Source organism: Solilutibacter pythonis, assembly GCF_003697345.1.
GTDB classification, from domain to species: Bacteria; Pseudomonadota; Gammaproteobacteria; order Xanthomonadales; family Xanthomonadaceae; genus Solilutibacter; species Solilutibacter pythonis.
On the sequence record NZ_RFLY01000015.1, the window covers coordinates 1 to 55,823 of the forward strand.

Below are 55,823 nucleotides of genomic sequence, written 5' to 3' on the forward strand. Positions count from 1 at the left end.
ACATTCACTACTACAACCACGACCGCATCATGCTGAAACTGAAAGGGCTGAGCCCGGTGCAATACCGAACCCAGCCCTTGGCAGCGTAAGCTATCAACCGACCGTCCAATATTTGGGGGGCAGTTCAGAAAGGCGCCGTTTCCGTGTCCGCGAGGTGTTTATTGCTCGCTGTCGGCCAGCGCGTTCGCGGCATGGCCGACGATGTTCGGATCGGGCCGGCCGATCACTCTCTCGTCCTTGTCCGGGTACGGCAGGGTGCTGAGGAAATAGCGCATGCAGTTGAGCCTCGCGCGTTTCTTGTCGTCCGACTTGATGACGATCCACGGCGCATCGGCGGTGTCGGTGTGGAAGAACATCGCTTCCTTGGCCTCGGTGTAGTCCGGCCATTTGTCCAGCGATTTCAGGTCGATCGGCGAAAGTTTCCAGTGCTTGAGTGGATCGTTGCGACGTGAGTTGAAGCGGCGTAATTGCTCTTCGCGGCTGACCGAGAACCAGAACTTGTACAGGCGAATGCCGCTCCGCGCCAGCATGCGTTCGAATTCCGGCGCTTCGCGCAGGAACTCCAGGTATTCCGACGGCGAGCAGAAGCCCATGACCTTCTCGACGCCGGCGCGGTTGTACCAGCTGCGGTCGAAGAACAGGATCTCGCCATAGGTGGGCAGGTGGCTGATGTAACGCTGGAAATACCACTGGCCACGTTCTTGTTCGTTGGGTTTTTCCAGCGCCACCACGCGCGCGCCGCGTGGGTTGAGGTGTTCCATGAAGCGCTTGATGGTGCCGCCCTTGCCGGCGGCGTCGCGGCCTTCGAACAGCAGCACGATGCGCTGCCCGGTTTCTTTGACCCAGCTCTGCACCTTCAGCAGCTCGATCTGCAAGCGCTTCTTTTCCGCCTCGTAATCCTTGCGGCGCATGCGGGTGCGGTAGGGGTAGCCGACGGGCAGCGGTGCCGAGAGGCTTTCCTCGGCGGTGATTGGCATGGCCTCCATGAGTCCGGCCGATTCGTGCGAGATGCCCAGCTCTTCCGGTGACGCGCCCAGGGGCGGCGGTAGCGGCTCCGGGTTCGCGGACATGCGCGCGCGGGCCTCGGCCTGGGCGATGGCGGAAGCGGCTTCGTCGGGCGCGACCATTTCCGGCGTCTTGCGGGGACGGCGGCGTGGCGGACTCTTGGCCGTGGCGGGGGTCTGTCGGGTACGGCGGGGGGGCGGGGTGCGTTTTTCGCTCATGCGATGGCTCCTTGGTCAATGGCGCAAGCCTGCCACGATACAGCGGCGGGCTTATTGACGAAGCTCAATCCGCACCTTGCCGGAAGGGGCGGATAGCGCGGCAGCGCAGCGATGCGACGAGGCGGGGGCGGCCGGGCTGGGTGGCGCGTGCCGCCGCCGGGTGTCCGGCGGCGAACGCCCGCGATGGTGGTGCTGAAATGGGGGCGCTCAGTCGAGCGGTGTGCCGTCCGGGGCGTGGTCGATCATCCATAGCCCGGCCCAGAGCTTGAGGTCCAGCTCGTAGCCTTCACGATGTTTTTGCATGAGCCAGGCCGGGGCCGTGGCGCGGGGCACCGCGTGGACGGTGATGCCCTCGTCGCCCACGCCGCCGCCTTCGCCGACCTTGCGCAGGCCGGTGGCGCGAACGAAGGCGATACGTTCGTTGGTCAGGCCCGAGGAAGTGGGGCCGGAGAGCAGCGCTTCCACCTGGTCGGGCGCCCAGCCGGTTTCCTCGATCAACTCGCGGCGGGCGGCGGCTTCCAGGGTGTCGTCGGCGTGGTCGTCGCCGACCAGCCCGGCCGGCATTTCGATGGTGCGCGCGCCGAGTGGTACTCGGTACTGCTCGACGAAGAGCACTTCGTCCTCCGGGGTAACGGCGATGACGATCACCGCCATGCCGCCGCCGCCGTGGCAGCGCTCGCAGTATTCCCATTTGCCGTGGCGGACCAGCCGCAGCCATTGGCCTTCGTGGAGGGTTTCGTGGGTGTCGTCCATGCGGTGGATGCTAATGGCTGGAGGATGACGGCGCGACCACGCCGGTCACGCCGCTTGCAGGCGGCGCCGCGTCAGCGGGCCGAAGCGGACGCGTTCGGCGAAATCGTCCAGACGCGCGGTGTCGTTGCCGGCGCGGGCGAACGGTGGGGCGTGCGGATCGAGCGGAGCATCGCAGGCGATGCGGGTCAGTTGCCGCCACAGCAGCGCGTGTTCGCGTTGCTCGCGCAGCCGGCGGGCGATCGCCGCCGCGCCGCGTAGGCGCAGGAAGGCGACTTCGTCGATCCGCGCCAGCAGTTCGTCCAGCCCGCCGAAGTGCGAGATCAGTGCGGCCGCGCTCTTCTGCCCGATACCGCTGACGCCTGGGATGTTGTCGATGGCGTCGCCGGCCAGCGCCAGGTAGTCGGCCATCTGGTGCGCGTGTACGCCGTGCCGCGCCTTCACGCCCGCCGCGCTCCAGCGCTGGCCGCGGGCGAAATCGAACTGCTCGTCGCCGTCTTCCAGCAATTGCGAGAGATCCTTGTCGGCGGAGACGATCACCCCGCGCAATCCCTGCGCGCGCGCGGCGGTCAGCGCGCTGCCGATGAGATCGTCGGCCTCGTATTCGCCATGCGCCAGGGTGGCGATGCCGAGCGCCTCGCACAGCGCCTTGCAATAGGCGAACTGGCGCTTGAGTTCCTCCGGCGCCGGTGGCCGGTTGGCCTTGTAGCCGGCGTACAGGCGGTTGCGGAAGCAGCCTTCTAGTGCTTCGTCGAAGGCGATGGCGATGTGCCTGGGGCGTTCGCGTTCCAGCAGTTCCAGCAGGAATCGGGCGAAGCCCTGCACCGCGTTGAGCGGCCAGCCATCGGCGTCGTGCCAATCGTCGGGCATCGAATGCCAGGCGCGGAACACGTACAGGGAGGCATCGACCAGATGCAGCGCCGGCCGTGCGCGGGCTTCGCTCATGGCTGCCAGTCGCGCAGCAGGGTTGCGGCGTCCGGCCGTTCGCGCTCGGGGGCGGGGGCCTTCGCCGTGCCGATGTGGATGAAGCCGGCGATGGCTTCGTCCCCGCTCAGGCCCAGGCGTCGCCGCGCGGCTTCGTCGTAGGCCGCCCAGCCGGTCAGCCATTGCGCGCCGAAGCCCATCGCCTGCGCCGCCTGCAACAGGGCGAAGCAGGCGCAGGAGGCGGTGGAAAAACGTTCACTGGCTGGAATTTTCTCATCGTGCCCTTGCTGGGCGATCACCACGACGATCAGCGGCGCGAAGCTGAAACGTTCGCGCTCCTTCTGGATCACGGCTTCGCTGGCGTCCGGCTCGCACGCGTGTTTCCGGGCGGCCAGCCATTCGCCCATCGCCGCGCGCGCCGCGCCGCTGATGCGCAGGAAACGGAACGGCACCCGTTTGCCGTGGTCGGGCACGCGGCAGGCGGCTTGCAGCATCCGGTGCAGTTGATCGGCGTCGGGGCCGGGTTCGGTGAGCAGGCGCGAAGGCACCGAGCGGCGGTCGTCCAGGCAGGCAAGGTTCATGGCGGATGTCGAGGCGGCCACGGGCAAGTGGCGATGCGAACGGGGGGATTTAGGATAGCCGCAAGCTTAGGCCGGATTCGCGTTGCGCGTGGATCGCCCTGGTGAATGGGGTTGGCCCGCGCCACCGGAGGAGCCGTAGGTATCGGCCCGGGAAGTGGGCGTTTTGGATGGTGCGTCGACACGCGGCGGGCCGCCGGCCGCGAATCCCAGCGTTTCTACGCATGTATCGAGATTGCCGGTCGTGGCCATGCGGGCGCAGATAGGTCTTCTCAGCCGCGTTCCTACACATGCGCGAGGTTGCCGGGCCGGAGGGCGAAAAGGCGCGGGTTGCCATGGCCGCCGGTACCGAATGCGGGAAGTCGTGGCCGCTGGATGCCGCCGCGATGGCGTCGCTGGCGGGTGGTTCGGCGCAGTGGGGATGGGGTTGCCTGGGGGAGGGGCCGGGAAGGGATATCGGCAGTACTTTTTGTTAGTGATAATTGATATCATTTCGATTCAATTCGATGGGGTATGGATTCCCCTATTCATCTCATCAAATCCATTCATCACAGAAAGTAGACGATGTTCAGCCAAATTCGTTCTAGCCGGGCCTCGGCCCGTTCGGCCCTATGTATGGCGATTTCCCTGGCCCTGGCGGCCCCATCCGTGGCATTCGCCGGTGGCGGGGCGCAACCGGACCACGACAATGATGGCGAAGCGAGGATGCTCGACCGGGTCATCGTCAATGCCTATCGGACCACCACGCATACCCAGGGCGCGACCAAGACCGACACGCCCGTGGCCGAGACGGCGCAATCGATATCGGTCATCGCCCGCGAGGAGCTGGACGCGCGTGGCGTGCAGACGCTGAACGAGGCGATGCGCTACGTGGCCGGCGTGACCCTGGAAAGCACCGGGATCGACAACCGCGTCGATGATTTCAGCATCCGTGGTTTCGATGCGGGCAGCTGGGGCAACAACGTCACCCTCGATGGCATGCGCGCGCCGCAGGGCGCCCAGTTCAACCGTACCATGTTCGACAACTGGAACCTGGAGCGGGTCGAAGTGCTGAAAGGCCCGTCGGCGGTCATGTATGGCCAGGTGGCGCCTGGCGGCATGGTCAACCAGGTCAGCAAGACGCCCGAGCCTGACCAGCGCCAGGTGCTGCGCCTAGGCCTGGATGGACATGGCCAGTACCAGGCGGCGTTCGATGTCGGTGGCGGCAACGCCGACAACCGTCACCTGTTCCGCTTGGTGGGGCTGTATCGTGATGGCCGCACCCAGATCGACGAGACCCGCCAGCGGCGTTGGTTCATCGCGCCGAGCTATACCTTGCAGATCGCCAGGAAGACCCGCCTGACGCTGCTTGGCATGCACCAGCGCGACGAAGGTGGCGCCACCTACCAGTTCCTGCCGATGCACGGCACGCTGATCCCCACCCGGTACGGGCGGATGAAGAACACCACGTTCATCGGCGAGCCGAACTGGAACGTGTATGACCGCACGGTCTGGACGGCCGGCTGGCTGTTCGAACACGCCTTCAACGAGAACTGGACGCTCAGCCAGAGCGTGCGCCATACCCGCACCGACAGTCTCTACCGCACCGTGGTGACCAAGGGGCCGCTCAATACCGATGGCCGCACCCAGGAGCGCCGTGCCATTTGGGCGACGGGCGATTCCACGGGCCAGACCGTGGACACGCGCATCCAGGGCCGGTTCCGCACCGGCGCGCTGACCCATGTGCTGCTGCTCGGGGCGGACTGGCAGAAAGCGGACTGGAACGGCATCCGCGCGGCCATGGAAGATCCCGCGTCGATCGACATCTTCGCCCCGGTGCATGGCGGTTATGTCCCGGTGACCCGGAGCGAGCGCCTGAGCCGGGGCCTGAACCGCCAGACCGGGCTTTATCTGCAAGACCAGATATCGCTGGGCAACTGGCGCTTCACCCTGGGCGGCCGCCACGACCGCACCGATGACCTGAGCGCATCCGCCAGACGCGGCGCGGCCGGCGGCCAGGTTTCGTCATGGAGCGAAACCCGGCCGAGTCACAGCGCTTTCAGCAAGAACGCGGGCCTGCTCTATGCCGGAGAGAGCGGCTGGTCGCCGTACCTCAGCTACTCCGAATCGTTCCAGCCCTCCACGGTGGGCATCGAGATGAGCTACGACCGCACCCCGTTCTCGCCGATCACCGGCCGGCAGGTCGAGGGCGGCGTGAAGTTCCAACCAGCCCGGTTCGATGGACTCATCACCCTGTCGGCCTACGATCTGCGCCAGCAGAACATCCTCACCAACGATCCCGATCCGACCCACGGCAACATCTGCGGCAGCAATGGCAACGTGACTTGCCGGATACAGAGCGGCGAGGGGCGGGTGCGTGGCATCGAGCTGGAGGCGCGCGTCACGCCGCTCGATGGCCTGAGCATCATCGGCGCCGCCGCCCGCATGAAATCGGAAGTCACCCGGGACAGTGCCGGCTACCAGGGCAAACAATTGGCCGGCGTGCCCGACTGGACCGCGGCGCTGTGGGCCGACTACACCTTCCACGAGGGCGCGCTGAACGGTCTTAGCATCGCCGCCGGCGCCCGCTACAACGGGCAAATATACGGCGATAGCGCCAATCTCCATGCGATTCCCGCGTATCTGTTGTGGGATGGCGCGTTGCGTTACGACCTGGGACACAACGGTTCGTTCGCCAGCCAGTTGGCGTTGAACGTGAGCAATCTCACCGACAAGGTATATGTATCGACCTGCGGCGGCTTCACTTCCTGCCATTACGGTACCGGCCGCACGGTGTCGGCTTCGCTGCGTTTGGTGTGGTGATCCGGTGCGCTTGCTGACCGGCTGGCTGCTGGCCTGTCTCTGCCTGTTCCCGATGGCGCGGGCGGAGGCGCAGCCGGACGTTTCCCGGCGCACCGGCATCACCGTGGCCGATACCGGCGCGAAGGGTTATCGCTTCGAATCGCTGAAACTGGCGTCGGCCGATGGCGCGCGCCGCTACCGCTTGCGCATCGCCGTGCCCGAGCGCGCGATACCGGGTGGTCATCCGCTGGTTTGGCTGCTGGATGGCAACGCGGCATTGATGGAAACCGATGCCGCCCTGCTCGAGCGCCTGGCCCATGCGCCCCGTCCGCCGGTGATCGTCTACGTGGCTTACGACAATGATTTGCGCATCGATGCCGACGCTCGCGCCTTCGATTACACCCCGCGCCGTGCCGGCGCGGCGGGCGTCCAGCGCGATGTCGTGGCGCACCGCCTGAACGGCGGGGCCGACGATTTCCTGGCATTGCTGCGTGGCCGGGCGCTGCCGGAAATCGCCCGGCTCGCGCCACTCGACCTTCATCGGCAGGCGCTATGGGGACATTCCTACGGCGGGGTTTTCGTATTGCACGTTCTTTTCACCAGGCCGGAGGCGTTCGCCCGTTATGCGGCGGTCGATCCCTCGCTCTGGTGGGGCGAGGGCCATCTGTTGAAGCCCGACCATACCCAGCGCCAGTGGCCGCGGCCCCCGCCACGGGTGGATCTGTGGGTGGGCCAGGGCGGAACGCGCCGGGCGAACGCGTCACCGTCCGTCCGTGATACGGCGGTGGTCCAGGCCCTGCGCCAGGCACGCCGTCAGGCGCCCCCGGATGCCGCCCGGCAACTGGCCCAGCGCCTGCGCGAAGCCGGTCTGCCGGTGGCCTGGCGCGTGCTGCCCGGTCTCGACCACGGCGCCACGCTGGGCGCCAGCCTGCCGGTGTTCCTGAGCGAGGTGGCGGAATCGTCCGCATCGGACGACCAGGCGCGGCGGCAATGACGGTTTCGATGGAGTCGATGCTGGCCGTGTTGGCGGGTGGGCTGGGGCTCGTTGGCGCCTGGTGGGGGTATCTGGCCTCGCCGCGACAACAGTGGCGGAGCGGCGGCCCGTGGCCGGCGCGGTATCGCGGGTGGCCGGCGGCGGTCTGTCTCCTAGCGTCGCTGTTCATCCTGCTCGATCTGATGGGTGCCGCCGCCGCGTTCTTCACCTGGCTCACCGGGGTGATGCTGGTGTGGTCGCTGGCGCCTTTCGCGGGCGCGTGGCGGGCCGCTGGCGGGCGGAGCGAGGAGGCGCGATGAGTGCCGTGAAATCCGCCAAGGCCGCCAGGCCGCGCTTGCAGAGCGCCCATTGGTTTGGCAAGACCTGCGCCGGCGTAGTGCTGGGGCTGGTGATCGCGGTGGCCGCCAGCGGCTTGTTCGCCTGGTTCGGCCCCGGCGGCATCGCGCCCGATGGCGGCAAGAACCAGTTCAACATGTGGCTGGTCGCGCCGGTCTGGGCGGGGGTGATCTCGGGGGTGTTCCTGTTCCGCGATAGCCTGCGCGCCTGGGCGTGGCTGGGGGCGGTTGCCGCGGCGCTGTCGGCGGCGTTGCTGCTGCGCGTCGTCACGGGGGGGCAATGAAAGTCCGCGGCGATATCGTCAAGGTCTACAAGGATGTCCATATCTGGGTGGGCATCCTGTCGGGGCTGATGTTGTTCGTGGCCTTCTATGCCGGCGCGATCACCATGTTCGAAAAGCCGCTGGAGCGCTGGGCCACGCCGCCTTCCGCTCTGCCGCCGCCACCGCCGCTGGGCGATACGCAGGCGTTGATCGACGCGGTAATGGCGAAGCACCCGGAAGCCGCCGACGAGTTCCGGGTCATCGTGGAAACGACGGCGGACGAACCCGCGCGGCTGGTCTGGCGCGTGCGCGGGGAGAACCGTGGCGATTATCAGGACTACCGGGCCGGCTTCGCCCCGGATGGCCGGTTGCGGGTCGAAGCCGCGCGCCGGGCGGCGGCGGCGCAGACGGTGGATACGCTGCACCAGGAGGTTGGCTTGCCGTTCCCGGCCATCGTCAATACGCAGATCATGGGCATCGTGGCGCTGATGTACGCGGTGGCGCTGGTCTCGGGCGTCATCGTCCTGCTGCCCACGCTGGCCAAGGATTTCTTCGCGCTGCGGGTGGGCGGGAACATCAAGCGCATGTGGCTGGATGCGCACAACGCGCTCGGCATCGTCAGCCTGCCCTTCCACCTCATCATCGCCCTGACCAGCGTGATATTCGCCTTCCACACGCCGATCTACGCGGTACAGGACAAATTGGTCTATCCCGGGGGGCTGCAATGGCCGCACGAAGCGCCGGCGTCGCCGGCCGGGGCGAAGATCCTGCCGCCGCAGGCGCTGCTGGAAAAGGCCAACGCCCAGCTCCCCGGCTTCAGCGTGGAGAGTTTCGTCTTTCGCCGCAACCGCGAAGGGGTGGTCGAAGGCACCGTGACCGGGCGGGACATCCGCTATGGCACCCGCGCGCGCACCTATTCCGCGACCCACTTCGACCCTTACACCGGGGTGGTCGATCCGCACGACCTGCCGGGCCGCATGGCGCCTTACGACAGCGCCGTCAATACGTTCTTCATGCTGCATTTCGGCAGCTTTGGCGGCAATGCCGTGCGTTGGATGTATTTCCTGCTGGGGCTGGCCGGGGCGATGGTGTTCTATACCGGCAACCTGCTGTGGATCGAATCGCGGCGCAAGAAGCAACGCGGCACCGAACGCCCGGTGCAAAAGCGCAATACCCGCGTTCTGGGAGCGCTGACGGTGGGCGTGAGCCTGGGCTGCGTGTCGGGCGTCTCCGCCACGCTTGCCGCCGCCAAGTGGTTGCCCGCGCGCGTGGAAAACCTGGCGGCTTGGCACGAAGGCGTTTATTTCACGGTGTTCGCGTGCGCGCTGGCTTGGGCGTTTCTACGCGGGGCCGCGCGCGCCGCGCCGGAATTGCTGCGCTTCTCCGCGGTGCTGACGCTCGGTATTCCGTTGTCGAGTCTGGCTGGCGTATGGGGCATCGGCGGGACGTGGAACCATCCGGGCTGGCTGGCGGCCGTCGATCTCACCGCATTGGCGGCCGTGCCGGCGCTGCTGTGGATCGCCCGGAAATCCGCCAGGCGGGCCGGCCAGGGCGCGCCCGATAGCATTTGGTCGGCGCGCGCGCCGCAGCTTTCCGGTTAGGATGCGGGCAACTCACGTAATCCTGGGGCGGCGATGGCGGTTCGGATCGGAGTGGCGAAGGAAACCGCGGCGGGCGAACGCCGGGTCGCGTTGACGCCGGAAACCTGCGGCAAGCTGGTCAAGGCCGGGGCGGAGGTGACGATCGAGCGCGGCCTGGGCGCCGGCGCGCACTTTCCCGATGCCGCCTACGAGGCGAGCGGGGCGAAGCTCGCCGACGATGCCGGCGCCGCATTGGCCGACGCCGACCTGGTGTTTTGCGTGCAGCCGCCCGATGCCGCGCGCATCGCCTGGATGAAGCACGGCGCGACGCTGGTTGGCGGCGCGCGGCCGGAGGCCGATCCGGCGCGCGCCGAGGCGTTCGTCCAGCGCGGCGTCGTGGTGTTCCCGCTGGAGCGGCTGCCGCGCACCACCCGCGCCCAGGCGATGGACGTGCTGAGTTCGCAGGCCGGCATGGCTGGTTACAAGGCCACCCTGATCGCCGCCGAGCTGGCGCCGCGCTTCTTCCCGATGCTGACCACCGCGGCCGGCACCATCCGGCCTTCGAAAGTGCTGATCGTCGGCGCGGGCGTCGCCGGCTTGCAGGCCATCGCCACGGCCAAACGGCTGGGCGCGCAGGTGGAGGGCTTCGACGTGCGCCCGGAAACCCGCGAGCAGATCGAATCGCTGGGCGGCCGTTTCCTCGACCTCGGGGTTAGCGCGGCGGGCGAGGGCGGCTATGCGCGCGCGCTTACCGAGAACGAGCGCGCCGAGCAGCGCCGCCGCCTTGGCGAGCATTTGAGGAATGTCGATGTCGTGGTTTGTACCGCCGCCGTGCCGGGCCGCCCGGCGCCCAGGATTCTCACCGCGGAGATGGTGGAAACGATGCGGCCGGGCAGCGTGATTGTCGACCTGGCGGCGGAAACCGGCGGCAACTGCGAACTCACCGTGCCCGGGCAGACCATTGAGACCGCCGGTGGCGTGACCGTTGCCGGGCCGCTCGACCTGGCATCGATGGGTGCTCTGCATGCCAGCGAGATGTACGCGCGCAACGTGTTCAACTTCGCCAGCCTGCTGCTGGGCGAGGGCGCGCTGAAGTTCGACTGGAACGACGAACTGCTGGCGAAGACCGTGTGGCCGCCGCGCGGGGAAGCCGTCGCCGGTTGACCGGGCGGGTGCTTCGGGCTGCCCGCCGCGCGGCTGGCGTTCGGCGTGCTTCCCGGATGTCGTGCGCGCCTGCCGCTGGGCGAGGGCGCGCTGAAGTTCGACTGGAACGACGAACTGCTGGCGAAGACCGTGTGGCCGCCGTCGCGCGGCGGCGATGCCGTGACGGACTCAGGGTTGGTGCGGCGGGGCGTCGGGCCGCTCGGCGTGGTCGCGATGCGGCGCGTGTTCGCGCACCCAACTCTGGCGTTGTTCGGGACTCATCGCCGCCCATTCGCGGCGCAGGGCTTCGCGCTGCTCGGCGTTCATGGTGCGCATGGCGTGGAACAGTACCAGGGTCTGACGGCGCGCGGCGCGCGGCATGTCGCGGGTCTTTTCGTACAGCACCCGCATCTGTTTCTGCTGCTCGGGCGTCAGGCGGTCGAAATGGTCGTGGCCGCGTCGGGCGCGGGCGCGCTCCTCTGGCGGCATGTCGCGCCAACGTTGGGCGTGGGCAAGCATGCGTTGGCGTTGTCTGGCGTCGGCATGGTTCCAGCGTTCGCGCAGCGGTTGCAGCAGCAGTTCGCGCTGGGCGGGGCTGAGTCGTTCCCAGTCGCCGGCCGGCGGCGGTGCGTCGGGGGGGGGCTGGGCGGGTGCGGTGAATGCCAGGGCGAGGAGCAGTGGGGACAGCAGGGAGGGCGGCAGGCGGGTCTTGGTGATCATGGTTCATTCCATCGCCAGGCCGCGGACTTCGTCCGAGCCTAGCCAGGCGTAGAAATCAGGGTTGCGGCCGAGCAGGTCGTCCTCGGCGGTGGGCGTGGCCGGGGCCGCAGTGAGATCGCTCGCCAGCGCGGCGGGATTGGACGCCGGGTCGCCGTGGCGCAGGTTGGGCGCGATCACCAGCCCCGCGGCCAGCGCCAGTCCGGCGAGGGCGACGCCGGCCGGCCATCGGTGGCGCGCGGTCGGCGCCAGTGGCTGTGCGGCCCGGATCGCCGTGGCGGGTTGCAGGTGATGCCGGGTGCGGCCATCGAGATGGTTCGCGGCTTCGCGCCAGCGCTGGCGCATCGTTTGGTCGAAATCGTGTTCTTGCGGGGTCATCGCCAGTCTTCCAGTTGCGATTGCAGCGCGGCGCGCGCGCGCGATAGATGTGTTTTCACCGAGCCTTCGCTGCAACCCATGATCGAGGCGGTCTGGGCCACGTCGAACTCCTCCAGCACGCGCAGGGTGAAGGCTTCGCGCTGGCGCGCCGGCAGCGTGCGCATCGCCTGGCGCATCCGCGCCCAGGCTTCGCGGCCGTCGTGGCTGCGCGAGGGGTCGGGGCCGGCGTCCTCGGTCCAGTCCACCACGTCGCCGTGGTCGGTGGTGGACGAACTCAGCCAGCCGAAGCGGAAACGCCGCCGCCGTTGGGCGTCGATGATGCGCGTGCGCAGGATGCGCCAGAACAGCGGCGGCCATTCCGCGGCCGGGCGGTCGCGGTAGCCGAGCATCTTCAGCATCGCCTCCTGCACGGTGTCCAGCGCGTCCTCGCGGTGGCGCAAGCCGGCTTCCGCGAAACGGAACGCGCGCGGCCCCACCTCGGCCAGAAACGCATCCAGCGTCTGCCCGGCCATCGGCGGCGGCATCGGTATCGGTATCGTGGCGTTCAAGCACGGCTCCGGGCCGGCATCGGGGCACATCGGTCGGGTTTCATGTACGGGGGCTCGCAGGAACAACGCGCTACCGGCCGGTCGGTTGACCTTGCCCGGTGGTGTTCAGTCGTGGTTATGATGCGAAAAACCGCGAGGGCAGGCGATGAACGACGGATTCGTGGCACTGTACATCTTCATGCTGGCGGCGATCGCCGGCCACGTGATCATCTCGCGGGTGCCGGTGATCCTGCACACGCCGCTGATGTCCGGCTCCAACTTCATCCACGGCATCGTGCTGATCGGCGCGATGGTGGTGCTGGGCCATGCCGATACCACGGCTGAAAAGGTCATCGGCTTCGTCGCCGTGCTGCTCGGCGCGGGCAATGCCGCCGGCGGCTATGTGGTGACCGAGCGGATGCTGGAGATGTTCAAGGCCAGCAACAAACCGGGAGGCAAGGCGTGAGCGGCGGGGTTCCGCAAGCGCAAGCGCATCGCTCGGTGCGCGATTTCTTTCAATGGCTGAGTTGCGTGCGATACCCGGCGCTGTCGGTGGCGCTGGGGTATGCCTCCGAGTCGGTGCCGGTGTTGAGGGCGGGCAAGGCAGGTGGCGTGGACACGATCTACGACGACTGGAACTACGCCTTGCCGTATGCCGGCGTGCCCTCGTTGCAGGACCCGGCGAAAACGCAGAACACCCTGTCCCACCGGGTTTGGGGGGACCCGCGCAAGGGGCGCTGGATGCTGGCATCGATGGCTTTCCATGCCTTGGGCGCGATGGCGCTGGGGTTGTTGGGTGCGTACCGCTCCGAGACCACGGTGATGAACCAGCGCTCGCTGGGCCTGGTTGCGTTCGGTCCCGGCATGGTTGGCCTGCTCGAGACTGCCGTCGAGATGTGCGAACACCACCGGATCGACCGTCGACATTCGGCAACGGGAGTCATGGAATGAACATGCTGCTGCTGGTCAAACTGAGCTATTTCATTGCCGCCACGTTGTTTCTGCTCGGCCTGCAACGGATGAGCACGCCGAAGACCGCGCGCAGCGGCATCCAGTGGGCGGGCGCGGGCATGTTGCTGGCGACCCTGGCCACCTTCTTTCTGCCGGGCTTGCAGAACATCGCGCTGATGATCGTGGCCATCGTGATCGGCGTGGCGTTGAACTGGGTCTGGGGCAGGAAAGTCGCCATCACCGACATGCCGCAGATGGTGGCGCTGTTCAACGGCATGGGCGGCGGCTCGGCGGCGGCGATCGGCGCGGTGGAGCTGGTCAGGGCCTCGGGCGGCGGGGCTGGGCATGGGCGTTTCGCGCTGGGGTTGGCGGTGCTGGGCGCGCTGATCGGCGCGGTTTCACTGACCGGCAGCGTCGTGGCCTGGGCCAAGCTCGATGGCCGCATGGACAAGCGCTACACCTTCGCCGGCCAGCAGTATTTCAACGCCTGCGTGGCGATTCTGACGGTGCTGGCCGGGGCGGTGGCGTCGTACACGATGCAGATGCCGTGGGTCGTGGCTTTCTTCGTCTCCGCGCTGGCGCTGGGCGTGTTGATGACGCTGCCCATCGGCGGCGCCGACATGCCGGTGGTGATTTCACTCTACAACGCCTTCACCGGCCTGGCGGTGGCGTTCGAGGGCTACGTGCTGGGCAACGAGGCGTTGATCATCGCCGGCACCATGGTCGGCGCGGCCGGCCTGCTGCTGACCCGGTTGATGGCGAAAGCGATGAACCGTTCGATCAAGAACGTGCTGTTCTCCAATTTCGGCGGCGCCGGCGGGGACGCGCAGGCGATCGGCGGTTCGATGAAACCCATCGAGGCCAGCGACGTCGCCGCGCTGATGGCCTATGCCGAGCGGGTGGTGATCGTGCCGGGCTACGGCATGGCGGTGGCGCAGGCGCAGCACAAGATATGGGAGCTGACCCAGCGCTTGCAGGCGCGCGGGGTGAAGGTGAAATTCGCCATCCACCCGGTGGCCGGGCGCATGCCGGGGCACATGAACGTTTTGCTGGCCGAGGCCGGGGTGCCTTACGACCTGATTGCCGACATGGACGACATCAACCCCGAATTCGCCAACACCGACGTCTCGCTGGTGATCGGCGCCAACGACGTGGTGAATCCGGTGGCGAAGACCGACCCGGGCTCGCCGATCTACGGCATGCCGATCCTCGATGTGGTGAATTCGAAGAACACCATTGTCATCAAGCGCGGCAAGGGCACCGGATTCGCCGGCATCGAGAATGCGCTGTTCTACGCCGACAACACCCGCATGCTGTACGGCGATGGCGCCGAGATGGCGAATGTGCTGGTCGGCGAGCTGAAGATGCTGGACGGCGGCGGGCATTGAGCCGCCGGTGGCGCATCCGCCACGAAAAACGCGGGCCGCTCTTTCGGCCCGCGCGTGGTGGCGGGTGATGTGGCGCCCGGCCCTCAGAACTTGACGCTGGCGCTGATGCCGTACAGGCGCGGGTTGCCCGGCACGAAGGTCGGCGTGCCGAACAGGCGGCCGGTGTTGCCGGCGTCGATCAGGTATTTCTCGCCGTTGAGGTTGTTGCCCCACAGGCCGATGTCCCAGCGGCCATCGTCGAAGCGCAGGCCGAGGCGTAGGTTGAGCAGGCCGTAGGCGTCCTGCGAGAGCGCCTCGCTGTTGTCGTCCTCGAAATAGACCTTCGATTGCCAGGTGTAGGACGGGCGCAGGTAGAAGCTGCCGCGGCCGAACGGCACTTCCCAGTCCAGCCCCACCGAGCCGGAACGGTCCGGGGTCAGGCGGAAGCGGTTGCCGGCGTAGGCTTGCGGGTTGCCGTTGTCGTCGCGCTCGTCGAAGCGGGCATCGAGCCAGGCGAAGTTGGCGAAGGCGGTCAGGCCCTCCAGCAGACGGCCATGCAGGGCCAGTTCGACGCCTCTGGCGGTGGCGTTGCCGGCATTGGTCGGCACGAACGGCGGGATCGCCCCGGCCGGGTTGGGGCGCAGCGTCTGGAAGTTGGAATAGGCGTAGCGGAACGCGGTGACGTCGTACACGAAGCGTTCCTGGTTCAGCGCGCCTTTCAGGCCGATTTCGACGCTGTTGACGATTTCCGCCGGCAGGGTTTCGTTGCCCTGCGGCGTGACGTTGAGCACTTCCGGGCGGCGGCCGCGCGCCCAACTGCCGTACACCGCCAGCGCCGGGCCGAAGGTGTAGTGGGCGGCGAGGCGGCCAACCAGGGCGTCGAACTTGCCGTTGTCGCCAAGGCGGCCGTTGGTGGCCAGGTTGAGGATGTTGCGGCTGCCCGGCCTCGGCGTGCCGGTGCCGAGGCCGCCCAGCAACGAGGGCGCGTTGCCCGGGAAGCCCTGGTAGCCGGCACCGATGTTCTCGCGGGTCCAGCGCACGCCGGCGGTGAGGTCGAAGCGGTCGGTGATCGACCAGGTGCCATCGGCGAACACGTCCCAGGCGGTGGTGCTGCCGTCGTTGGCGAAGGACTCGGTGTGGCGCGGGTTCAGTGCCAGGCCCGGCGGCAACATCGCGCCCAGGCCCAGGAAGGGCGTGCCGTCCGGGTTCAGCACCGGCGGCTTGGGAAAGAGCACGCCCGGCGGCAGCGCGCCCATTAGCCACATCAGTTGCGAGACCTGGGTGCGGATGCCGGTGTCCTGCATCAGGAGCGTCAGCAGGCTGCGCTCGTCGGTGGTGAAGTCGACGCGCTGCGAGCCTTCCTCGCGGAACCAGCCGGCGCCGAAAAAGCCGGCGAAGCGGCCGCCGTTATCGAAGTTGACGCGCAGCTCGTGGCTCCACTGGCGGCCCTCGGCGATTTCGGCGAACTCCAGCGCCGGCAACTGCGAGCCATCGGCATCGAACTGCTCGGTGGAGCGGAAGCCATGCCAGCCGCTGGTGGTGTTGATGCTCCAGTGGTCGTTCAGGTGGAACTGACCGAGCACGGTGGCGCCATAGACCTTGCGCTCCAGGCCCAGTTGCTCGCTGCGGTTCAAGTCGGCGCGGCCCCACGGATCGGTGCCGCCCTCGCGGGTGGGAATGGTGCCGCTGCGAAAGGCGGTGCCCGGCGGGCGGTCCTGCTGGTAGTTGAGGATCAGGTCCATGCGTCCGGCATCGCCGAATTGCATGCCCAGACTGCCGCGCAGCGCGGAGGTGTCCTTGCCGCCCAGCTTGCCGCCGCTCAGGTTCTCGTAGGCGCCATCGCGCGATTCGCGGGAAAAGGCGACGCGGCCAAACAGCCCTTCCGGTTGCAGGCTGGCATTGAAATAGCCTTCAATCAGACGCTGGTTGTGATTGCCCACGCCGATCCGCACCCGGCCGCTGTTCTCGTCGCGGGCCTTGTTCTGGATCAGGTGCACGGCGCCTATCTCGGCGGCGCGGCCGAACAGCGTGCCCTGCGGCCCGCGCAGCACTTCCACCCGCTCCATGTCGAACAGCTCGACCGAAGCGCCGCGTGAGCGGCTGAGCGAAACGCCATCCTGGAAGATCGAGACGCGCGCCGGTTCGTTGGCCGCGCCGCTGTCGGAGGTGATGCCGCGAATCACGAAGCCCGGGTTGTTGGGGCTTTGCTCCTGCACTTGCAGGCCGGGCACGTAGCCGGCCAGGTCGCCCAAGCCGCTGACGCCGAGCTTCTGGATGAACTCGCCGGAATAAGCGGTCATCGCGATCGGTACTTCCTGAACCTGCTGTTCGCGCTTCTGCGCGGTGACGGTGATGCGGTCGAGGGTGTCCGCGGCAGCGTCGTGGCCGTCCGCGGGCCGGGCATGGGCGGGCAGGATGGTGGCGGCAAGGGCGAGCGTGAGCGCATGGCTGAGGCGATGGCGTTGCATGGCGGTTCCAGTGGAGGGGTGGGGGGCCGTATCCGGCGTGATCCGGCGTGATCCGGCGTGGACGATTCAGTCGCGTATGGTGTGGAGTGAAGATTTCGTCGATATGACGCCGCGCCATGCGTCACGGTACGGTCATCGTCGTCGCCCAAGATGCGCGCTTTCCGCCTGAGGCCTGCCTTGGATACGCCACAGCCCGCACGCCGCCGATTCCTCAAGACGCTCGCCGTGGCCGCCGCCGCGACACCGTTCGCCGCCGCCTGGCCGCTTCCCGGCCATGCGCGCGCGGACGCCACGGCCGCGCGTCGCGCGGGGCTGCGGCATTTCCCGCAATCCCTGGCCTCGGGCGATCCACGACCGGATCGGGTATTGCTGTGGACGCGCGCGCCGGCCGTCGACGGAGGCGATGTCGCCGTGCGCTTGCAGGTCGCCGACGATCCCGGCTTCGCCCGCCTGCGCGTCGAGCGCGAACTGCTGGCCGAGGCCGCCGCCGACCATTGCCTGCGCGTGCGCGTCACCGGCCTGGCGCCTGGCCGCGCCTACCACTATCGCTTCCTGCGCCAGGTCGATGGCGAATGGATCGGCTCGCCGCCCGGCCTGACCCGCACCGCCCCGGCCGGGGATGTCGCCGCGCCGGCGCGTTTCGCCGTGCTGTCCTGCCAGGACTACGGCGGGCGCTGGTACAACAGCCTGTTGCCGCTGCTCGAAGACACCCCGGATTTCCTGCTCCATCTCGGCGATTTCATCTACGAGACCGTCGGCGACCCGCGCTTCCAGTCCGGCGACGGCGCGCGCGCGATCCGTTTCGACGACGTTGCCGGCGCGCTGGTGATGGGCGAAGGCGCTTCGCGCTTTCTCGCCGCCCGCAGCCTGGACAATTATCGCCAGTTGCATCGCACCTTCCGCGGCGATGACGTGCTGCAACGGCTGCTGGAGCGCGCGCCGCTCGTCGCCATCTGGGACGACCACGAGTTTTCCGACGATTGCTGGGGCGAGCGCGCCACCTATCTCGACGGCCGTCGCGACGAAGCCGACCGCCAGCGTCGTCGCCACGCCGAGCAGGCGTATTTCGAATACATGCCGGTGGATGTCGAGATCGGCGCGATCGACGCCAACGGCCAGTCGCGCATCGACACGGCCCGGCTGTATCCGCGCACCGAACTCTGGCGCGAGTTGCGCTGGGGCCGCGACGTGCAGCTCCTGCTCACCGATTACCGCAGCCACCGCCCCGACCACGCTATCCCGGAGGACGCCTTCCCCGGCGCGCTGGTCCATGACGCCGATGCCATCGCCCGCCTGCTGCCGGCCAGCGGCTTCGACCCGCGACTCGCCGGCGCGCAGCTATTGCCCTACCTCGATCTGGACGAAGAGCGTTGGCGTCCGCTGAAAACGCCATTGAAGCGCGCGCTGAACCGGGGCTACCGCGATGCCGGGCTAGACCGACGTGAAGCCGCCCGCCGCGCCGCCGCCGCCGCGCGGGGCAAGATCGCACTGCATGTCCTGCGCGAAGTGCTGGCCCGCTACAACGCCGCCGTGCCGCGCCTGTTGCGGGTCGAGCCGCCACCGGTCGAGGGCGAATATCCGCGCGGCCTGCCGTGGTTGGCGCTGGGCAAGACCACGCTGTTTGGCGAGGTGGGCAGCCGCTACCTGGTGGTGAAGGACGCCTTCGACCTGTTGCAGGCACTGCGTGCGGCCGAGTCGCCGGTGCCCTCGGCCTATGGCAAAGCGCAGGCGGCGTGGCTCGGCGCGGCGATCGCCCGGCCCGCGCCGCGCTGGCGGCTCCTGGCGAATTCGGTGACGATGGCGCCGATGGTGCTGGATCTCGCCGATCCCGCGCTCGGCGCGCCGGCGCTGATGCGGCGCAAGTTCTACCTCAACATCGATCAGTGGGACGGCTTCGGCCGCGAGCGCGACGGCTGGATCGAGGCATTGGACGCCGGCGGCGGCGCGGTGGTGTTCTCCGGCGACATCCATGCCGGCTTCGTCACGCGGCTGGGCCGGCGCACGCTGGAATTCACCACCCCGGCGGTGTCGTCCACGCCGCTGTACGACATGTTGCTGACCAGCGCGCGCCGCGACCCCGCCAATGCCGAGGCGGGCACCCGGCTGGCGGAGCACCTGGAGCGCTTGCTGCGCCAGGGCGAGGCGCGCATCGAGCACGTCCAGACCCGCCGCCACGGCCATTTGCGCGTCGAGATCGCCGGCGATCTGCTGCGCGCGCGCTTCGTCGAACTGCCTTCCGCCGTTTGCCGCGAGCGTCGCTACGACGACCCGGCCGGCGTGCGCGGACAGACGCGGGAAACCGCCTTCGTCATCGATGCCCGCGACTACCGGCTGCGCCGGGCCTGAGCCTCAGCGCGACCACCAGCCGGCCAGCGTCACCGCCGCCGCCTGGATGGCCAGATCGAATGGCTCCAACCGCAGCTTGGCCAGCGTCCAGACGAATCCGCCGCCCATTTTCGGGATCGATTCCCACGGCAGCAGGCCGAGCTGGGCGCCGACATCGCTGGCCAGCAGCCACCACTGGGCGAGGGCGATGGCGAGCGCCGTGGCCAGCATCGCCTGCGCGGCGCGCCAGGGGCCGGGCCTGAGCCGCGCCATTCGCGCCAGCCACACGATGTCGAGCGTGGCGATGAAGGCGAACAGGCTGGACCAGATGTTGAGCGCGAACGAAGCCAGCACCCAGATCGCCGCCGAGCCGGCCGCGCCCATCGCCAGCAGGGCCAGGCCGGGAAGGGAGGCGATGGGGAGGGGACGTGGCGGCATGTGCGGACTTCGGGGAGACAAGCCGTACAGCATAACCGCCGCCGGCGATACACTATGCGGCCCCCGCGTTCCGAACCCCCATGTATTCCCGCAGCAGCGAACCCGTGCGCTTCGAGCGCGATTGTCCCGTCGTCCTCGTCCCCTCCGGCGAGGCGGTCACGATGCCGGCCGGCAGCATCGGCTACATCACCCAGGCGCTGGGCGGCAGCTTCACCGTGTTTGTCGAAGGCAATCTGATGCGGGTGGCCGGCAAGGACGCCGACGCCATCGGCAAGGAGCCGCCGCTGCCCATCGAACTGCCCGAGGGCGCCGGCGACGAGGACGTGGAGCAACTGGTCTGGCGCCAGTTGCGCACCATCTTCGACCCCGAGATACCGATCAACGTGGTCGAACTGGGCCTGGTCTACGAGGCCAACCTGCGTCGCCGCGATGACGGCCAGCGCGAGGTCGAAGTGAAGATGACCCTGACCGCGCCCGGCTGCGGCATGGGCGACATCCTGGTCAGCGACGTGCGCGACAAGCTGGAGATGATCCCGACGATCGCCATGGCCGATGTCGAACTGGTGTTCGATCCGCCGTGGAACCGCAGCATGATGAGCGAGGCCGCGCGGCTCGAAACCGGGATGCTGTGAGCCCCGGGCGCTGACTTCCGTCATCCGCGCTTGCCGATCGGCCGGGCCGCGGTGAAGATGGCCCCATCTCCCCCGGTGTCCCTTCCATGAATCTGTCGCGTTCCTGCGCGGTCGCGGCCTGTGCCGTGCTCGTCTCCGCCTGTGCCCATACGGCCGCGCCACCGTCATCGCCCATGCCGCTGCCGGGTATCAGCGGCATGGCGCCGATGAGCGACGGCCGCTACCTGGTGGTGATCGACACCAAGGCCTATTCCGACGACCTCCGCTTCGGCGCGCTGGACGCGGTGGCTAAAGGCGGCAGCCGCTTCCAGCCGCTGCCGGCGCAAGGCTGGGCCAAGGTCGGCGGCAAGTCCAACGACCTGGAGGCGGTTTGCGCTCTGCAAGGTCGCGACGACGAATTCCTGGCCGCCGAGAGCAGCTATCGCGATGCCGAGTACGGCCGCGTCTTCCACCTGCGCGTGCGTGCCGGCCGGGTGGAATTGCTGAAGGCGCTGGCCCTGCCGAGCGAGCGCAGCAACGGCAAGGACAAAATGGGGTACGAGGGCTTGGCCTGCGCGCGCATCGAGGGCGAGCGCCACCTGCTGGTGCTGGGCGAGCGCGGCGGCTCGCCGCTCCGCCCGCATGGCAGCCTGCGCCTGGGCGAGTTCGATGCCGGCCGCGGCGCATTGACGTGGCGCGGCGGGGAAACGCGATTGCACACGCCCGGCCACTGGCGCCAGGCGTCGTCGCATCGCGACATCGCCGATTTGTACGTGGATGGCGAAGGTGCGCTGTGGGCGGTGGCCGCCAGCGACCCCGACGAGTACGGCCCGTTCCGTTCGCTGGTCTGGCGGGTGGGCGTGCTAGACGTGCGCAATGCGGCCGATCCGCTGCGGCTCGTCCCCGGGCATGAGCCGAGTTGGATCATCGACGGCTTCAAGGTCGAAGCGCTTTCCGCCCCCGACCCGCACATTCCCGGCAGCGTGCTGTCGATCGGCAGCGAGGACGAGAAACTGGGCGGCGCTTGGCGCTCGCTCGGCCCGGCCAACTGAGGGCTCAGCGCGCCTCGAAGCGATTGGCCTCGACGTTCTTGCGCACCTTCTCCGGGTCCCAGATGCGCCCGTTCATGGCGATGTAGACGCCGGCCGGCAGCGATTGCGCCGCGCCCACCGCGCAGCCGATGTTGAACTCGGCATCGCTGCCCTCGAAGCGCGCCGGGTTGAGCGCGCCGGTCAGCACGATGGTCTTGTCCTCGATCTTCGCCAGCACCTTGGCGGTCTCCACCATCGAATCGGTGCCATGCGTCACCAGCACGCAGCGCTCGGACTGGGCGGCGATGGTGGCGCGTAGCAATTCGCGGTCGCCCTCGTCGATGAACAGCGAATCCTTGCGCAGGAGCGGGATGACGTGGAAGCGGAAGGCGACCCCGAGATCGCCGAGGATCTTGCCGATCTGCGGCTCGCCCACCTGGTAGTCGGACTTGGCATCGAAATACACCTTGTCGATGGTGCCGCCGGTGGTGACGATGAGCAGGTCTTCCATTGCGAGGATCCTTGGCGAGTGAGGCGGGAATTGTAGTGCGATGGCGTTCACGCGCCCGGCTTGGGGCCGAACTTCGCCATGAGGCCGGCCCAACTGCCGGCCAGGATGATCGCCACCGCCACCACGGCGATGCCGAGCGCATAGGCGCGCGCGTGGCCGGCCATCGTCCATGACTCCATCACCCCGTAGGAAAACCAGCCGAGGGCGAACACGCTGGCCCAGAACGGCGCGCTGCGCATCCCGAGCAGGATGGCGGCCGCCAGCAATGCCGGTGGCAGCGAGGCGAAGGCCAGCGTGACCGGCTGGCCGCGGAAACCGAGCGCGAACAGCGCCGCCAGCGCGATCAGGGCGACGACCAGCAGCCGGTGCGCGCCGCTCATGCCGCCAGCTTCCGCGCGAGCGAAGCGAGGCGGCGCCCGAAGGCGCGCGCCAGTTGGGCTTCGTCGTCGCTCAGTGTGGGGTCGTCGTCGTCGCCGGCGACGTGGCTGGGTCCGTAGGGTGTGCCGCCGCCGATGGTGGTGGACAGGCGCGATTCGCTGAAGGGAATCCCGGCGATCACGCAGCCGTGATGCAGCAGTGGCACCATCATCGACAGCAGGGTGGATTCCTGGCCGCCGTGCTGGGTGGCGGTGGAGGTGAAGGCCCCGGCGGGCTTGCCGATCAGGGTGCCGCTGGCCCATTCGCCGCCCAGGGTGTCTAGGAAATGCTTGACTGGCGCGGCCATGTTGCCGAAGCGGGTGGGGCTGCCGAGCGCGAGGCCGGCGCATTCGCGTAGGTCGTCGTGCGAGACGTAGGGCGCGCCCGCCTCCGGTACCGGGGGCAAGGCGACTTCGGTTCGCGGCGCCACCGGCGGCACCGTGCGCAGCCGCGCCGACATGCCCTCGATCTCGCCGACGCCTCGGGCGATCTGCCTTGCCAGCGCGGCCACCGAGCCGCCACGGCTGTAGTAGAGCACCAGGATTTCGCTCATCGTCGTGCGTTCCGCGCCAGGGCCGCACAGTGTATGCGGTAGGCTTGCGCGATGAGTCGTCCCCGCTTCGTCCAGCGTTTCGGGCAGGAAACCCGGGCCATCGTCCGCCGCGTCACCGACCGCGCGCGGATGATGAGCTTCTCCCGCTTCGTCGGCGGGCGCTTCATCGACGACCGGCTGTTCGAGGCGGCCGGTTCGCTGGCCTACATCACGCTGTTCGCGCTGGTGCCGCTGGCCACGGTGATCTTCGGCACGCTGTCGGCCTTCAAGGTGTTCACCGAGGGCAAGTGGGCGAAGAAGCTGAGCGATTACATCTTCATGAACTTCGTGCCTTCCTCGGCGCGCGCGGTGGAGGAGTACCTGCTGCAATTCTCCGAGAACGCCAACGCGCTGACCGTGGTCGGGACGGTGGCGCTGGTGGTGTCGTTGCTGATCACCCTGACCAGCGTGGAGGCGATCTTCAATCGCATCTGGCGAGTGCCGACCAGCCGCCCGCAGTTGAGCCGCTTCCTGGTCTATTGGACGGTGCTGACGCTGGGGGCGGTATTCGCGGTGGCGAGTCTGGCGCTTTCGGCGCAGTTCTTCGCGCTGGCGATCTTCGATTCGATGCCCGGGCAATGGCTGGAGCGCCTGCTGTTGCGCGCCACGCCGATCCTCATCGAGCTGGGGGCGTTCGCCACCATCTACCGGGTGGTGCCGCATCGCACGGTGAAGTGGCGCCACGCGCTGGCCGGCGCGGTCCTCGGCGTGGTCGGGTTCGAGCTGGTGAAATGGGGGCTGGGCGTCTTCCTGGGCAACTTCAACACTTACGAGCGCATCTACGGCTCGGTGGCGTTGCTGCCGGTGCTGCTGATGTGGATCTATCTCAGTTGGGTGGCGGTGCTGCTGGGCGCGTCGTTCGCTTCGAGCCTCTCCGCATTCCGCTACCAGCCGGCGAACCAGCGCCTGCCCGAGGGCTACGAAATCTACGGAATGCTGCGGATGCTGGGGCGCTTCCATCTGGCCCGGGGGCAGGGGCGGGGCCTGCATATCGACGAAATCCGCCGCCTCGACCCGATCCTGACCGACAGCCTGGTGCAGGAAATGCTGAGCCAGTTGTCCGAGGCCGGCATCCTGGCGCGCGCCGAAGGGGGCGACTGGCTGCTCGCGCGCGATCTGGGTGATGTGACGCTGGCCGAGCTTTACAGCGTGGGCAGGCTGCGCATACCGATCCACGAGGCGCACCTGCCATGCAAGGATGACGTGCTGGGGCGGGCGGTGCTGGAAGTGCTCGACGATGTGCGCCTGCCGCTGCGCGATTTACTGAAACGCCGCGTGTCCAGCGTCTACGAGACGCTGCCGCGCGCTACCGAGGAGACCGTATCACCGTGAACCGGACCCACTCGTTTCTCCTGCCCCTGGCCGCCGCCGCCGCGCTGCTGCTGGCGGCCTGTCGCCCCGAGGCCGGGACGCCCGCTTCCGGCGGCGGGGCCGGGTCGCCGCCCGCCTCGTCCCCGGCCGCCGCGCCGCGCCCGGCGAAGGTTGGCGACCCGGTCGCGCTTTCGCTGCCGACGCTCGATGGCAAGACCTTCGACATCGACGCCCACCGTGGTCAGTGGGTGCTGGTCAATTACTGGGCGACCTGGTGCGGGCCATGCCTGGAGGAAATGCCGGAACTCTCCGCGCTCGATGCCATGCGCGAACACATCCAGGTGATCGGGTTGGCCTACGAGGATATAGATGCCGACGAACTGCGCGGCTTCATGCGAAAACACCCGGTGGCGTACCCGGTCGCGCTCGTCGACCCCATCGCGCAACCGAGCGCCTTCGAGGCGCCGCGCGGCTTGCCGGTCAGCCATTTGGTCGATCCCGCCGGCAAGCTGGCGCAATCCTTCCTGGGCCCCGTCACCGCCCGGCGGATCGAGGAAGCCATCGCCAGCCATGGCGGCCCGGCGGTGGGCGGGTGAGGGCGGCGAAATTCCTGGTCGGCGGCAAGGTGCAGGGCGTCTGGTACCGCGCCGGCGCGCAGAGGGAGGCGGAAAAGCTCGGTCTGTGTGGTCACGCGTTGAATCTGCCCGATGGCCGGGTGGAAGTCCTGGCGATAGGCGATGTCGCCGCGCTCGACGCCCTGGAGCGCTGGTTGCGCCAAGGCCCGCCGCTGGCGAGGGTGGACGACGTGCGGCGCGAGGACATCGAGGTGGCCGGGATGCCGGGTGGTTTCCGCACAGGGTGAGCGGCGGGTTCAGGCGCGCGCGAGGCGGGTGGCCTCGACATCGGACATCGACGGCTCGACACGTCGGTGGCGGGTTCAAGCGCGCGTGAGGTGGCGGCGCAGCCAGCGGGCGGACAGCGGCGGGACGATGGCGAAGGTCGGCGGCGGCATCACGATGCGATGAGTGAGAAGCGCCAGGCTGGCGTTTCCACCGCGAATCAGGCTTTGTACGGTTCGAGCGGCGCGACCACCGTATAGCGTTCCTTCTTCGGTTTGCCGGCAAGGGGCGGGAACGCGATCGCCGGCTCGTCGATCCGGGTATCCGGCAGGCGTTCGAGCAGGTCGCGGATCAACGTCAGGCGGCCGACGCGCTGCTGGTTGAAATCGACCAGCGTCCACGGCGCGTGCGAGGTGTGGGTGGCCGTCAGCATCGTTTCGCGGGCGTCGGTGTATTCGTCGTAGAGCTCGCGCGCCTTGAGGTCGATCGGCGAGAGCTTCCAGCCCTTGAGCGGGTCGTCGCGGCGCTCGGCGAAGCGTTCCTCCTGCTTGGCCTGATCGCAGCACAGCCAGTACTTGAACAGCAGGATGCCGTCATCGACCAGGGTCTTTTCCAGCACCGGCGCTTGTTCGAGGAAAGCATCGACCTGCGACGGCGTGGCGAAGCCCATCACCCGCTCCACCCCGGCGCGGTTGTACCAACTGCGGTCGAACAGCACGATTTCGCCGGCGGCCGGCAGGTGGGCGAGGTAGCGCTGGAAGTACCACTCGGTCTGTTCGCGTTCGTCGGGCTTGGGCAGGGCGACCACCCGGCACTGGCGCGGGTTCAGATATTCGCCGATCGCCTTGATGACCCCGCCCTTGCCGGCGGTGTCGCGGCCCTCGATCAGCACCAGCACGCGCTTGCCTTTCGCCCGCACCCAGCGCGCCATGTGCACCAATTCCAATTGCATTGGCGCCAGCAGGGCCTCGTAGTCTTTCTTTTTCATCGAAGGGGCGTCCAGTCGGGTGAATCCGGTTGTGTCGCCGGTGGGGCGACGCGCGGGCGAGCAGTCGCGGCTGGATTGAAACCGTTTATCGGCGCGGTCACAACAGCACCGAGTACCACTGGGTGTCGTCCTCGCGCCAGCCGGCGTCGCGGTAGAGCGTGCGGGCGGCTTCGTTGCGGCGGCTGGTTTCCAGTTGCAAGCGGCTGGCGCCATCGTTGCGGGCATGTTCGATGGCCGCCTTCAGCAGTGCCCTGGCGATGCCCAGCCGGCGTTGCTCCGGCGATACGTAGAGATCGTTCAGCACGAAGATGCGGGCGGTCTGCACCGAGGAATACATCGGATAGAGCTGGGTGAAGCCGACCACCTCGTCGCCGCGCTCGGCGATCAGCACGGCCGATTCGTTGGCGCCGATACGCGCGCGCAGCCAGTTGCGGGCGCGGCTGAGATCGCTTGGCTGGTCGTAGAACTGGCGGTAGGCATCGAACAGCGGTACCAGCGCATCGACGTCCTCAATCTCGGCCTGGCGGATACGGGTCTTCATGCGGCGCTTCTCGGCGGACGGTGGGCGCCAAGGTTAGCGCGGCGGGCGTCAGGGCGCCGTGGTCAGCGCTGCCAGCGCGTCGGCCTCGGCCTCGCGCGCAAGGCGCTCGATCAATGCGTCGAGATGGCCTTCGATCACGTTCGGCAGGTCGTACAGCGTCAGCCCTTCCACCCGGTGGTCGGTGATCCGCCCCTGCGGGAAGTTGTAGGTGCGGATGCGTTGGCTGCGGTCGCCGCTGCCCACCTGCAATTTGCGCTCGGCCGCCTGCGCGGCCTCGCGGCGTTCGATCTCGGCCTCGGCCAGCATCGCCTTCAGCCGTTTCATCGCCTTGTCGCGGTTGGCGTGCTGGCTGCGTTCGGTCTGCGATTCCACCACCGCGCCGCTCGGCACGTGGGTGATGCGGATCGCCGATTCGGTCTTGTTGACGTGCTGGCCGCCGGCGCCGCTGGAGCGGTAGGTGTCGATGCGCAGGTCGGCGGGATTGATTTCGATCTCGATGTCGCCGGCCTCCTCGGCGATGATCGCCACCGTGGCCGCCGAGGTGTGGATGCGGCCTTGCGATTCGGTTTCCGGCACGCGCTGCACGCGGTGGGTGCCGGATTCGAACTTCAGCCTGGAGTACGCGCCTTCACCCTCGACGCGGGCGACGATCTCCTTGAAGCCGCCATGCTCGCCGGGGTTGGCCGATTCCACTTCGACCTTCCAGCCCTGCCGTTCGGCATAGCGCGAATACATGCGGAACAGGTCGCCGGCGAAGATCGCCGCCTCGTCGCCGCCGGTGCCGGCGCGTACTTCCAGATACAGGCTGCCGTCGTCGCGGGCGTCGCGCGGGACCAGGTGGGCCATCAGTTCGATTTCAAGCTGGGCGATGCGGCTTTCGGCCGCCTGGATTTCCTCCGCCGCCATCTCGGCGAATTCGGGGTCGGCGCGCATTTCCAGCGCGGCGGCCAGGTCGGCGCGCGCCTGGGCTTCCCCGGCCAGCGCTCTGGCGACCGGGGTCAGTCGGGCGAATTCGCGCGAGTGCCTTCGGAACAGGCGCTGGTCGCCGATCACCGCCGGGTCGGCGAGCAGGCGTTCCAGTTCGTCGCGGCGTTCCGCCAGCGCTTCAAGCTTGCGGCGGAGCGTCGCTTGCATCGGTCTCGGCTTCGGACAGGGGGGGGAACAGGCGGTCGACGGCGCGTGCGAGCTCGGCATCGCCGGTGGCGGCGGCGTCGCGCAGGGCGATAGTCGGCGCGTGCAGCAGGCGGTTGGTCAGGGTGTGGGCAAGCAGGTCGAGCGCGGCTTGCGGATCGCCGCCGCCGGCCAGGAGCCGCTGTGCCTTGCGCATGGCTTCGTCGCGGGCCAGTTGGCCGTGCGCGCGCAGGCGGCGCACCGGGGCGTCGTTGCGCGCCACCGCGACCCGTTCCATGAAGCGCTCGGCATGCAGGGTGGCGATGGCCTCGGCTTCTTCGGCGGCGGCGCGGCGGCTCTGGCGGTTTTCCTCCACCGCGCGTTCCAGGTCGTCCACGGTGTAGAGGAAGACGTCGGCCAGCTCGCCGATGGCGGCCTCGATATCGCGCGGCACGGCCAGATCGAGCAGCAGCATCGGGCGGTGCCGGCGCGCCCGCAGCGCGGCGGCGACCTGCGCGCGGTGCAGGATCGGCTCGCGCGCGGCGGTGGCCGAGAAGACGATGTCGGCCTCGGCCAGGTGGCGGTCGAGTTCGGTCAGCGGCAGGGCGAAGCCGCCGTGGCGGCCGGCGATGTCCTGCGCGTGCGCCAGTGTGCGGTTGGCGATGAGAAGCCGCTTCACCCGGCCATCGGAGAGGTGTTTGGCGGTCAGCTCGATGGTCTCGCCGGCGCCGATCAGGAGGACGGTGGAATCCTCCAACCGGGCGAAGGTGTCCTGTGCCAGGCGCACCGCGGTGGAGGCCACCGAGACCGGGTGCTGGCCGATGCGGGTATGGGTGCGGGCGTGCTTGGCGGTGCCGAATGCCTGCTGGAACATCCGGTCGAGGCGGCTGCCGAGGGTGCCGGCGCCACGCGCCGTCGCCCAGGCTTCCTTCACCTGGCCGAGAATCTGTGGCTCGCCCAGCACCAGCGAATCCAGCCCGGCGGCGACCCGGAACAGGTGGCGCACCGCCTCCACGTCCTGATGCCGGTAGAGATAGGCTTCCAGCGCCAGCCGTTCGCCGGGGCGGGTGGCCAGCCAGTCCCGCAGCATCGCGCCATCGCCCTCGGCCACGGCGTACAACTCGGTGCGGTTGCAGGTGGAGAGGATCGCCGCCTCGTGCACGCCGGGCACCGCGCGCAGGGCGGCCAGCGCCGCCGGCAGCGCGCCCGCATCGAAGGCCAGACGCTCGCGCATCGAGACCGGCGCGGTCTGGTGGTTGACGCCCAGGGCGTGGAAGGTCGGGCCGTTCGGCATGTTCAGCGGCTTGCGATTAAGCTGGCGGCGTTTTGCATAAGACCGCGCATTTTACGCCCATGCCCATCGCCCATTCCCGCCGACCCGTTCTGCTCCTGCTGATGGCCCTGGTCGCCGCCGGCCCGGCCTGGTCGCGTCCGCCGCGCGCGCCGGCCGGCAATATCGCGCTGGAGCCGGTGCTGGCCGGCGAGTTCGCGTTGCAGGCGGGCAAGCTCGACCAGGCCGCGCGCGCCTACCTCGACGCGGCGAAGAAGAGCGGCGACGTCGCCCTGGCCGAACGCGCGACGCGCATTGCCCTGCTGGCCGGACAGGATCGCGTCGCCGCCGAAGCGCTGGCGCTGTGGAAACGGGGCGGCGAGCCTTCGCTCGTGCTCACCGCGGCCGAAGCCACCATCGCCCTGCGCGAAGGCCGTATCGCGCCGGCGCTGTCCGGCGCCGAGAAACTGGTGCGCGATGCCGACCCGCGCGGCTGGCGCTATGCGTTGATCGCGCTGTCCTCCGGTGGCAAGGACAACCGTCCCGCCGCCGAGGTGCTGCGCCGCCTGCGCAAGCGCGGCGCGCTGTCGGGGGGCGAGCTGTCGACGATGCTGGCCTGGGCCGGGCTTGCCCAGCGCTTGCAGGAGAAAACGCTGCTCGACGACCTGGTGGCCGATATCGTCGGCGCCTACCCGGACGAGCCGCGCGTGCGACTGCTGCAAGCATCGCTGGCGCGCGAGGCGGGCGACCTAGAGGATGCGCGCGCCCGTCTCGACCAGGTGCGCGCGCGCCTGCACAAGGCGCCGGCGATGAGCATGCCGCTGGCCGGCGAATACGAAGCGCTGGGCGATCCCGCCACCGCCGCCGCGGTACTGGCCGAAGGCCCGCAGGATTTGCGGGTGCAAGCCTTGCGCGCGGCCATGCTGTCCAAGGCCGGGGACGACCCCGGCCTGGAAAAACTCTACGCCGAGCTGGAAAAACAGGCCGCCTCGCCCGACCCGCGCCAGCGCCTGCTGTTGGGGCAGGTGGCCGAAACCCTGAAGCGCTATCCGGTCGCGCTGGCCTGGTACGACGGCCTGAAGGATGGTCCGGTCGCCGCGATCGCCCGCCTGCGCAGCGCCACCACGCTGCATGCGATGGCGCGCAAGGCCGATGCCTACGCCGCCCTGCGCGTCTTGCAGAACGACGACCAGGCCGAGGGCGACGTCCGCCGCGACGCCTACCTCGCCGAAGCCGAATTGCGGCAGAAGGACAATGACCGCGAAGGCGAGTTCGATGCCTACGCGCGCGGCCTCGCCGCCATCCCCGACAACCTCGCCATCCTCTATTCGCGCGCGCTGGCCTGGGAGCGCTTCGACGACCTGGCCCGCGCCGAGGCCGACCTGCGCAAGCTCCTGGTGATCGAGCCCGACAACGTCGCCGCGCTCAATGCGCTCGGCTACACGCTGGCCGACCGCACCACCCGTTACCGCGAGGCGTTGGAACTGATCGACCGCGCCCGGGTGGCCGAGCCGGGCAACGCCGCGATCATCGACAGCCACGGCTGGGTGCTGTACCGGCTCGGCCGCCGCGAGGAAGCGCTGGTCGAGCTGAAACGCTCGTTCGCGCTGAACAAGGATGCCGAAGTCGCCGCGCACATCGGCGAAGTGCTGTGGGTGCTCGGGCGCCGGGACGAGGCGCGCAGCTACTTCGACGAAGCGCGCCGGATCGACCCGGACAACCGTTCGCTGAAGCGCGCACTGGAAAAGACCGGAGCGGACGAATGAGGATCGAAATGCAGAATGGCCGTGGCCTTGGGGCGTCGTCCCAAGCGGCCAAGACCGTGGCCACGGCGATACTCCCCGCGACCGGGCGCAGCCAGTGGGTTTGGCGTTGCGGTGCGTTCGCCATCGTCCTCGTCCTGCTGGCTGGCTGCGCCGGTCGGAATGTGAAGCCGGCGACGGGCGGGGTGATCGTTTGCGATGAAAACGCATCCACGATCCCCGACAATTGCCCGAACTACGTGGTCGATTGGTTCGTTTCGATGGCTGACCGCCCGGCGACGGCCGGCGATGGGCGCGCCTGGTCGATGAGCGGCCGTGTCGCCGTCGCCAGCGGCCGGCAGAGCGGCAACGCCCGCATCGAATGGCGGCAGCGCGAGAACGCCGATTACAGCGTGACGCTGAGCGCGCCCGTCACCCGGCAAAGCTGGCGGCTGGACGTGAACCCGCAAGGCGCCGCCATCTCCGGCCTGCCCCAGGGGCCGAAGAACGGCCCCGACGCCGCTGCCTTGCTGCGCGAGGCCACTGGCTGGGATATCCCGATCGTTTACATGGGCGCATGGCTCCGCGGCGAGTCCGCGTCCGGCGCCGACCGGCCACGGCGTTACGTATTCAGCGAACCGGGCGGCTACTTGCTCGGGTTCGACCAGCACGGCTGGCGCATCGAATTCGTCCGTGCCGGCAACCAAGAACTGCCCACCCGCATCACCGCCACCCGTGGCGAGAGCCGGGTGCGGCTGGTCATCGACCAATGGAGCGATGGCGCCGGTGAATGAAGCGGCTTTCCCGGCCAGTCTGGGCTGGTCGTCCTGGCCGGCCCCGGCCAAGCTCAACCTGATGCTGGAAATCACCGGCCGCCGCGCCGATGGCTACCACACGTTGCAAACCGTGTTCCGGCTGCTCGACTGGGGCGAATACGTGCATCTGCGCCCGCGCGATGACGGCGCGATCCATCGCATCGGCGCTTCGGCGGCGGGTGTTGCCGAAGCCGGGGACCTCGCCGTCCGTGCCGCCAGATTGCTGCAATCGGCAGCCAACATCCGCCAAGGTGCGGATATCGCTATCGAAAAACGCATCCCGGCGGGGGGCGGCTTCGGTGGCGGGTCGTCCGACGCGGCGACCGTGCTGGTCGCGCTCAACCATCTGTGGCGGCTGGATTGGCCGCTTGGGCGGCTGGCCGAACTGGGCCTCGCGCTGGGGGCCGACGTGCCGGTCTTCGTCCATGGCCGCAATGCCTGGGCCGAGGGCGTGGGCGAGCGCATCAGCCCGGTGCGGCTTCCGCCGGCCTGGTACGTGCTGGCCTTTCCCGGCGTCCACATACCGACCGCGACCCTGTTCCAAGCCGATGATTTGACGCGGGATTCTTCTGCCACGACAATAGCCGACTTCCTTTCCGGGAAACGGCTCGGCAATGCGTTCGAGCCGGTGCTGCGTGGGCGCGAGCCGGCGGTCGATGCCGCACTCGTCGCGCTTTCGGGCATCGGCCACGCACGGCTGACCGGCAGCGGCAGCGGCTGCTTCGTCGAATTCGCCACCCGCGAGGACGCCGAGGCCGGGCTGGCGCGGTTGCCCGCGCAACTGGACGCGCGGGTCGCGGAAGGCGCGGCGCGCTCGCCGTTGCTCGACGCACTGGAAAGGGCGAAAACAAGATAGGGGCGTCGCCAAGTGGTTAAGGCACCAGGTTTTGATCCTGGCATGCGTAGGTTCGAATCCTTCCGCCCCTGCCATCCATTCCGAAGGAAGCATGTGCCCGCGGGCGGGAGAAATCATCCCGGTGCGGCGTGCGTTCCCGCCATCCGCTCCCACACCTGTCGCTGACCGCCAATGGACGATCGAAACCTGCTGGTTTTTTCCGGTAACGCCAACCGTCCACTGGCCAAGGCCGTATGCGGCGAGCTGGGCATCCGCATGGGCAAGGCGCTGGTCGGGCGCTTCTCCGATGGCGAAGTGCAGGTGGAGATCGAGGAAAACGTGCGCGGCAAGGATGTCTACGTCATCCAGCCGACCTGCGCGCCCAGCGCCGAGAACCTGATGGAGCTCCTGGTGCTGATCGACGCGCTGCGTCGCGCCTCGGCCGCCCGCGTCACCGCCGTGGTGCCGTATTTCGGCTATGCCCGCCAGGATCGCCGCCCGCGCTCGGCCCGCGTGCCGATCACCGCCAAGGTGGCCGCCAGCATGTTCAGCGCGGTCAAGGCCGACCGCATGCTGACGCTGGATCTGCATGCCGACCAGATTCAGGGGTTCTTCGATATCCCGGTGGACAACGTCTACGCCTCGCCCTTGCTGCTGGCCGACATCTGGCGCGCCTACGGCACCGGCAACATGGTGGTGGTGAGCCCCGACGTCGGGGGCGTGGTGCGCGCGCGGGCCATCGCCAAGCGCCTGGACGATGCCGACCTCGCCATCATCGACAAGCGCCGGCCGAGGGCCAACGTGGCCACGGTGATGAACATCATCGGCGACGTCGAGGGCAAGAACTGCGTGCTGGTCGATGACATCGTGGATACCGCCGGCACCCTCTGCGCCGCCGCCGCCGCGCTGAAAGAGCATGGCGCGGCCAAGGTGGCCGCCTATATCACCCACCCGGTGCTGTCCGGCCCGGCGATCGACAACATCACCCGCTCCGCGCTGGACGAACTGGTCGTCACCGACACCATCCCGCTGTCCGACGCCGCCCGCACCTGCGAGAAAATCCGCCAGTTGTCGGTGGCGGAACTGCTGGCCGAGACCATCCGCCGCATCGCCTTCGGCGAATCGGTCAGCTCGCTGTACGTGGATTGATCCCATTCGCGCGGGTGAACCGCGCAATCGGCTCCCCTGGTCGCGGAGGAGTCGCCCCGCCGCAGCGATGCGGCCCATCAACTGAAAGTGAGTCAAGAAAATGTCGAACGAACACAAGCTGACGGCCTGGGGCCGCAAGGACGAGGGGAAAGGTGCGAGCCGCCGCCTGCGTCGTGCGGGCCGCCTGCCGGCCGTGATCTACGGGGCCGGCGCCGAGCCGCAGAGCATCGAATTGGAGCAGGAGCCGGTCTGGCTGGCGCAACAGCATGACTGGTTCTACGCCTCGATCATCAGCCTCGATGTGGATGGCAAGGCGCAGGACGTACTGCTGCGCGACATGCAGCGCCACCCGTACAAGCAGGTCATCATGCACCTGGATTTCCAGCGCGTGAAGGCGGGCGAGAAGATCCACGTCAAGGTGCCGTTGCACTTCGTCAACATCGACAGCTCGCCGGCGGGCAAGTCGGCCGAAGTGTCGGTGACTAGCGAACTGAACGACCTCGACGTGGTCGTGCTGCCGAGGAACCTGCCGGAATTCATCGAAATCGACCTCGGCAAGATGGAAGCCGGCGACACCGTGTACCTGGCCGACATCAAGCTGCCGAAAGGCGTCGAACTGGCCCATCCGATCAGCGACGAGCACAACCCGGCCGTGGCCGTGGCGCGTTTCGTCAAGGTCGAGGAAGCCTCGGCCGAAGGCGAGACCGAAGCCGGTGACGTACCGGCCGCCAAGCAGGAAGGCGCCGAGTAACCGGCGGCGGGCGGCGAAGGTCGAACGCCTTCGCCGCCGCCTCATCCGATGGACGGATTGCGCCTCATCGTCGGCCTGGGCAATCCCGGCGCCGAACACGCGAGAACCCGCCATAACGCGGGTTTTCGTTTTGTGGACGAATTGGTCGAACAGGCCAGCGCGCATTGGCGCGTGGAGGGCAAGCTCTTCGGCGAGACCGCCCGGGTGGAAATCGCCGGCCGCGAGGTCTGGCTGTTGAAACCGGCCACCTTCATGAACCTGAGCGGCAAGTCGGTGACGGCGGCGCTGCGGTTCTGGAAGATCGAGCCGGCGCGGATGCTGGTCGTCCACGACGAACTCGACCTGCCGCCCGGCACCGCGCGGCTCAAGTTCGATGGCGGTCATGGCGGCCAGAACGGCCTGCGCGACATCGTGCGCCTGCTCGGCCACGGCCAGTTCCACCGGCTGCGCGTTGGCATCGGCCATCCCGGCCACAAGGATCGCGTCACCGGCTGGGTGCTGGGCCGCGCGAATGCCGAAGACGACATCCTCACCGGCCGCGCCATCGATGCCGCCATCGACGTATTGCCCCTGGCCGCCGATGGCGACTTCAACGAGGCGATGAAAAGGCTGCATACCACCAGGGGCCGGTGAGAAGCTCGTGCAGCCGTTCGCCTTACCGTATTCCTTATCACCTGGCCGGTGGTTCCCCTGACTTCCGGCCCCTGACCTCTGGATCCTGATACATGGCCATCCAATGCGGCATCGTGGGCCTGCCGAACGTCGGCAAATCCACGCTTTTCAACGCACTGACCAAGGCGGGCATCGCTGCGGCCAACTTCCCCTTCTGCACCATCGAGCCGAACGTCGGCGTGGTGCCGGTGCCGGACCCGCGCCTCGCCGCGCTGGCCGAAATCGTCAAGCCCGAGCGCGTCCTGCCGACCGCGGTCGAGTTCGTCGATATCGCCGGCCTGGTGGCGGGCGCGGCCAAGGGTGAAGGGCTGGGCAACAAGTTCCTCGCCCATATCCGCGAGGTGGACGCCATCGCCCATGTGGTGCGTTGCTTCGAGCATCCCGATGTCATCCACGTCAACAACCGGGTCGATCCGATCGCCGATATCGAGACCATCGACACCGAACTCGCGCTGGCCGACCTGGAGTCGGTGGAGAAGGCGTTGCAGCGCGCCGAGCGCAACGCCAAGAGTGGCGACAAGGAGGCCAGGGCGCGCGTCGAAGTGCTCTCGCGCGTGCGCGCGGGGCTCGATGAAGGCCGGCCTGTGCGCGCGCTCGACCTGTCCGATGACGACAAGGCGACGATCCGCGACCTGTTCCTGCTGACCGTCAAGCCGGTGATGTACGTCGCCAACGTGCTGGAAGACGGTTTCGACGACAACCCGTATCTCGACGCCGTGCGTGCGCGCGCCGAAGCCGAAGGCTCGCAGGTGGTGCCGGTGTCCGCCGCCATCGAGGAGGAGCTTTCGCAACTCGACGATGCCGATCGCGACACCTTCCTGGCCGACCTCGGTCTGGACGAGCCGGGCCTGAACCGCGTCATCCGCGCCGCCTACGCGCTGCTGGGGCTACAGACCTATTTCACCGCCGGCGTCAAGGAAGTGCGCGCCTGGACGGTGAAGAAGGGCGCCACCGCCCCGCAGGCCGCGGCGGTCATCCATACCGATTTCGAGAAAGGATTCATCCGCGCCGAAACCATCGCCTACGACGATTTCATCAAGTACAAGGGCGAGGCCGGCGCCAAGGAGGCCGGCCGGCTCAGGCTCGAAGGCAAGGAATACAAGGTGGCCGAAGGCGATGTGCTGCATTTCCGCTTCAACGTCTGATCCATTCAGGTTATTCCGATGCGAGGCCGGGCCGATGCCCGGCCTTTTCGTTGGATGTCCGGCGATGGGGCGAGCCTGCCGGTTTGCCCAGACTGGCGTTGCCCGGCAAGTCCGCCGGCCATCTTCCAGACAAGGAGCATCGTCATGAAAACCGTCACCGCCAGCTTGAAGGCCCTGATCCTCGCCGCCACCCTGTTCGCCGGCCACGCGTTCGCGGCCGAGGTCGTCGATATCAATACCGCCGATGCCGCCACGCTCAACCGCGTCCTGCTTAACGTCGGCCCGGGCAAGGCGCAGGCCATCGTCGACTACCGCATGGCCAATGGCCCTTTCAAAAGCGTCGATCAACTGGTCAACGTGCGCGGCATCGGCCTGAAAACCGTCGAGAAGAATGCCGAGCGGATGACCATCGGCGCCAGCCGCGCCAAGCCCGCAGCCCCCGCGAAGCGAGGCGCGTCGGCGGCCCGGTGATGCCCATTCGCGGCGCCGGCGGGCCGCGCCGGTTGCCGGAATTCGCACGACAATGCGTGCCTGGGTGGTGCGGCTGAAGCACAATCGCCGCCATCACCAACGGAGTGACGCACGATGATTCGATTCCTGCTTACCGCCACCTTGACCGCCGCCATTGGCGTTTCCACCGCCAATGCGGCGGAACCGGTACTGGTCATTCATGGGGGCGCCGGCGTAATCCGCAAAGACATGAATCCGGCCGAGGAAAACGGCGCGCGCGCAGCTCTGGCGGCCGCTCTGCGTCGCGGCCATGCCGAGCTTGTCGCCGGCAAACCCGCGTTGGATGCGGTCACTGCCGCCATCACCGTGCTGGAGGACAGCCCATACTTCAATGCCGGACGCGGCGCGGTGTTCACTCACGAAGGCCGCAACGAACTGGATGCCTCGGTGATGGAGGGCCATACCCGTCGCGCCGGTGCCGTGGCCGGTGTCCAGCGTGTCAAAAACCCGGTGCTGCTGGCCCGCGCGGTGATGGAAAAATCCCCGCACGTGATGCTGATGGGCGCAGGTGCCGAGGCATTCGCGCGCGGGCAGGGCGTCGAGCTGGTCGATCCCGGGTACTTTCGCACCGAGAAACGCTGGAACCAACTGCAAGAACGCCTGCGCGAGGAAGCCGGCAAGGCCGCCGTCGCCACGCCCGAGTACCTGAAATACATCGGCACGGTGGGTGCCGTGGCGCTGGATGCGCAAGGACATTTGGCGGCCGGTACCTCCACCGGCGGCATGACCGCCAAGCGCTGGAACCGGGTTGGGGACAGTCCTATCATCGGCGCCGGTACCTGGGCCGACGATGGCTGCGCGGTGTCCGGCACGGGCTGGGGCGAGTTCTTCATCCGTACCGCGGCCGCCAGATCGATTTGCGGCCGGGTCGAGTACTTGAAGGCATCCGCCGTGGAGGCGGGTGCCGCCGTGATCAATGGCGAGGTGGTGCGGCTGGGCGGGGATGGTGGTGCCATCGTCATGACCGCGAAAGGCGATTTCGCCTTCCCGTTCAATACCGCGGGCATGTATCGCGGCTGGGTCGGCGCCGATGGCGTGCCGCACGTCGCGATCCATGCCGAAGAACGGTTGCGCGGCGATGCCGTGGCGCAGCCGAACCTCCCCGGCAAGCTCGATGCGCCGCCGCACTGAAACTTTTTCACTCCCAGCCGTTGACAGCGGCGGGAACCCTCGCCAGAATAACGGGCTGTTTCACCGCTGGCGGTTTTCGGCGGAGGGATACCCAAGCGGCCAACGGGGGCAGACTGTAAATCTGCTGGCTTACGCCTTCGGTGGTTCGAATCCACCTCCCTCCACCACCTTCGCGGCTGGACCAGCTTCCCGGTGCGGGAGTAGTTCAATGGTAGAACCTCAGCCTTCCAAGCTGATGGTGCGGGTTCGATTCCCGTCTCCCGCTCCATTGGGACCGCTCCCCAGCGGAAAATTCGCTCACGTAGCTCAGTCGGTAGAGCACTTCCTTGGTAAGGAAGAGGTCGATGGTTCGATTCCATTCGTGAGCACCATTTTGGTTTCACCACCGCAATCCAGACCCGAGTAGAGACATGGCAAAGGAAAAGTTCGAGCGCAAGAAGCCCCACGTGAACGTGGGCACGATTGGACACGTTGACCACGGCAAGACGACGCTGACGGCGGCGCTGACGAAAGTGGGCGCGGAACGTTTTGGTGGTGAGTTCAAGGACTACTCGTCGATCGACGCGGCACCAGAAGAGAAGGCGCGCGGGATCACGATTTCGACGGCGCACGTGGAATACGAAAGCCCGACCCGTCACTACGCCCATGTGGACTGCCCGGGCCACGCCGACTATGTGAAGAACATGATCACCGGCGCGGCGCAGATGGACGGCGCGATTCTGGTGTGCTCGGCGGCCGACGGCCCGATGCCGCAGACGCGCGAGCACATTCTGCTGTCGCGTCAGGTGGGCGTGCCGCACATCGTGGTGTTCCTGAACAAGGCGGACATGGTGGACGACGCCGAGCTGCTGGAACTGGTCGAGATGGAAGTGCGCGAGCTGCTGTCGAAGTACGACTTTCCGGGCGACGACACTCCGATCATTCACGGTTCGGCGCGTCTGGCGCTGGAAGGCGACCAGTCGGAGATTGGCGTGCCTGCGATTCTGAAGCTGGTGGACGCACTGGACACCTACATTCCGGAGCCGGAGCGTGACGTGGACAAGCCGTTCTTGATGCCGGTGGAAGACGTGTTTTCGATTTCGGGCCGCGGCACGGTGGTGACGGGACGTATCGAGCGCGGGATCATCAAGGTGGGCGACGAGATCGAAATCGTCGGCATCCGTCCGACCGCGAAGACGACGGTGACGGGCGTGGAGATGTTCCGGAAGATGCTGGATCAGGGGCAGGCGGGCGACAACGCGGGTCTGCTGCTTCGCGGCACGAAGCGTGACGAAGTGGAGCGCGGGCAGGTGCTGTGCAAGCCGGGTTCGATCACGCCGCACACGGACTTCGAGGCGGAGGTGTATGTGCTGTCGAAGGACGAGGGTGGTCGTCACACGCCGTTCTTCAAGGGTTACCGTCCGCAGTTTTACTTCCGCACGACGGACATTACGGGTGCGGTGGAGTTGCCCGAGGGCACGGAGATGGTGATGCCGGGTGACAACGTGAAGATGAAGGTGAGCCTGATCAACCCGGTGGCGATGGACGAAGGGCTTCGTTTCGCGATTCGCGAAGGCGGTCGTACCGTCGGCGCGGGCGTGGTCGCCAAAATATTGAAGTAATGCTTGCCGCTCCGGGTGCTCATGGCGCCCGGAGCACAGCCTGAAACGGCAAGGGCGGCCTCGGCCGCCGTTGCCATTTTGAAGCAATATCCAAATCCGTACGCCAGTAGCTCAATTGGCAGAGCAGCGGTCTCCAAAACCGCAGGTTGGGGGTTCGAGTCCCTCCTGGCGTGCCACCCGTCCCGATCGGGATGCGAGCGGTCAGCGTCTTGTGCGCACCGCGGCCAATCGAGGAATCCCCGGCCAGTGAACAGCAAGGTCGTCCACGACAAGCAAGGCGCTTCCGGTGCCGACATCGCCAAGTTCGTCATCGCCGGCCTGCTGGTGGCGGTCGGGGTATTCGCGTTCTACTGGTTCCAAGGCGAGTGGCCGACCTGGCAGCGCGCGACGGCGGTCATCGCCGGCTTGTTGCTGGGGGCGGTCGTGTTCATGACCTCCACCAAGGGGCCGCAGTTGCGTGAGTTCTTCTCCGAAACCCGGTTTGAACTCCGCAAGGTCTTCTGGCCGACCCGCCAAGAGACCATGCGTACCACCTGGGTGGTGATGGCCGTGGTGGTGGTGGTCAGCCTACTGCTGGGCGGCTTCGACCTGGTGATCTCCCAGTTCACCAAGCTCCTCTGGGGCTGAGACGGACCGCGAAGACTTAAGGAATGAAGATGGAAGTGGCATCGACCGACAACAAGCGATGGTACGTGGTGCATGCTTATTCCGGCTTCGAGAAATCGGTGGCGCAGGCGCTGCGCGATCGTATCGTGCGGATGGACATGCAGGAACGCTTCGGCGACGTGATCGTGCCGACCGAGGAAGTGGTGGAAATGCGTTCCGGCCAGAAGCGCCGGTCCGAGCGCAAGTTCTTTCCCGGCTACGTGCTGGTGCAGATCGCCACTCAGGACGACAACGGCATTCCGCGGATCGACAACGAATCCTGGCATCTGATCAAGGAAACCCCGCGGGTGATGGGTTTCATCGGCGGTACCGCGGACAAGCCGTTGCCTATCAGCGATCGCGAGGCCGATACCATCCTGCAACGCGTGCAGGATGGTGTCGAGAAGCCGCGCCCGAAGGTGCTGTTCGAGCCAGGAGAAATGGTGCGCGTCACCGATGGCCCGTTCAACGACTTCAATGGCGTCGTCGAAGAAGTCAATTACGAGAAGAGCCGTGTCCGTGTGGCCGTGCTCATTTTCGGCCGCTCCACGCCGGTGGAGCTGGAATTCGGTCAGGTCGAAAAAGCCTGATCCAAGGCGGAAGCCCGGGCCTCGCGGCGCGGGCTTCCTGATTCAAGCAACGGAGAAGTCCCGCAGCGGCGACGCGTGCAGACGTTCGAACTCCAGGAGAAACCAACGTGGCAAAGAAAGTCATTGGCTACATCAAGCTACAGGTGAAGGCCGGCCAGGCCAATCCCTCACCGCCGGTGGGCCCCGCGCTCGGTCAGCGCGGTCTTAACATCATGGAATTCTGCAAGGCATTCAACGCGGCGACCGCCAAGTTGGAGCCGGGCCTGCCGATTCCGACCGTCATCACCGCTTATTCCGACCGCACTTTCACCTTCATCACCAAGACGCCGCCGGCGACCATCCTGTTGAAGAAGGCCGTGGGCATCCAGTCCGGTTCCAAGCGTCCCAACACCGAGAAGGTGGGCAAGGTGACGCGCGCCCAGCTGGAAGAAATCGCCAAGGCGAAGGAACCCGATCTGACCGCCGCCGATCTGGACGCGGCTGTGCGCACCATCGCGGGTTCCGCCCGTTCGATGGGTCTGACGGTGGAGGAGTAAGAACATGGCACTGACCAAACGACAGAAGGCGATCAGCGCGGCCGTGGAGCCGGGCAAGGCCTACCCGATTGACGAAGCCCTGAAGATCGTCAAGGACAACAGCAAAACCAAATTCGTCGAGGCCGTGGACGTCGCGGTGCGTCTGGGCGTTGACGCGCGCAAGTCCGACCAGCAGGTGCGCGGCTCCACCGTGCTGCCGGCCGGTACCGGCAAGAGCGTGCGCGTGGCGGTGTTCGTGCCGGCCGGCGCCAAGGCCGAGGAAGCGCTGGCTGCCGGCGCCGATGCCGTGGGCATGGATGACCTGGCCGAGAAGATGCAGGCCGGCGACCTCAACTATGACGTCGTCATCGCCACCCCGGATGCGATGCGCGTGGTCGGCAAGCTCGGCACCCTGCTTGGCCCGCGTGGCCTGATGCCGAACCCCAAGGTCGGTACCGTGTCCCCGAACCCGGGCGAGGCGGTCAAGAATGCCAAGGGCGGTCAGGTGCGCTATCGCACCGACAAGGCCGGTATCATCCACTGCACCATCGGCAAGGCTGATTTCGACAGTGACAAGCTGAAGGAAAACCTGACCGCGCTGCTCGGCGACCTGATCAAGGCCAAGCCGGCAACCGCCAAGGGAACTTACCTGCAGAAGGTCTCGGTTAGCTCGACCATGGGTCCGGGCGTGCTCGTCGATCAGTCCTCGCTGGCATTGATGAAGTGATCCACGCGGTCGGCGGCCGGGCTTGTTGAAAGTCCGGTTCGTCGGCCACGGTTTCAACGGCCCGTCTCAGGATGGGTCGGCAGGATGGCGGTGGTATCGCCATCACCCTTTTGAAGGCGTCGCGGCGGCGCAAGCCGCCGCGGAGCCATCAAAGACCGCAGGAGCGGTCGGCGCACATCGGCGACGGGCATGGAAGCTCGGCACGGCACGGAATCGCCGTCGATGAAAGCGGGGCTGCTTAATCGGCTCGCGGGAGCGTCCTGCGCAGATGGTCGCCCTTCTGGAAGTTTTCACGGGTTGTCCCGGTTCAGAAGCGCACCAAGGGATGCACGTCGTCCCCGATGTCACGGAAGGCATCGCCAAGTCCCGTCCGCCGCTGGAGCGGCTGGCGGAAATCCCAACAGGAGTGCTTATGGCTCTGAATCTGTCCCAAAAGAAAGACGTCGTTGCCGAAGTGGCTGAAATTGCCGGCAAGGCGCACTCCCTGATCGCAGCCGAGTACGCTGGCACCACGGTCGAGCAAATGACCGCGATGCGCAAGAAGGCCCGCGAGACCGGCGTGTACTTGAAAGTCGTCAAGAACACCCTGGCCGTGCGCGCCGTGGAAGGCACCGAGTTCGACGTGGCGAAAGAATCGCTGGTTGGCCCGCTGCTGTACGCGTTCTCGACCGAGGAGCCCGGCGCAGCCGGTCGCCTGATCAAGGAATTCGCCAAGTCCAACGACAAACTGCAACCGAAGGTGGTCGTGGTGGGGGGGGAACAGTACCCCGCCAGTCACGTCGAAGTGCTGGCCTCGCTGCCGACCCTGGAACAGGCGTTGGCCATGCTGGCCCGCGCGCTGGCCGAGCCGGCTTCCATGTTCGCCCGTGCCGTCAAGGCGGTGGCCGACAAGGAAGGTGGCGATGCCGACCAGCCGGCGGAAGAAGCCGCCTCGGCTTGACCGCTTCGGTTCACATCCAACCCATTTGAAACTACAGAGGTAATCCCATGTCTCTTACCAACGAACAGATCGTCGACGCGATCGCCGAAAAGAACCTGATGGAAGTGATGGAGCTGATCAAGGCCATCGAAGAGAAGTTCGGCGTTTCCGCCGCCGCTCCGGTCGCCGTGGCCGCCGGCCCTGTGGCCGCCGGTCCGGTCGAGGAGCAGACCGAGTTCAACGTCATCCTGAAGGCAGCCGGCGACAAGAAGGTCGAGGTCATCAAGGCCGTTCGCGCCATCACCGGCCTGGGCCTGAAGGAAGCCAAGGACTTGGTCGAAGGCGCTCCGCAGACCGTGAAGGAAGGCGCTTCGAAGGAAGACGCCGAGAAGATGAAGAAGGATCTGGAAGCCGCTGGCGCCCAGGTCGAGTTGAAGTAAGTGCGGTTTGGTCGCCGCGAAACATCGGCGACATCCAAGGGCTGGGGGCGCGAAAACGTCCCCGGCCTTTGGCGTTTGAAGGCAGGGGCCAAAGGTTGGCGACCAGGGCCAGGGAAAAGCGAGCGGTTTTCGCGATATTCCCCACCCCCCGGTCTCTGATTTCTGGTTCCTGAACATACCGAGTCGACAATCGGAAGTAGCGGGAGAGGGCGTGCTGGTGCCGGCAATACCAGCGACTTCCCATTGTCGATTTCCGTCCCACCGGACGGGTTCCGGTCATCCGGCGGACCCATCCGCCCCTGACACACGAGGTTAGCTCCCATGGCCAGCGTGCCCAGCACCGAATATTCCTTTACCGAGAAGAAGCGCGTCCGCAAGAATTTCGGTAAGCGCAAGTCGATTCTCGAAGTCCCCTTCCTGCTCGCGATCCAGGTCGATTCCTACCGAGAGTTCCTACAGGCCGAGAAGGCCATGAACGCGCGCGAGGACAAAGGTCTGCACGCCGCGTTGAAGTCGGTCTTCCCGATCACCAGCTACAACGGCTACGCCGCGCTGGAATACGTCGGCTATACCCTTGGCACTCCGGTGTTCGACGAGCGCGAATGCCGTAACCGCGGTCTCTCCTACGGCGCCCCGCTGCGCGTCACCGTGCGCCTGGTGATCTACGACCGCGAGTCCTCGAACAAGGCGGTGAAGTACGTCAAGGAGCAGGAGGTCTACATGGGCGAAGTGCCGCTCATGACCGATAACGGCACCTTCATCGTCAACGGCACCGAGCGCGTCATCGTCTCGCAGCTGCACCGTTCGCCGGGCGTGTTCTTCGATCACGATCGCGGCAAGACCCACAGCTCGGGCAAGCTGCTCTACAGCGCCCGGATGATTCCGTACCGCGGCTCCTGGCTGGATTTCGAGTTCGACCCGAAGGACGCGCTCTACACTCGTATCGACCGCCGCCGTAAGCTGCCGGTCTCGGTACTGCTGCGCGCGCTGGGCTATTCCAACGAGGAGATGCTCAACGAATTCTTCGAGATCAACACCTTCCATATCGACCCCACCGAAGGCGTGCAGCTGGAACTGGTGCCGGAGCGCCTGCGCGGCGAAACGCTCGAATTCGACCTGGCCGATGGCGACAAGGTGATCGTCGAGGCCGGCAAGCGCATTACCGCGCGCCACGTCAAGCAACTGGAGCAGTCCGGTATCGACGCGCTGGCGGTGCCGGACGGTTACATCGTTGGCCGGATTCTCTCGCATGACGTGATCGATCCGGCCACCGGCGAGTTGCTGGCGTCCGCCAATGACGAGATCACCGAGGAACTGCTCGGCAAGCTGCGCAAGGCGGGCATCGCCGCTGTCGGCACCTTGTGGGTGAATGATCTCGATCGCGGCCCGTACCTCTCCAACACGTTGCGCGTGGACAGCACCCGCAGCCAGTTGGAGGCACTGGTCGAGATCTATCGCATGATGCGTCCCGGCGAGCCGCCGACCAAGGACGCCGCGCAGAACCTGTTCCACAACCTGTTCTTCACCTTCGAGCGCTACGACCTGTCCAGTGTTGGCCGGATGAAGTTCAACCGCCGCCTGGGCCGCAAGGAAGTCACCGGCGCCCCGGTGCTGTACGACCACAAGTATCTGGCCTCGCGTGCCGATGACGAATCCAAGCGTCTGGTCGAAGCCAATGGCGAAGGTTCCGACATCCTCGACGTGATCCGCGTGCTGACCGAGATCCGTAACGGTCGCGGCGTGGTGGACGACATCGATCACCTCGGCAACCGTCGCGTGCGTTCGGTCGGCGAGATGGCCGAGAACACCTTCCGCGTCGGCCTGGTGCGTGTCGAGCGCGCGGTGCGCGAGCGCCTGACCATGGCCGAGGCCGATGGCCTGACGCCGCAGGATCTCATCAATGCAAAGCCGGTCGCGGCGGCGATGAAGGAGTTCTTCGGTTCCTCGCAGCTCTCGCAGTTCATGGATCAGAACAACCCGCTGTCGGAGGTGACGCACAAGCGCCGCGTCTCCGCGCTGGGCCCGGGTGGCCTGACCCGCGAGCGCGCCGGCTTCGAAGTGCGCGACGTGCACCCGACCCACTACGGCCGCGTCTGCACCATCGAAACGCCGGAAGGCCCGAACATCGGCCTGATCAATTCGCTGGCCGTGTTCGCCCGCACCAATAGTTACGGCTTCCTCGAAACCCCGTACCGCAAGGTGGTGGATGGCAAAGTCACCGACCAGATCGAATACCTCTCGGCGATCGAGGAGAACGAATACGTCATCGCCCAGGCCAATGCAGCGCAGGACACCAAGGGCAAGCTGACCGCCGAGTTCGTCAACTGCCGCTACCAGGGCGATACCCAGTTGCGTCCGCCGAGCGAGGTGGACTTCATGGATGTCTCGCCGATGCAGACCGTGTCGGTGGCCGCGGCGCTGGTGCCGTTCCTCGAGCACGACGACGCCAACCGCGCATTGATGGGCGCCAACATGCAGCGCCAGGCCGTACCGACGCTGCGGGCGCAGAAGCCGCTGGTCGGCACCGGCATCGAGCGCGCGGTGGCGCGCGACTCCGGCGTGACCGTCAACGCCCGTCGCGGCGGCGTGATCGAGCAGATCGACGCGGCCCGCATCGTGGTGAAGGCCAACGAATCGGAGATCGAGGGCGAGACCGATGCCGGCGTCGACATCTACAATCTGGTCAAGTACACCCGCTCCAATCAGAACACCTGCATCAACCAGCGCCCGCTGGTGAACGTGGGCGACGTGGTCGAGCGTGGCGACGTGTTGGCCGACGGCCCCTCGACCGACATCGGCGAACTGGCCCTGGGCCAGAACATGCTGGTCGCGTTCATGCCGTGGAACGGCTACAACTTCGAGGACTCCATCCTGCTCTCCGAGCGCGTGGTGGAAGAGGATCGCTACACCACGATCCACATCGAAGAGCTGACCGTCCAGGCGCGCGACACCAAGTTGGGATCGGAGGAAATTTCCGCCGACATCCCCAACGTGTCCGAGCATGCGCTGAACCGCCTGGACGAATCCGGCGTGGTCTACATCGGCGCCGAGGTGCGCGCCGGCGACATCCTGGTCGGCAAGGTCACGCCGAAGGGCGAAGCCCAGCTCACGCCGGAAGAAAAACTGCTGCGCGCGATCTTCGGCGAGAAGGCGTCCGACGTGAAGGACAGCTCGCTGCGGGTGCCGCCGGGCATGGATGGCGTGGTCATCGACGTGCAGGTCTTCACCCGCGACGGCGTGGAGAAGGATAAGCGCGCGATCAAGATCCAGGAAGAGGAAGTGCGCCGGGTCAAGAAGGATTTCGACGACCAGCGCATGATTCTGGAGGCCGCGATCTTCGCCCGCCTGCGCGCGCAGTTGCTCGGCAAGACCGCGAACGGCGGCGGTGGCCTGAAGAAGGGCGAAACCGTGACCTCGCTGGTGCTCGACCAGGCCCGTCCGCGTGACTGGTTCCACTTCAACATGAAGGACGAGGACGCGGCGGAAGCCATCGACCGCGCGCAGAAGCAGATCGCCCTGCACGAGAAGGAGTTCGAGCGCCGCTTCGAGGACAAGCGCGCCAAGATCAATCAGGGCGACGACCTCGCCCCGGGCGTGCTGAAGATGGTCAAGGTCTTCCTGGCGGTGAAGCGCCGGATTCAGCCTGGTGACAAGATGGCCGGCCGCCACGGCAACAAGGGCGTGGTGTCCAACATCGTGCCGGTTGAGGACATGCCGTACCTGGCCGATGGCCAGACCGTCGACATCGTACTGAATCCGCTGGGCGTGCCCTCGCGCATGAACATCGGCCAGATTCTCGAAGTCCATCTCGGCTGGGCGGCGAAGGGGTTGGGCCGCAAGATCCAGAAGATGCTGGATGAGCGGGCCAAGGTGGCCGAGCTGCGCAAGTTCCTCGACCAGATCTACAACCACGATGCCAAGAAGCTGGGCGAAGTGCGCGTCGATCTGTCGCAGTTCGGCGACGAGGAACTGTTGCGACTGGCCCGGAACCTGACCGACGGCGTGCCGATGGCGACCCCGGTGTTCGACGGCGCGGCGGAAACCGAAATCAAGACGATGCTGGAACTGGCCGACCTGCCGACTAGCGGTCAGACGCAGCTGTACGACGGTCGCACCGGCGAAGCGTTCGACCGCAAGACCACGGTCGGCTACATGCACATGCTGAAGTTGAACCACCTGGTGGACGACAAGATGCACGCCCGTTCCACCGGCCCGTACTCGCTGGTCACTCAGCAGCCCCTGGGCGGCAAGGCGCAGTTCGGCGGCCAGCGCTTCGGCGAAATGGAAGTCTGGGCGCTGGAAGCCTATGGCGCGGCGTATACGTTGCAGGAAATGCTCACCGTCAAGTCCGACGACGTGCAGGGTCGCAACCAGATGTACAAGAACATCGTGGATGGCGATTACGACATGGTCGCGGGCATGCCGGAATCCTTCAACGTGCTGGTCAAGGAAATCCGCTCGCTCGGCATCAACATGGAGCTGGAAGAGCATTGATGGAGCCGGGGCTCGGGACTCGGGACTCGGGACTCGGAAGGCAAAAGCAACCGCTTTTGATCTTCGTGTCCCGCATCCCGCATCCCGCGTCCCGAGAAGCTGAAAGAAGCCGCTCGACTCAATTGCTCACCAAGCTCCCGGAGACCCAAAAATGAAAGACCTTCTCAACCTGTTCAACCAGCAGCGCACTGTGCCGGACTTCGACGCGATCAAGATCGCACTGGCCAGCCCGGACATGATCCGTTCCTGGTCCTTCGGCGAAGTCAAGAAGCCGGAAACCATCAACTACCGTACCTTCAAGCCGGAACGCGACGGCCTGTTCTGCTCGGCCATCTTCGGCCCGGTCAAGGATTACGAGTGCCTGTGCGGCAAGTACAAGCGCATGAAGCATCGCGGCGTGGTCTGCGAGAAGTGCGGTACCGAGGTGACGCTGGCGAAAGTTCGCCGCGAACGCATGGGCCACATCGATCTGGCCGCGCCGGTCGCCCACATCTGGTTCCTGAAGTCGCTGCCTAGCCGCATTGGCCTGATGCTCGACATGACGCTGCGTGACATCGAGCGCATCCTCTACTTCGAAGCCTATGTAGTCACCGAGCCGGGCCTGACCCCGCTGGAAGCCGGCCAGTTGCTCAACGAAGAGCAGTACATGCAGGCCCGCGCCGAGCATGGCGACGACTTCGAGGCCGCGATGGGCGCCGAGGCGGTGTTCGAGCTGCTACGCGACATCGACCTGCAAGCGGAGATGGTCAAGCTGAAGGAGGAGATCGCCTCCACCGGTTCCGAGACCAAGCTCAAGCGCCTCACCAAGCGCATCAAGCTGGTCGAAGCCTTCCTCGAATCCGGCAATCGCCCCGAGTGGATGATCATGACCGTGCTGCCGGTGCTGCCGCCGGACCTGCGTCCGCTGGTGCCGCTGGATGGCGGCCGCTTCGCCACCTCCGACCTCAACGACCTCTACCGCCGCGTCATCAACCGCAACAACCGCCTGCGCCGCCTGCTGGAACTGGCCGCGCCGGACATTATCGTGCGCAACGAAAAGCGCATGTTGCAGGAATCGGTCGATGCGCTGATGGACAACGGCCGCCGCGGCCGCGCCATCACCGGCACCAACAAGCGCGCGCTGAAGTCGCTGGCCGACATGATCAAGGGCAAGCAGGGCCGTTTCCGCCAGAACCTGCTGGGCAAGCGCGTGGATTATTCCGGCCGCTCGGTGATCGTGGTCGGCCCGTACCTGCGTCTGCACCAGTGTGGTCTACCGAAGAAGATGGCGTTGGAACTGTTCAAGCCCTTCATCTTCGCCAAGCTGCAACGCCGCGGCCTGGCCACCACCATCAAGGCGGCCAAGAAGCTGGTCGAGCGCGAAGAGGCGGAAGTCTGGGACATCCTGGAAGAGGTCATCCGCGAACACCCGGTGATGCTGAACCGCGCGCCCACGTTGCACCGTCTCGGCATCCAGGCGTTCGAGCCGGTACTGATCGAAGGTAAGGCCATCCAGCTTCACCCGCTGGTCTGTACCGCCTTCAACGCCGACTTCGACGGCGACCAGATGGCCGTGCACGTGCCGCTCTCGCTGGAAGCCCAGCTGGAAGCGCGCGCGCTGATGATGTCCACCAACAACATCCTGTCGCCGGCCAACGGCGAGCCGATCATCGTGCCCTCGCAGGACGTGGTGCTGGGCCTGTACTACATGACCCGCGCGCTGGAGAACAAGGCGGGCGAGGGCATGGCCTTCGCCAACGTGGCCGAGGTCAAGCGCGCCTACGACAACCGCGTGGCTGAATTGCACGCCAAGGTCAAGGTACGCATCACCGAGTACGTGCTGGACGATGAAGGCGGACGTGTGCCGCGGACTTCGGTGGTCGAAACCACCGTGGGCCGTGCGCTCCTGGCCGACATCCTGCCGAAGGGCCTGGCGTATTCGCTGGTCAACACCGAGTTGAACAAGAAGGCGATCAGCCGTCTCATCAACACCTGCTATCGCGAGCTGGGCTTGAAGGACACCGTGGTGTTCGCCGACCAACTGATGTACACCGGCTTCTCCTACGCCACCCGCGCGGGTGTGTCGATCGGCATCGACGACATGATCATCCCGGCGGAAAAGGCCGGCATCTTGGAGGAAGCCGAAGCCGAGGTGCTGGAAATCCAGCAGCAGTACCAGTCGGGTCTGGTCACTGGCGGCGAACGCTACAACAAGGTGGTCGATATCTGGTCGCGCACCAACGAGCGCGTGGCCAAGGCGATGATGGACACCATCGGCACCGACAAGGTGGAGAACGCCCGGGGCGAGACCATCGACCAGAAGTCGATGAACTCGATCTACATCATGGCCGACTCCGGCGCGCGTGGCTCGCAGGCGCAGATCCGCCAGCTGGCCGGCATGCGCGGCCTGATGGCCAAGCCGGACGGCTCGATCATCGAGACCCCGATCACCGCGAACTTCCGCGAAGGTCTGAACGTTCTCCAGTACTTCATCTCGACCCACGGCGCGCGTAAAGGCTTGGCCGATACCGCGCTCAAGACGGCGAACTCGGGCTACCTGACCCGCCGTCTGGTGGACGTGGCGCAGGACGTGGTGATCACCGGAAGCGATTGCGGCACCGTGAACGGCCTGACCATGATCCCGATCGTCGAAGGCGGCGACGTGGTCGAGCCGCTGCGCGAGCGCGTATTGGGTCGCGTGGTGGCCGAGGACGTATTCCTGCCGGGCAACGACGACGAACCCATCGTCACTCGTAACACCCTGCTTGACGAAGCCTGGGTGCAGAAGCTTGAAGACGCCGGCGTGCAGTCGGTCAAGGTGCGTTCGACCATCACCTGCGATGCCCCGTTCGGTGTCTGTGCGCAATGCTACGGCCGCGATCTGGGCCGTGGCCACCTGGTCAACATGGGCGAGGCGGTCGGCGTGGTCGCCGCCCAGTCGATCGGCGAGCCGGGCACCCAGCTCACCATGCGTACCTTCCACATCGGTGGCGCGGCTTCGCGTGCGGCGGCCATCGACAACGTGACGGTGAAGACCACCGGCTCGGTCAAGTTCAACAACATGAAGACCGTGGCGCACGAAAGCGGCGGCGTGGTTGCCGTGTCGCGTTCCGGCGAACTCTCGGTGCTGGACGACCACGGCCGCGAGCGCGAGCGTTACAAGGTGCCCTACGGCGCGACCATCACCGTGCCCGATGGCGCGGCGATCAAGGCGGGCCAGGCCATCGCCAACTGGGACCCGCACAACCACCCGATCGTGTCCGAAGTGGCCGGTTTCGTGCGCTTCTACGATTTCGTCGATGGCGTCACCGTGATCGAGAAGACCGACGATCTCACCGGCCTGGCTTCGCGCGAGATCACCGATCCCAAGCGTCGCGGCTCGCAGGGCAAGGACTTGCGCCCACTGGTGCGCATCGTCGACAAGAACGGCAAGGATCTGAACATCCCCGGCACCGACTTGCCGGCGCAGTATCTCCTGCCGCCGCGCTCGATCGTCAACTTGCAGGACGGCGCCGCCGTGGGCGTGGGCGACGTGGTGGCGAAGATTCCGCAGGAAGCCTCGAAGACCCGCGACATCACCGGTGGTCTGCCGCGCGTGGCGGACCTCTTCGAAGCGCGCAAGCCGAAGGACCCGGCGATCCTCGCCGAGATTTCCGGCGTGGTCAGCTTCGGCAAGGACACCAAGGGCAAGCAGCGGCTGATCATCAAGGGCGTGGATGGCGTCGACCACGAGGAACTGATTCCGAAGTACCGCCAGGTCATCGTGTTCGAAGGCGAGCACGTCGAGAAGGGCGAGACCGTGGTGGATGGCGAGCCGAACCCGCAGGACATCCTGCGCCTGAAAGGCGTGGAAGAACTGGCGGCCTATCTCACCAAGGAAATTCAGGACGTCTACCGCCTCCAAGGCGTGAAGATCAACGACAAGCACATCGAAGTGATCGTTCGCCAGATGCTGCGCAAGGTCGAGATCGTCGATGCCGGCGATACCCGCTACCTGGTCGGCGAGCAGGCCGAGCGCCAGCGCGTGATCGAGGCCAATGCCAAGGCCGATACCCGTAACGAACTGCCGGCGAAATATCAGCCGGTGCTGTTGGGTATCACCAAGGCATCGCTGGCGACCGAGTCCTTCATCTCCGCGGCCTCGTTCCAGGAGACCACCCGCGTGCTGACCGAAGCCGCCGTGCGCGGTACCCGCGACAGCCTGCGCGGCTTGAAGGAAAACGTGATCGTCGGTCGTTTGATCCCGGCCGGCACCGGCTTGGCCTACCACGCCCAGCGCCGTCGCAACGCCGCCGGCCTGACCGCCGCCGATATGGAAGTGCTGACCGGCGAAACCGTCGAGCCGGCCGTCGCAACGCCGATGCCGGTGGAAATGGTGATGATCGAGGAAGGCGCAGACAACACCGGAGCCTGACCCGAACGGCGCCGTCGGCTTGCCGGTGGCGCCGATGGCGGCAAAGCGATTGCGCAGACACGGCAGTCGCTTTACAATCGCCAAGTTGTCGGCGGCCCTTCGGGGCCGCCCATTACCCGAAATGAAGGACAGGACGCCCTTCGTCTTCGGCACAAGGAAGCGCGGGGTTGTGCGGAGGTCGCGTGATGCGCGGGCCCGCACGCAAACAGCAGCTTGCGTTGACGGAAATGTCGAACGCAAGCTATACTTTTTTGTCTCCGTTCATGGAATCCGCCAGGCGGGTACGGGCGGCGATCAAATCCCCAGGCCCGACGCACAACGCAAGGGCCGCCGATACATCTGGACAAGCATGGCAACCATCAATCAGCTCGTGCGCAAGCCGCGCAGCCCTGAAACCTACAAGAGCACCTCGCCGGCGCTACAAAACTGCCCGCAGCGTCGTGGCGTCTGCACCCGCGTCTATACGACCACACCGAAGAAGCCGAACTCGGCCATGCGCAAGGTCGCCAAGGTGCGCCTGACCAACGGTTACGAAGTGATCTCCTACATCGGTGGCGAAGGCCACAATCTCCAGGAGCACAGCGTGGTGCTGATCCGCGGCGGCCGCGTCAAGGATCTGCCGGGCGTGCGCTACCACACCGTGCGCGGCTCGCTCGATGCCGCCGGCGTCGCCAAGCGCCGCCAGCGTCGCTCCAAGTACGGCGCCAAGCGTCCCAAGAGCTGATCGACGTGCCGGCCCCGCGCGCGTCGCGTCGGGGTTTTTCGCGTCATCCCGCAATTTGCTCACGCGCTACGCCAGGCGCATTGACACACGAGAAGAAACATGTCCCGCAAAGGCAATACCCCGCAGCGTTCGGTGCTGCCCGATCCCAAGCACAGTAGCGAAACCATCGCTCGCTTCATCAACATGGTCATGCAGAGCGGTAAGAAGTCGGTCGCCGAAAAGATCGTCTACGGCGCGATGGACGTCATCGGCCAGAAAAACGACAACCCGTTGGAGCTGGTCGAGAAAGCGCTCGGCAACGTCGCTCCGACCGTCGAGGTGAAGTCCCGTCGCGTCGGCGGCGCCACCTATCAGGTGCCGGTCGAAGTGCGCGCCTCCCGCCGCATGGCGCTGGCGATGCGCTGGCTGATCGAATCCGCTCGCAAGCGCGGTGAAAACTCGATGCCGCGCAAGCTGGCCGCCGAATTGCTGGACGCCTCGGAAAACCGTGGCGGCGCGATCAAGAAGCGCGAGGAAACCCACCGCATGGCCGAGGCCAACAAGGCGTTCGCGCACTTCCGCTGGTGATCGCGTCACGCGGGTCGCATATCATTGCGACCCGTGGCAGTTATCGGCATCGCCGGTGAATGCATCGCGGAAAACCCGTTTCCACCGCGTTTCCCGCGAATTCATCCGGATGCCGCCCCAGGGGCGGCGTCCGGCCATCTGAAAGCCCGGTTTTTTCGGGCATCCAAGCAAACAAAGAGAGACGACCGTGGCCCGCACCACTCCCATCGAGCGTTACCGCAACTTCGGCATCATGGCTCATATCGATGCCGGCAAGACCACCACGTCCGAGCGCATCCTGTTCTATACCGGCAAGAGCCATAAGCTCGGAGAAGTCCACGACGGCGCGGCCACCATGGACTGGATGGAGCAGGAGCAGGAGCGCGGCATCACCATCCAGTCGGCGGCTACCACGGCGTTCTGGAAGGGCATGGATAAATCCATGCCGGAGCACCGCTTCAACATCATCGATACCCCCGGGCACGTGGACTTCACCATCGAGGTGGAGCGTTCCTTGCGCGTGCTCGATGGCGCGGTATTCGTGCTCTGCGCCGTGGGCGGCGTGCAGCCGCAGTCGGAAACCGTGTGGCGCCAGGCCAACAAATACAGCGTGCCGCGCATCGCCTTCGTCAACAAGATGGACCGTACCGGTGCCAACTTCTTCAAGGTGCGTGACCAGCTGAAGTCGCGCCTGGGTGCGGTGCCGGTGCCGATGCAGGTGCCGATCGGTGCGGAAGACGGCTTCGAGGGCGTGGTCGACCTGCTCAAGATGAAGGCGATCCACTGGGATACCGCTAGCCAGGGCATGGTGTTCGAATACCGCGACATTCCGGCAGAGCTCCAAGAGCAAGCCGAGGAAGCCCGCAGCTTCATGGTCGAGACCGCGGCCGAAGCCAGCGAGGAGCTCATGGACAAGTATCTCGGGGGCGAGGAGCTGACCGAGGACGAAATCGTCAATGCGCTGCGCGAACGCACCTTGAAGACCGAGATCGTGCCGATGTTCTGCGGCTCTGCGTTCAAGAACAAGGGCGTGCAGGCTATGCTCGATGGCGTGATCAAGCTGCTGCCCTCGCCGGTGGATGTGCCGGCCGTGCGTGGCGTCGACGTCGATGACGAAACCAAGGAGCTGTCCCGCGAATCCAGCGACAAATCGCCGTTCTCGGCGCTGGCGTTCAAGATCATCACCGACCCGTTCGTGGGCTCGCTGACCTTCTTCCGCGTCTATTCCGGCGTGCTCAATGCCGGCGACCAGGTGCTGAACTCGGTCAAGGGCAAGAAGGAGCGCATCGGCCGCCTGTTGCAGATGCACTCCAATAACCGCGAGGAAATCAAGGAAGTGCTGGCTGGCGATATCGCCGCCGCCGTGGGCCTGAAGGACGTCACCACCGGCGACACCCTGTGCTCGCAGGATTCGCCGATCATCCTGGAACGCATGACCTTCCCGGAGCCGGTGATCTCGATGGCGGTCGAGCCGAAGACCAAGTCCGACCAGGAAAAGATGGGCATCGCACTGGGCCGTCTGGCGCAGGAGGATCCCTCCTTCCGCGTGCGTACCGACGAGGAGTCCGGCCAGACCATCATCGCCGGCATGGGCGAGCTGCATCTGGACATCATCGTCGATCGCATGAAGCGCGAGTTCAACGTCGAGGCCAATGTCGGCAAGCCGCAGGTGGCTTATCGCGAAACCATCCGCAAGCAGGTCAAGTCGGAAGGCAAGTTCGTCCGCCAGTCCGGCGGTAAGGGCCAGTTCGGTCACGTGTGGCTGGAAATCGAGCCGCAGCAGCCGGGCGACGGCTACGTGTTCGAGAACGCCATCGTCGGCGGTGTGGTGCCGAAGGAATACATCCCGGCGGTCGACAAGGGTATCCAGGAGGCGATGGCCAACGGCATCCTGGCCGGCTACCCGATCGTCGACATCAAGGTGCGTCTGGTCGATGGTTCGTACCACGAAGTCGACTCCTCGGAAATGGCGTTCAAGATCGCCGGTTCCATGGGCTTCAAGGAAGGCTTCCACAAGGCCAGCCCGGTGCTGCTGGAGCCGATCATGAAGGTCGAGATCGTCACGCCCGAGGATTACCTTGGCGACGTGATGGGCGATGTCAGCCGGCGTCGCGGTATCCTGCAAGGCCAGGACGACAGCCCGTCGGGCAAGATCATCAATGCGATGATCCCGCTGGGCGAAATGTTCGGTTATGCCACCTCGCTGCGTTCGATGTCGCAAGGTCGCGCCACCTTCACGATGGAATTCGATCATTACGCCGAGGCGCCGGCCAACATCGCCGAAGCGGCGATGAAAAAGGCCTGACGAGCGCGGCCGGGGCGGACGTCCCGGCCCGCTTGCACCAACCACATTCATTAACTATGAGGAATCGCTGAGATGGCAAAGGAAAAGTTCGAGCGCAAGAAGCCCCACGTGAACGTGGGCACGATTGGACACGTTGACCACGGCAAGACGACGCTGACGGCGGCGCTGACGAAAGTGGGCGCGGAACGTTTTGGTGGTGAGTTCAAGGACT

The 55,823-nt window shown here is 66.7% G+C and carries 53 protein-coding genes, 5 tRNA genes and 1 pseudogene (1 of these 59 running past the window's edge); 43 read left to right on the forward strand and 16 right to left on the reverse strand.

What is annotated here, in order from left to right:
- A partial coding sequence (locus EBB59_RS10170; RefSeq protein ID WP_147455472.1) for an IS3 family transposase occupies positions 1-89 on the forward strand: 89 nt, incomplete at its 5' end.
- 69 nt (positions 90-158) lie between these two features.
- On the opposite strand, the gene ppk2 (EBB59_RS10175) is transcribed toward EBB59_RS10170, so the two are convergent.
- The 4 genes from ppk2 (EBB59_RS10175) to EBB59_RS10190 all read right to left on the reverse strand — a co-directional run bounded on the left by ppk2 (EBB59_RS10175) (position 159) and on the right by EBB59_RS10190 (position 3,478).
- Positions 159-1,223, reverse strand: coding sequence for a polyphosphate kinase 2 (gene ppk2, locus EBB59_RS10175; RefSeq protein WP_122102051.1), 1,065 nt, complete (start codon positions 1,221-1,223; stop codon positions 159-161).
- Between the two features lie 207 nt (positions 1,224-1,430).
- The gene (locus EBB59_RS10180) at positions 1,431-1,985 is read right to left on the reverse strand and encodes an NUDIX hydrolase (protein WP_425451828.1); all 555 of its coding nucleotides are present in this window, start codon (positions 1,983-1,985) and stop codon (positions 1,431-1,433) included.
- Between the two features lie 36 nt (positions 1,986-2,021).
- The gene (locus tag EBB59_RS10185; RefSeq protein WP_122102053.1) at positions 2,022-2,918 is read right to left on the reverse strand and encodes a 5'-3' exonuclease; all 897 of its coding nucleotides are present in this window, start codon (positions 2,916-2,918) and stop codon (positions 2,022-2,024) included.
- The gene (locus tag EBB59_RS10190) at positions 2,915-3,478 is read right to left on the reverse strand and encodes a nitroreductase family protein (protein ID WP_122102054.1); all 564 of its coding nucleotides are present in this window, start codon (positions 3,476-3,478) and stop codon (positions 2,915-2,917) included. The genes EBB59_RS10185 and EBB59_RS10190 overlap by 4 nt, the downstream gene beginning before the upstream one ends.
- A gap of 612 nt (positions 3,479-4,090) precedes the next feature.
- Here EBB59_RS10190 and EBB59_RS10195 point away from each other — a divergent pair.
- From EBB59_RS10195 to EBB59_RS10220, 6 genes are read left to right on the forward strand one after another with little or no spacing between them, the layout of a single operon-like run.
- Entirely contained in the window at positions 4,091-6,277 is a 2,187-nt protein-coding gene (locus tag EBB59_RS10195; protein ID WP_122102055.1) for a TonB-dependent siderophore receptor, read from the forward strand.
- A gap of 4 nt (positions 6,278-6,281) precedes the next feature.
- The gene (locus tag EBB59_RS10200) at positions 6,282-7,250 is read left to right on the forward strand and encodes an alpha/beta hydrolase (RefSeq protein WP_158601776.1); all 969 of its coding nucleotides are present in this window, start codon (positions 6,282-6,284) and stop codon (positions 7,248-7,250) included.
- Entirely contained in the window at positions 7,247-7,549 is a 303-nt protein-coding gene (locus tag EBB59_RS10205) for a hypothetical protein (protein WP_122102057.1), read from the forward strand. Before EBB59_RS10200 ends, EBB59_RS10205 begins: the two co-directional genes overlap by 4 nt.
- On the forward strand, positions 7,546-7,869 hold the full coding sequence (locus tag EBB59_RS10210) for a hypothetical protein (RefSeq protein ID WP_122102133.1): 324 nt from the start codon (positions 7,546-7,548) through the stop codon (positions 7,867-7,869). Before EBB59_RS10205 ends, EBB59_RS10210 begins: the two co-directional genes overlap by 4 nt.
- Positions 7,866-9,449 (forward strand): PepSY-associated TM helix domain-containing protein, encoded by a 1,584-nt coding sequence (locus EBB59_RS10215; protein ID WP_122102058.1) that lies wholly within the window; start codon positions 7,866-7,868, stop codon positions 9,447-9,449. The genes EBB59_RS10210 and EBB59_RS10215 overlap by 4 nt, the downstream gene beginning before the upstream one ends.
- Positions 9,450-9,482: 33 nt before the next feature.
- Complete coding sequence (locus EBB59_RS10220) at positions 9,483-10,592, forward strand: NAD(P) transhydrogenase subunit alpha (RefSeq protein ID WP_122102059.1); 1,110 nt, start codon at positions 9,483-9,485, stop codon at positions 10,590-10,592.
- Positions 10,593-10,760: 168 nt separating this feature from the next.
- On the opposite strand, the gene EBB59_RS10225 is transcribed toward EBB59_RS10220, so the two are convergent.
- The 3 genes from EBB59_RS10225 to EBB59_RS10235 are packed head-to-tail and all read right to left on the reverse strand — an operon-like array spanning position 10,761 to position 12,190.
- On the reverse strand, positions 10,761-11,291 hold the full coding sequence (locus EBB59_RS10225; RefSeq protein WP_122102060.1) for a DUF3106 domain-containing protein: 531 nt from the start codon (positions 11,289-11,291) through the stop codon (positions 10,761-10,763).
- A 3-nt stretch (positions 11,292-11,294) separates the two neighbouring features.
- The gene (locus EBB59_RS10230; protein WP_122102061.1) at positions 11,295-11,666 is read right to left on the reverse strand and encodes a hypothetical protein; all 372 of its coding nucleotides are present in this window, start codon (positions 11,664-11,666) and stop codon (positions 11,295-11,297) included.
- Positions 11,663-12,190, reverse strand: a complete 528-nt coding sequence (locus EBB59_RS10235) for an RNA polymerase sigma factor (protein ID WP_245979234.1) — start codon at positions 12,188-12,190, stop codon at positions 11,663-11,665. Before EBB59_RS10235 ends, EBB59_RS10230 begins: the two co-directional genes overlap by 4 nt.
- 169 nt (positions 12,191-12,359) lie before the next feature.
- Between EBB59_RS10235 and EBB59_RS10240 the strand changes: the two genes are divergently transcribed.
- From EBB59_RS10240 to EBB59_RS10250, 3 genes and pseudogenes are all read left to right on the forward strand, one after another.
- On the forward strand, positions 12,360-12,659 hold the full coding sequence (locus tag EBB59_RS10240) for an NAD(P) transhydrogenase subunit alpha part 2 (RefSeq protein ID WP_122102063.1): 300 nt from the start codon (positions 12,360-12,362) through the stop codon (positions 12,657-12,659).
- Entirely contained in the window at positions 12,656-13,144 is a 489-nt protein-coding gene (locus EBB59_RS10245; protein WP_122102064.1) for a hypothetical protein, read from the forward strand. Before EBB59_RS10240 ends, EBB59_RS10245 begins: the two co-directional genes overlap by 4 nt.
- 8 nt (positions 13,145-13,152) lie before the next feature.
- Positions 13,153-14,532, forward strand: a pseudogene (locus tag EBB59_RS10250) (NAD(P)(+) transhydrogenase (Re/Si-specific) subunit beta); the annotation flags it as partial.
- An 83-nt stretch (positions 14,533-14,615) separates the two neighbouring features.
- On the opposite strand, the gene EBB59_RS10255 reads toward EBB59_RS10250, so the two are convergent.
- Positions 14,616-16,979, reverse strand: coding sequence for a TonB-dependent receptor (locus tag EBB59_RS10255; RefSeq protein WP_122102066.1), 2,364 nt, complete (start codon positions 16,977-16,979; stop codon positions 14,616-14,618).
- Positions 16,980-17,156: 177 nt separating this feature from the next.
- On the opposite strand from EBB59_RS10255, the gene EBB59_RS10260 reads away from it, so the two are divergent.
- A complete protein-coding gene (locus EBB59_RS10260) occupies positions 17,157-19,325 on the forward strand; it encodes an alkaline phosphatase D family protein (RefSeq protein WP_158601777.1) in 2,169 nt (722 codons plus the stop codon).
- A gap of 3 nt (positions 19,326-19,328) precedes the next feature.
- Here the strand turns inward: EBB59_RS10260 and EBB59_RS10265 are convergent, their stop codons facing one another.
- The gene (locus EBB59_RS10265; protein ID WP_122102068.1) at positions 19,329-19,742 is read right to left on the reverse strand and encodes a hypothetical protein; all 414 of its coding nucleotides are present in this window, start codon (positions 19,740-19,742) and stop codon (positions 19,329-19,331) included.
- Positions 19,743-19,822: 80 nt separating this feature from the next.
- Here EBB59_RS10265 and sufT point away from each other — a divergent pair, with 80 nt between their 5' ends.
- Positions 19,823-20,374: a putative Fe-S cluster assembly protein SufT gene (sufT, locus tag EBB59_RS10270; protein ID WP_122102069.1), complete on the forward strand. Its 552-nt coding sequence runs from the start codon at positions 19,823-19,825 to the stop codon at positions 20,372-20,374.
- Positions 20,375-20,460: 86 nt separating this feature from the next.
- Positions 20,461-21,405 (forward strand): esterase-like activity of phytase family protein, encoded by a 945-nt coding sequence (locus EBB59_RS10275; protein ID WP_122102070.1) that lies wholly within the window; start codon positions 20,461-20,463, stop codon positions 21,403-21,405.
- Positions 21,406-21,409: 4 nt separating this feature from the next.
- Here the strand turns inward: EBB59_RS10275 and EBB59_RS10280 are convergent, their stop codons facing one another.
- From EBB59_RS10280 to wrbA, 3 genes are read right to left on the reverse strand one after another with little or no spacing between them, the layout of a single operon-like run.
- Complete coding sequence (locus EBB59_RS10280; protein WP_122102071.1) at positions 21,410-21,895, reverse strand: asparaginase domain-containing protein; 486 nt, start codon at positions 21,893-21,895, stop codon at positions 21,410-21,412.
- A 47-nt stretch (positions 21,896-21,942) separates the two neighbouring features.
- The gene (locus EBB59_RS10285; RefSeq protein WP_122102072.1) at positions 21,943-22,275 is read right to left on the reverse strand and encodes a DUF2069 domain-containing protein; all 333 of its coding nucleotides are present in this window, start codon (positions 22,273-22,275) and stop codon (positions 21,943-21,945) included.
- Entirely contained in the window at positions 22,272-22,865 is a 594-nt protein-coding gene (gene wrbA, locus EBB59_RS10290) for an NAD(P)H:quinone oxidoreductase (protein WP_122102073.1), read from the reverse strand. The genes EBB59_RS10285 and wrbA overlap by 4 nt, the downstream gene beginning before the upstream one ends.
- 51 nt (positions 22,866-22,916) lie before the next feature.
- Between wrbA and EBB59_RS10295 the strand changes: the two genes are divergently transcribed.
- Genes EBB59_RS10295 through EBB59_RS10305 form a run of 3 tightly spaced genes read left to right on the forward strand, consistent with a single transcriptional unit; the run spans position 22,917 to position 25,077 of the window.
- Positions 22,917-24,236, forward strand: coding sequence for a YihY family inner membrane protein (locus EBB59_RS10295; protein ID WP_122102074.1), 1,320 nt, complete (start codon positions 22,917-22,919; stop codon positions 24,234-24,236).
- Positions 24,233-24,811 (forward strand): TlpA family protein disulfide reductase, encoded by a 579-nt coding sequence (locus EBB59_RS10300; protein ID WP_122102075.1) that lies wholly within the window; start codon positions 24,233-24,235, stop codon positions 24,809-24,811. Before EBB59_RS10295 ends, EBB59_RS10300 begins: the two co-directional genes overlap by 4 nt.
- Positions 24,808-25,077 (forward strand): acylphosphatase, encoded by a 270-nt coding sequence (locus EBB59_RS10305; protein WP_122102076.1) that lies wholly within the window; start codon positions 24,808-24,810, stop codon positions 25,075-25,077. Before EBB59_RS10300 ends, EBB59_RS10305 begins: the two co-directional genes overlap by 4 nt.
- Positions 25,078-25,274: 197 nt before the next feature.
- Here the strand turns inward: EBB59_RS10305 and ppk2 (EBB59_RS10310) are convergent, their stop codons facing one another.
- From ppk2 (EBB59_RS10310) to hemA, 4 genes are all read right to left on the reverse strand, one after another.
- Positions 25,275-26,042 (reverse strand): polyphosphate kinase 2, encoded by a 768-nt coding sequence (gene ppk2, locus EBB59_RS10310; RefSeq protein WP_122102077.1) that lies wholly within the window; start codon positions 26,040-26,042, stop codon positions 25,275-25,277.
- Positions 26,043-26,139: 97 nt separating this feature from the next.
- Positions 26,140-26,583 (reverse strand): GNAT family N-acetyltransferase, encoded by a 444-nt coding sequence (locus EBB59_RS10315; RefSeq protein ID WP_122102078.1) that lies wholly within the window; start codon positions 26,581-26,583, stop codon positions 26,140-26,142.
- A 48-nt stretch (positions 26,584-26,631) separates the two neighbouring features.
- Positions 26,632-27,717 (reverse strand): peptide chain release factor 1, encoded by a 1,086-nt coding sequence (gene prfA / locus EBB59_RS10320; RefSeq protein ID WP_122102079.1) that lies wholly within the window; start codon positions 27,715-27,717, stop codon positions 26,632-26,634.
- On the reverse strand, positions 27,689-28,987 hold the full coding sequence (gene hemA, locus EBB59_RS10325) for a glutamyl-tRNA reductase (protein WP_122102080.1): 1,299 nt from the start codon (positions 28,985-28,987) through the stop codon (positions 27,689-27,691). Before hemA ends, prfA begins: the two co-directional genes overlap by 29 nt.
- A gap of 59 nt (positions 28,988-29,046) precedes the next feature.
- Here hemA and EBB59_RS10330 point away from each other — a divergent pair, with 59 nt between their 5' ends.
- From EBB59_RS10330 to tuf (EBB59_RS10460), 27 genes are all read left to right on the forward strand, one after another.
- A complete protein-coding gene (locus EBB59_RS10330; protein ID WP_170156556.1) occupies positions 29,047-30,729 on the forward strand; it encodes a tetratricopeptide repeat protein in 1,683 nt (560 codons plus the stop codon).
- Positions 30,726-31,499, forward strand: a complete 774-nt coding sequence (lolB, locus tag EBB59_RS10335; RefSeq protein ID WP_122102135.1) for a lipoprotein insertase outer membrane protein LolB — start codon at positions 30,726-30,728, stop codon at positions 31,497-31,499. Before EBB59_RS10330 ends, lolB begins: the two co-directional genes overlap by 4 nt.
- Complete coding sequence (ispE, locus tag EBB59_RS10340; RefSeq protein WP_122102081.1) at positions 31,483-32,376, forward strand: 4-(cytidine 5'-diphospho)-2-C-methyl-D-erythritol kinase; 894 nt, start codon at positions 31,483-31,485, stop codon at positions 32,374-32,376. The genes lolB and ispE overlap by 17 nt, the downstream gene beginning before the upstream one ends.
- Positions 32,375-32,450 (forward strand) — tRNA-Gln (locus tag EBB59_RS10345). The genes ispE and EBB59_RS10345 overlap by 2 nt, the downstream gene beginning before the upstream one ends.
- Positions 32,451-32,547: 97 nt before the next feature.
- A complete protein-coding gene (locus tag EBB59_RS10350; RefSeq protein ID WP_122102082.1) occupies positions 32,548-33,504 on the forward strand; it encodes a ribose-phosphate diphosphokinase in 957 nt (318 codons plus the stop codon).
- Between the two features lie 100 nt (positions 33,505-33,604).
- Positions 33,605-34,255: a 50S ribosomal protein L25/general stress protein Ctc gene (locus tag EBB59_RS10355; protein ID WP_122102083.1), complete on the forward strand. Its 651-nt coding sequence runs from the start codon at positions 33,605-33,607 to the stop codon at positions 34,253-34,255.
- Between the two features lie 48 nt (positions 34,256-34,303).
- A complete protein-coding gene (pth, locus tag EBB59_RS10360; RefSeq protein WP_122102084.1) occupies positions 34,304-34,888 on the forward strand; it encodes an aminoacyl-tRNA hydrolase in 585 nt (194 codons plus the stop codon).
- Between the two features lie 92 nt (positions 34,889-34,980).
- Complete coding sequence (gene ychF / locus EBB59_RS10365; protein ID WP_122102085.1) at positions 34,981-36,072, forward strand: redox-regulated ATPase YchF; 1,092 nt, start codon at positions 34,981-34,983, stop codon at positions 36,070-36,072.
- 144 nt (positions 36,073-36,216) lie between these two features.
- Positions 36,217-36,543, forward strand: a complete 327-nt coding sequence (locus EBB59_RS10370; RefSeq protein ID WP_122102086.1) for a ComEA family DNA-binding protein — start codon at positions 36,217-36,219, stop codon at positions 36,541-36,543.
- Positions 36,544-36,657: 114 nt separating this feature from the next.
- Positions 36,658-37,713, forward strand: coding sequence for an isoaspartyl peptidase/L-asparaginase family protein (locus tag EBB59_RS10375; RefSeq protein WP_122102087.1), 1,056 nt, complete (start codon positions 36,658-36,660; stop codon positions 37,711-37,713).
- Between the two features lie 81 nt (positions 37,714-37,794).
- Positions 37,795-37,880, forward strand: a tRNA-Tyr gene (locus EBB59_RS10380).
- A gap of 27 nt (positions 37,881-37,907) precedes the next feature.
- Positions 37,908-37,981: transfer RNA gene (locus EBB59_RS10385), tRNA-Gly, on the forward strand.
- Between the two features lie 27 nt (positions 37,982-38,008).
- Positions 38,009-38,084, forward strand: a tRNA-Thr gene (locus EBB59_RS10390).
- Positions 38,085-38,123: 39 nt separating this feature from the next.
- Positions 38,124-39,314 carry an elongation factor Tu gene (gene tuf / locus EBB59_RS10395; RefSeq protein WP_122102088.1) on the forward strand — a complete coding sequence of 397 codons (1,191 nt, stop codon included), beginning with the start codon at positions 38,124-38,126 and terminating at the stop codon, positions 39,312-39,314.
- Between the two features lie 100 nt (positions 39,315-39,414).
- Positions 39,415-39,490 (forward strand) — tRNA-Trp (locus EBB59_RS10400).
- A 70-nt stretch (positions 39,491-39,560) separates the two neighbouring features.
- Positions 39,561-39,941: a preprotein translocase subunit SecE gene (secE, locus tag EBB59_RS10405; protein WP_122102089.1), complete on the forward strand. Its 381-nt coding sequence runs from the start codon at positions 39,561-39,563 to the stop codon at positions 39,939-39,941.
- A gap of 29 nt (positions 39,942-39,970) precedes the next feature.
- Positions 39,971-40,549, forward strand: a complete 579-nt coding sequence (gene nusG, locus EBB59_RS10410) for a transcription termination/antitermination protein NusG (RefSeq protein WP_122102090.1) — start codon at positions 39,971-39,973, stop codon at positions 40,547-40,549.
- Between the two features lie 107 nt (positions 40,550-40,656).
- On the forward strand, positions 40,657-41,085 hold the full coding sequence (gene rplK, locus EBB59_RS10415) for a 50S ribosomal protein L11 (protein WP_122102091.1): 429 nt from the start codon (positions 40,657-40,659) through the stop codon (positions 41,083-41,085).
- A 4-nt stretch (positions 41,086-41,089) separates the two neighbouring features.
- On the forward strand, positions 41,090-41,791 hold the full coding sequence (rplA, locus tag EBB59_RS10420) for a 50S ribosomal protein L1 (protein WP_122102092.1): 702 nt from the start codon (positions 41,090-41,092) through the stop codon (positions 41,789-41,791).
- A 412-nt stretch (positions 41,792-42,203) separates the two neighbouring features.
- Entirely contained in the window at positions 42,204-42,731 is a 528-nt protein-coding gene (rplJ, locus tag EBB59_RS10425) for a 50S ribosomal protein L10 (RefSeq protein ID WP_122102093.1), read from the forward strand.
- 47 nt (positions 42,732-42,778) lie between these two features.
- Positions 42,779-43,150, forward strand: a complete 372-nt coding sequence (gene rplL, locus EBB59_RS10430; protein ID WP_122102094.1) for a 50S ribosomal protein L7/L12 — start codon at positions 42,779-42,781, stop codon at positions 43,148-43,150.
- 321 nt (positions 43,151-43,471) lie between these two features.
- A complete protein-coding gene (gene rpoB / locus EBB59_RS10435) occupies positions 43,472-47,644 on the forward strand; it encodes a DNA-directed RNA polymerase subunit beta (RefSeq protein ID WP_122102095.1) in 4,173 nt (1,390 codons plus the stop codon).
- A gap of 151 nt (positions 47,645-47,795) precedes the next feature.
- A complete protein-coding gene (gene rpoC, locus EBB59_RS10440) occupies positions 47,796-52,037 on the forward strand; it encodes a DNA-directed RNA polymerase subunit beta' (protein ID WP_122102096.1) in 4,242 nt (1,413 codons plus the stop codon).
- A gap of 349 nt (positions 52,038-52,386) precedes the next feature.
- The gene (gene rpsL / locus EBB59_RS10445) at positions 52,387-52,761 is read left to right on the forward strand and encodes a 30S ribosomal protein S12 (RefSeq protein WP_122102097.1); all 375 of its coding nucleotides are present in this window, start codon (positions 52,387-52,389) and stop codon (positions 52,759-52,761) included.
- Positions 52,762-52,860: 99 nt separating this feature from the next.
- Positions 52,861-53,328, forward strand: coding sequence for a 30S ribosomal protein S7 (gene rpsG / locus EBB59_RS10450; protein WP_122102098.1), 468 nt, complete (start codon positions 52,861-52,863; stop codon positions 53,326-53,328).
- Between the two features lie 187 nt (positions 53,329-53,515).
- Positions 53,516-55,612 carry an elongation factor G gene (gene fusA, locus EBB59_RS10455; RefSeq protein ID WP_122102099.1) on the forward strand — a complete coding sequence of 699 codons (2,097 nt, stop codon included), beginning with the start codon at positions 53,516-53,518 and terminating at the stop codon, positions 55,610-55,612.
- Between the two features lie 72 nt (positions 55,613-55,684).
- Positions 55,685-55,823, forward strand: partial view of an elongation factor Tu gene (gene tuf, locus EBB59_RS10460; RefSeq protein ID WP_122102088.1) — the 5' portion only. Its footprint extends 1,052 nt past the window's final position; the window shows 139 of its 1,191 coding nt (coding positions 1-139); it begins with the start codon at positions 55,685-55,687; its stop codon lies off the right edge, out of view.

What these genes read in the sequence shown, in the direction of transcription:
- ppk2 (WP_122102051.1), bottom strand. Translation starts at nt 1,223, where the DNA reads ATGAGCGAAAAACGCACCCCGCCCCCCCGCCGTACCCGACAGACCCCC.
- EBB59_RS10185 (WP_122102053.1), bottom strand. Translation starts at nt 2,918, where the DNA reads ATGAGCGAAGCCCGCGCACGGCCGGCGCTGCATCTGGTCGATGCCTCC.
- EBB59_RS10190 (WP_122102054.1), bottom strand. Translation starts at nt 3,478, where the DNA reads ATGAACCTTGCCTGCCTGGACGACCGCCGCTCGGTGCCTTCGCGCCTG.
- EBB59_RS10195 (WP_122102055.1), top strand. Translation starts at nt 4,091, where the DNA reads ATGGCGATTTCCCTGGCCCTGGCGGCCCCATCCGTGGCATTCGCCGGT.
- EBB59_RS10205 (WP_122102057.1), top strand. Translation starts at nt 7,247, where the DNA reads ATGACGGTTTCGATGGAGTCGATGCTGGCCGTGTTGGCGGGTGGGCTG.
- EBB59_RS10210 (WP_122102133.1), top strand. Translation starts at nt 7,546, where the DNA reads ATGAGTGCCGTGAAATCCGCCAAGGCCGCCAGGCCGCGCTTGCAGAGC.
- EBB59_RS10215 (WP_122102058.1), top strand. Translation starts at nt 7,866, where the DNA reads ATGAAAGTCCGCGGCGATATCGTCAAGGTCTACAAGGATGTCCATATC.
- EBB59_RS10220 (WP_122102059.1), top strand. Translation starts at nt 9,483, where the DNA reads ATGGCGGTTCGGATCGGAGTGGCGAAGGAAACCGCGGCGGGCGAACGC.
- EBB59_RS10225 (WP_122102060.1), bottom strand. Translation starts at nt 11,291, where the DNA reads ATGATCACCAAGACCCGCCTGCCGCCCTCCCTGCTGTCCCCACTGCTC.
- EBB59_RS10230 (WP_122102061.1), bottom strand. Translation starts at nt 11,666, where the DNA reads ATGACCCCGCAAGAACACGATTTCGACCAAACGATGCGCCAGCGCTGG.
- EBB59_RS10235 (WP_245979234.1), bottom strand. Translation starts at nt 12,190, where the DNA reads ATGCCGCCGCCGATGGCCGGGCAGACGCTGGATGCGTTTCTGGCCGAG.
- EBB59_RS10240 (WP_122102063.1), top strand. Translation starts at nt 12,360, where the DNA reads ATGAACGACGGATTCGTGGCACTGTACATCTTCATGCTGGCGGCGATC.
- EBB59_RS10255 (WP_122102066.1), bottom strand. Translation starts at nt 16,979, where the DNA reads ATGCAACGCCATCGCCTCAGCCATGCGCTCACGCTCGCCCTTGCCGCC.
- EBB59_RS10265 (WP_122102068.1), bottom strand. Translation starts at nt 19,742, where the DNA reads ATGCCGCCACGTCCCCTCCCCATCGCCTCCCTTCCCGGCCTGGCCCTG.
- sufT (WP_122102069.1), top strand. Translation starts at nt 19,823, where the DNA reads ATGTATTCCCGCAGCAGCGAACCCGTGCGCTTCGAGCGCGATTGTCCC.
- EBB59_RS10275 (WP_122102070.1), top strand. Translation starts at nt 20,461, where the DNA reads ATGAATCTGTCGCGTTCCTGCGCGGTCGCGGCCTGTGCCGTGCTCGTC.
- EBB59_RS10280 (WP_122102071.1), bottom strand. Translation starts at nt 21,895, where the DNA reads ATGGAAGACCTGCTCATCGTCACCACCGGCGGCACCATCGACAAGGTG.
- EBB59_RS10285 (WP_122102072.1), bottom strand. Translation starts at nt 22,275, where the DNA reads ATGAGCGGCGCGCACCGGCTGCTGGTCGTCGCCCTGATCGCGCTGGCG.
- wrbA (WP_122102073.1), bottom strand. Translation starts at nt 22,865, where the DNA reads ATGAGCGAAATCCTGGTGCTCTACTACAGCCGTGGCGGCTCGGTGGCC.
- EBB59_RS10295 (WP_122102074.1), top strand. Translation starts at nt 22,917, where the DNA reads ATGAGTCGTCCCCGCTTCGTCCAGCGTTTCGGGCAGGAAACCCGGGCC.
- ppk2 (WP_122102077.1), bottom strand. Translation starts at nt 26,042, where the DNA reads ATGAAAAAGAAAGACTACGAGGCCCTGCTGGCGCCAATGCAATTGGAA.
- EBB59_RS10315 (WP_122102078.1), bottom strand. Translation starts at nt 26,583, where the DNA reads ATGAAGACCCGTATCCGCCAGGCCGAGATTGAGGACGTCGATGCGCTG.
- prfA (WP_122102079.1), bottom strand. Translation starts at nt 27,717, where the DNA reads ATGCAAGCGACGCTCCGCCGCAAGCTTGAAGCGCTGGCGGAACGCCGC.
- hemA (WP_122102080.1), bottom strand. Translation starts at nt 28,987, where the DNA reads ATGCCGAACGGCCCGACCTTCCACGCCCTGGGCGTCAACCACCAGACC.
- EBB59_RS10330 (WP_170156556.1), top strand. Translation starts at nt 29,047, where the DNA reads ATGCCCATCGCCCATTCCCGCCGACCCGTTCTGCTCCTGCTGATGGCC.
- lolB (WP_122102135.1), top strand. Translation starts at nt 30,726, where the DNA reads ATGAGGATCGAAATGCAGAATGGCCGTGGCCTTGGGGCGTCGTCCCAA.
- ispE (WP_122102081.1), top strand. Translation starts at nt 31,483, where the DNA reads ATGGCGCCGGTGAATGAAGCGGCTTTCCCGGCCAGTCTGGGCTGGTCG.
- EBB59_RS10350 (WP_122102082.1), top strand. Translation starts at nt 32,548, where the DNA reads ATGGACGATCGAAACCTGCTGGTTTTTTCCGGTAACGCCAACCGTCCA.
- EBB59_RS10355 (WP_122102083.1), top strand. Translation starts at nt 33,605, where the DNA reads ATGTCGAACGAACACAAGCTGACGGCCTGGGGCCGCAAGGACGAGGGG.
- pth (WP_122102084.1), top strand. Translation starts at nt 34,304, where the DNA reads ATGGACGGATTGCGCCTCATCGTCGGCCTGGGCAATCCCGGCGCCGAA.
- ychF (WP_122102085.1), top strand. Translation starts at nt 34,981, where the DNA reads ATGGCCATCCAATGCGGCATCGTGGGCCTGCCGAACGTCGGCAAATCC.
- EBB59_RS10370 (WP_122102086.1), top strand. Translation starts at nt 36,217, where the DNA reads ATGAAAACCGTCACCGCCAGCTTGAAGGCCCTGATCCTCGCCGCCACC.
- EBB59_RS10375 (WP_122102087.1), top strand. Translation starts at nt 36,658, where the DNA reads ATGATTCGATTCCTGCTTACCGCCACCTTGACCGCCGCCATTGGCGTT.
- tuf (WP_122102088.1), top strand. Translation starts at nt 38,124, where the DNA reads ATGGCAAAGGAAAAGTTCGAGCGCAAGAAGCCCCACGTGAACGTGGGC.
- nusG (WP_122102090.1), top strand. Translation starts at nt 39,971, where the DNA reads ATGGAAGTGGCATCGACCGACAACAAGCGATGGTACGTGGTGCATGCT.
- rplA (WP_122102092.1), top strand. Translation starts at nt 41,090, where the DNA reads ATGGCACTGACCAAACGACAGAAGGCGATCAGCGCGGCCGTGGAGCCG.
- rplJ (WP_122102093.1), top strand. Translation starts at nt 42,204, where the DNA reads ATGGCTCTGAATCTGTCCCAAAAGAAAGACGTCGTTGCCGAAGTGGCT.
- rplL (WP_122102094.1), top strand. Translation starts at nt 42,779, where the DNA reads ATGTCTCTTACCAACGAACAGATCGTCGACGCGATCGCCGAAAAGAAC.
- rpoB (WP_122102095.1), top strand. Translation starts at nt 43,472, where the DNA reads ATGGCCAGCGTGCCCAGCACCGAATATTCCTTTACCGAGAAGAAGCGC.
- rpoC (WP_122102096.1), top strand. Translation starts at nt 47,796, where the DNA reads ATGAAAGACCTTCTCAACCTGTTCAACCAGCAGCGCACTGTGCCGGAC.
- rpsL (WP_122102097.1), top strand. Translation starts at nt 52,387, where the DNA reads ATGGCAACCATCAATCAGCTCGTGCGCAAGCCGCGCAGCCCTGAAACC.
- rpsG (WP_122102098.1), top strand. Translation starts at nt 52,861, where the DNA reads ATGTCCCGCAAAGGCAATACCCCGCAGCGTTCGGTGCTGCCCGATCCC.